The sequence below is a fragment of the Leucobacter manosquensis genome (genome assembly GCF_018304845.1).
GTDB lineage: Bacteria > Actinomycetota > Actinomycetes > Actinomycetales > Microbacteriaceae > Leucobacter > Leucobacter alluvii.
The window spans coordinates 627,914-682,509 of the sequence record NZ_JAFEVO010000001.1 but is presented as its reverse complement, the minus strand read 5'-3'; the positions used below and the strand labels follow the sequence as shown (position 1 = coordinate 682,509).

General features: G+C 64.7%; 58 protein-coding genes, 2 tRNA genes and 2 pseudogenes (2 of these 62 running past the window's edge). 36 read left to right on the top strand and 26 right to left on the bottom strand.

The features are described 5' to 3' along the window. The 4 genes from JSQ98_RS03160 to JSQ98_RS03145 form a co-directional block, all read left to right on the top strand. Window positions 1-1,077 carry the 3' portion of a glyceraldehyde-3-phosphate dehydrogenase gene (locus JSQ98_RS03160; RefSeq protein WP_090148754.1) on the top strand. Its footprint begins 363 nt before the window's first position, so the window shows 1,077 of its 1,440 coding nt (coding positions 364-1,440); its start codon lies beyond the left edge, outside the window; it ends in the stop codon at window positions 1,075-1,077. A 51-nt stretch (window positions 1,078-1,128) separates the two neighbouring features. Beyond that, on the top strand, window positions 1,129-1,974 hold the full coding sequence (locus JSQ98_RS03155; protein WP_090148752.1) for a universal stress protein: 846 nt from the start codon (window positions 1,129-1,131) through the stop codon (window positions 1,972-1,974). 31 nt (window positions 1,975-2,005) lie between these two features. After that, a complete protein-coding gene (locus JSQ98_RS03150; protein ID WP_211648339.1) occupies window positions 2,006-2,653 on the top strand; it encodes an MBL fold metallo-hydrolase in 648 nt (215 codons plus the stop codon). Between the two features lie 93 nt (window positions 2,654-2,746). After that, window positions 2,747-3,982 carry an MFS transporter gene (locus JSQ98_RS03145; protein ID WP_090148747.1) on the top strand — a complete coding sequence of 412 codons (1,236 nt, stop codon included), beginning with the start codon at window positions 2,747-2,749 and terminating at the stop codon, window positions 3,980-3,982. Here the strand turns inward: JSQ98_RS03145 and JSQ98_RS03140 are convergent. Next, window positions 3,979-5,052: a glutathione S-transferase family protein gene (locus JSQ98_RS03140; protein ID WP_211648338.1), complete on the bottom strand. Its 1,074-nt coding sequence runs from the start codon at window positions 5,050-5,052 to the stop codon at window positions 3,979-3,981. The two genes, JSQ98_RS03145 and JSQ98_RS03140, sit on opposite strands and share 4 nt — an antisense overlap. A gap of 28 nt (window positions 5,053-5,080) precedes the next feature. Beyond that, window positions 5,081-5,617 (bottom strand): flavin reductase family protein, encoded by a 537-nt coding sequence (locus JSQ98_RS03135; RefSeq protein ID WP_200328945.1) that lies wholly within the window; start codon window positions 5,615-5,617, stop codon window positions 5,081-5,083. Window positions 5,618-5,727: 110 nt separating this feature from the next. On the opposite strand from JSQ98_RS03135, the gene JSQ98_RS03130 reads away from it, so the two are divergent. Beyond that, the gene (locus tag JSQ98_RS03130) at window positions 5,728-6,213 is read left to right on the top strand and encodes a glutathione peroxidase (protein ID WP_200328947.1); all 486 of its coding nucleotides are present in this window, start codon (window positions 5,728-5,730) and stop codon (window positions 6,211-6,213) included. A 4-nt stretch (window positions 6,214-6,217) separates the two neighbouring features. On the opposite strand, the gene JSQ98_RS03125 is transcribed toward JSQ98_RS03130, so the two are convergent. Together JSQ98_RS03125 and JSQ98_RS03120 are read right to left on the bottom strand one after the other, a co-directional pair. After that, window positions 6,218-6,294 (bottom strand) — tRNA-Val (locus JSQ98_RS03125). Between the two features lie 84 nt (window positions 6,295-6,378). After that, on the bottom strand, window positions 6,379-6,846 hold the full coding sequence (locus JSQ98_RS03120; RefSeq protein WP_211648337.1) for a redoxin domain-containing protein: 468 nt from the start codon (window positions 6,844-6,846) through the stop codon (window positions 6,379-6,381). A 245-nt stretch (window positions 6,847-7,091) separates the two neighbouring features. On the opposite strand from JSQ98_RS03120, the gene aceE reads away from it, so the two are divergent. The 7 genes from aceE (at window position 7,092) to JSQ98_RS03085 (ending at window position 15,716) form a co-directional block, all read left to right on the top strand. Next, a complete protein-coding gene (aceE, locus tag JSQ98_RS03115) occupies window positions 7,092-9,818 on the top strand; it encodes a pyruvate dehydrogenase (acetyl-transferring), homodimeric type (protein WP_211648336.1) in 2,727 nt (908 codons plus the stop codon). A 32-nt stretch (window positions 9,819-9,850) separates the two neighbouring features. Then, window positions 9,851-11,062: a PucR family transcriptional regulator gene (locus JSQ98_RS03110; RefSeq protein WP_090149772.1), complete on the top strand. Its 1,212-nt coding sequence runs from the start codon at window positions 9,851-9,853 to the stop codon at window positions 11,060-11,062. A gap of 114 nt (window positions 11,063-11,176) precedes the next feature. Continuing rightward, on the top strand, window positions 11,177-12,097 hold the full coding sequence (locus JSQ98_RS03105) for an ACP S-malonyltransferase (protein ID WP_211648335.1): 921 nt from the start codon (window positions 11,177-11,179) through the stop codon (window positions 12,095-12,097). Between the two features lie 19 nt (window positions 12,098-12,116). Beyond that, window positions 12,117-13,121, top strand: coding sequence for a beta-ketoacyl-ACP synthase III (locus JSQ98_RS03100; protein ID WP_211648333.1), 1,005 nt, complete (start codon window positions 12,117-12,119; stop codon window positions 13,119-13,121). Window positions 13,122-13,221: 100 nt separating this feature from the next. Next, a complete protein-coding gene (locus tag JSQ98_RS03095) occupies window positions 13,222-13,470 on the top strand; it encodes an acyl carrier protein (protein ID WP_010157098.1) in 249 nt (82 codons plus the stop codon). Window positions 13,471-13,595: 125 nt separating this feature from the next. After that, on the top strand, window positions 13,596-14,834 hold the full coding sequence (locus tag JSQ98_RS03090) for a beta-ketoacyl-[acyl-carrier-protein] synthase family protein (RefSeq protein ID WP_200328962.1): 1,239 nt from the start codon (window positions 13,596-13,598) through the stop codon (window positions 14,832-14,834). A gap of 78 nt (window positions 14,835-14,912) precedes the next feature. Continuing rightward, window positions 14,913-15,716 (top strand): glutamine amidotransferase, encoded by an 804-nt coding sequence (locus JSQ98_RS03085; RefSeq protein ID WP_249290712.1) that lies wholly within the window; start codon window positions 14,913-14,915, stop codon window positions 15,714-15,716. Here JSQ98_RS03085 and efeB read toward each other — a convergent pair. The 5 genes from efeB to hemQ form a co-directional block, all read right to left on the bottom strand. Next, on the bottom strand, window positions 15,698-16,993 hold the full coding sequence (gene efeB / locus JSQ98_RS03080) for an iron uptake transporter deferrochelatase/peroxidase subunit (RefSeq protein ID WP_211648331.1): 1,296 nt from the start codon (window positions 16,991-16,993) through the stop codon (window positions 15,698-15,700). The genes JSQ98_RS03085 and efeB overlap by 19 nt on opposite strands. Before the next feature lie 4 nt (window positions 16,994-16,997). Next, window positions 16,998-18,203, bottom strand: coding sequence for an iron uptake system protein EfeO (gene efeO, locus JSQ98_RS03075; RefSeq protein ID WP_346728707.1), 1,206 nt, complete (start codon window positions 18,201-18,203; stop codon window positions 16,998-17,000). Continuing rightward, complete coding sequence (gene efeU / locus JSQ98_RS14970; protein WP_234037042.1) at window positions 18,200-19,126, bottom strand: iron uptake transporter permease EfeU; 927 nt, start codon at window positions 19,124-19,126, stop codon at window positions 18,200-18,202. Before efeU ends, efeO begins: the two co-directional genes overlap by 4 nt. 157 nt (window positions 19,127-19,283) lie before the next feature. Continuing rightward, window positions 19,284-19,772: a Dps family protein gene (locus JSQ98_RS03070; protein ID WP_090148718.1), complete on the bottom strand. Its 489-nt coding sequence runs from the start codon at window positions 19,770-19,772 to the stop codon at window positions 19,284-19,286. A 121-nt stretch (window positions 19,773-19,893) separates the two neighbouring features. Then, on the bottom strand, window positions 19,894-20,628 hold the full coding sequence (gene hemQ / locus JSQ98_RS03065) for a hydrogen peroxide-dependent heme synthase (protein ID WP_211648327.1): 735 nt from the start codon (window positions 20,626-20,628) through the stop codon (window positions 19,894-19,896). A gap of 247 nt (window positions 20,629-20,875) precedes the next feature. Here hemQ and JSQ98_RS03060 point away from each other — a divergent pair, with 247 nt between their 5' ends. The 3 genes from JSQ98_RS03060 (at window position 20,876) to JSQ98_RS03050 (ending at window position 22,232) form a co-directional block, all read left to right on the top strand. Continuing rightward, window positions 20,876-21,691 carry a FadR/GntR family transcriptional regulator gene (locus JSQ98_RS03060; RefSeq protein ID WP_211648326.1) on the top strand — a complete coding sequence of 272 codons (816 nt, stop codon included), beginning with the start codon at window positions 20,876-20,878 and terminating at the stop codon, window positions 21,689-21,691. Between the two features lie 18 nt (window positions 21,692-21,709). Further along, window positions 21,710-21,783 (top strand) — tRNA-Ile (locus JSQ98_RS03055). A gap of 230 nt (window positions 21,784-22,013) precedes the next feature. Beyond that, window positions 22,014-22,232 carry a hypothetical protein gene (locus JSQ98_RS03050; protein ID WP_211648325.1) on the top strand — a complete coding sequence of 73 codons (219 nt, stop codon included), beginning with the start codon at window positions 22,014-22,016 and terminating at the stop codon, window positions 22,230-22,232. A gap of 941 nt (window positions 22,233-23,173) precedes the next feature. Here JSQ98_RS03050 and JSQ98_RS03045 read toward each other — a convergent pair. Then, on the bottom strand, window positions 23,174-24,658 hold the full coding sequence (locus JSQ98_RS03045) for an alpha/beta hydrolase domain-containing protein (RefSeq protein ID WP_211648324.1): 1,485 nt from the start codon (window positions 24,656-24,658) through the stop codon (window positions 23,174-23,176). A 110-nt stretch (window positions 24,659-24,768) separates the two neighbouring features. Here JSQ98_RS03045 and JSQ98_RS03040 point away from each other — a divergent pair, with 110 nt between their 5' ends. Continuing rightward, window positions 24,769-25,143, top strand: a complete 375-nt coding sequence (locus tag JSQ98_RS03040) for a nuclear transport factor 2 family protein (RefSeq protein ID WP_211648323.1) — start codon at window positions 24,769-24,771, stop codon at window positions 25,141-25,143. Window positions 25,144-25,225: 82 nt separating this feature from the next. Here the strand turns inward: JSQ98_RS03040 and JSQ98_RS03035 are convergent, their stop codons facing one another. The 8 genes from JSQ98_RS03035 to JSQ98_RS03000 form a co-directional block, all read right to left on the bottom strand. Continuing rightward, window positions 25,226-26,839 (bottom strand): amidohydrolase, encoded by a 1,614-nt coding sequence (locus JSQ98_RS03035; RefSeq protein WP_211648322.1) that lies wholly within the window; start codon window positions 26,837-26,839, stop codon window positions 25,226-25,228. Then, a complete protein-coding gene (locus tag JSQ98_RS03030) occupies window positions 26,839-28,512 on the bottom strand; it encodes a dipeptide ABC transporter ATP-binding protein (RefSeq protein WP_211648321.1) in 1,674 nt (557 codons plus the stop codon). Before JSQ98_RS03030 ends, JSQ98_RS03035 begins: the two co-directional genes overlap by 1 nt. A gap of 68 nt (window positions 28,513-28,580) precedes the next feature. Beyond that, a complete protein-coding gene (locus JSQ98_RS03025; RefSeq protein ID WP_211648320.1) occupies window positions 28,581-30,026 on the bottom strand; it encodes an ABC transporter substrate-binding protein in 1,446 nt (481 codons plus the stop codon). A gap of 126 nt (window positions 30,027-30,152) precedes the next feature. Continuing rightward, window positions 30,153-31,136 (bottom strand): ABC transporter permease, encoded by a 984-nt coding sequence (locus JSQ98_RS14965; RefSeq protein ID WP_211648318.1) that lies wholly within the window; start codon window positions 31,134-31,136, stop codon window positions 30,153-30,155. Then, window positions 31,133-32,083: an ABC transporter permease gene (locus JSQ98_RS03015; protein WP_211648316.1), complete on the bottom strand. Its 951-nt coding sequence runs from the start codon at window positions 32,081-32,083 to the stop codon at window positions 31,133-31,135. The genes JSQ98_RS14965 and JSQ98_RS03015 overlap by 4 nt, the downstream gene beginning before the upstream one ends. An 8-nt stretch (window positions 32,084-32,091) precedes the next feature. Further along, entirely contained in the window at window positions 32,092-33,798 is a 1,707-nt protein-coding gene (locus JSQ98_RS03010; RefSeq protein ID WP_211648315.1) for a CocE/NonD family hydrolase, read from the bottom strand. Beyond that, a complete protein-coding gene (locus tag JSQ98_RS03005; protein WP_211648314.1) occupies window positions 33,795-35,123 on the bottom strand; it encodes an LLM class flavin-dependent oxidoreductase in 1,329 nt (442 codons plus the stop codon). The genes JSQ98_RS03010 and JSQ98_RS03005 overlap by 4 nt, the downstream gene beginning before the upstream one ends. Window positions 35,124-35,163: 40 nt before the next feature. After that, entirely contained in the window at window positions 35,164-35,703 is a 540-nt protein-coding gene (locus JSQ98_RS03000) for a nuclear transport factor 2 family protein (RefSeq protein ID WP_211648313.1), read from the bottom strand. Window positions 35,704-35,963: 260 nt separating this feature from the next. Between JSQ98_RS03000 and JSQ98_RS02995 the strand changes: the two genes are divergently transcribed. From JSQ98_RS02995 to JSQ98_RS14955, 3 genes and pseudogenes are all read left to right on the top strand, one after another. Then, window positions 35,964-36,530, top strand: a complete 567-nt coding sequence (locus JSQ98_RS02995) for a MarR family winged helix-turn-helix transcriptional regulator (RefSeq protein ID WP_211648312.1) — start codon at window positions 35,964-35,966, stop codon at window positions 36,528-36,530. A gap of 33 nt (window positions 36,531-36,563) precedes the next feature. Next, window positions 36,564-37,004: pseudogene (locus JSQ98_RS14960) on the top strand (flavin reductase family protein); the annotation flags it as partial. Between the two features lie 204 nt (window positions 37,005-37,208). Further along, window positions 37,209-37,724, top strand: coding sequence for an FCD domain-containing protein (locus tag JSQ98_RS14955; protein ID WP_346728808.1), 516 nt, complete (start codon window positions 37,209-37,211; stop codon window positions 37,722-37,724). A gap of 313 nt (window positions 37,725-38,037) precedes the next feature. Here the strand turns inward: JSQ98_RS14955 and JSQ98_RS02985 are convergent, their stop codons facing one another. Further along, complete coding sequence (locus JSQ98_RS02985; RefSeq protein WP_211648310.1) at window positions 38,038-38,442, bottom strand: hypothetical protein; 405 nt, start codon at window positions 38,440-38,442, stop codon at window positions 38,038-38,040. 166 nt (window positions 38,443-38,608) lie between these two features. Between JSQ98_RS02985 and JSQ98_RS02980 the strand changes: the two genes are divergently transcribed. The 4 genes from JSQ98_RS02980 to JSQ98_RS02965 all read left to right on the top strand — a co-directional run bounded on the left by JSQ98_RS02980 (window position 38,609) and on the right by JSQ98_RS02965 (window position 41,998). Then, window positions 38,609-38,881 carry a hypothetical protein gene (locus JSQ98_RS02980; protein ID WP_211648309.1) on the top strand — a complete coding sequence of 91 codons (273 nt, stop codon included), beginning with the start codon at window positions 38,609-38,611 and terminating at the stop codon, window positions 38,879-38,881. An 18-nt stretch (window positions 38,882-38,899) separates the two neighbouring features. After that, entirely contained in the window at window positions 38,900-39,082 is a 183-nt protein-coding gene (locus JSQ98_RS02975; protein ID WP_211648307.1) for a hypothetical protein, read from the top strand. A 395-nt stretch (window positions 39,083-39,477) separates the two neighbouring features. Continuing rightward, entirely contained in the window at window positions 39,478-39,654 is a 177-nt protein-coding gene (locus JSQ98_RS02970; protein WP_211648305.1) for a hypothetical protein, read from the top strand. Between the two features lie 664 nt (window positions 39,655-40,318). Then, entirely contained in the window at window positions 40,319-41,998 is a 1,680-nt protein-coding gene (locus JSQ98_RS02965; RefSeq protein ID WP_211648303.1) for an ABC-F family ATP-binding cassette domain-containing protein, read from the top strand. A gap of 86 nt (window positions 41,999-42,084) precedes the next feature. Here the strand turns inward: JSQ98_RS02965 and JSQ98_RS15345 are convergent, their stop codons facing one another. Next, complete coding sequence (locus JSQ98_RS15345) at window positions 42,085-42,582, bottom strand: putative immunity protein (RefSeq protein ID WP_346728807.1); 498 nt, start codon at window positions 42,580-42,582, stop codon at window positions 42,085-42,087. 54 nt (window positions 42,583-42,636) lie between these two features. Continuing rightward, entirely contained in the window at window positions 42,637-42,834 is a 198-nt protein-coding gene (locus JSQ98_RS02960) for a hypothetical protein (protein ID WP_211648302.1), read from the bottom strand. A gap of 314 nt (window positions 42,835-43,148) precedes the next feature. On the opposite strand from JSQ98_RS02960, the gene JSQ98_RS02955 reads away from it, so the two are divergent. Beyond that, entirely contained in the window at window positions 43,149-44,165 is a 1,017-nt protein-coding gene (locus tag JSQ98_RS02955; RefSeq protein ID WP_211648301.1) for an NAD(P)/FAD-dependent oxidoreductase, read from the top strand. A 116-nt stretch (window positions 44,166-44,281) separates the two neighbouring features. Here JSQ98_RS02955 and JSQ98_RS02950 read toward each other — a convergent pair whose 3' ends face one another. Beyond that, on the bottom strand, window positions 44,282-44,626 hold the full coding sequence (locus JSQ98_RS02950; RefSeq protein ID WP_211648300.1) for a hypothetical protein: 345 nt from the start codon (window positions 44,624-44,626) through the stop codon (window positions 44,282-44,284). Window positions 44,627-45,218: 592 nt separating this feature from the next. Between JSQ98_RS02950 and trxB the strand changes: the two genes are divergently transcribed. Genes trxB through JSQ98_RS02925 form a run of 5 tightly spaced genes read left to right on the top strand, consistent with a single transcriptional unit; the run spans window position 45,219 to window position 49,051 of the window. Then, window positions 45,219-46,193 (top strand): thioredoxin-disulfide reductase, encoded by a 975-nt coding sequence (trxB, locus tag JSQ98_RS02945; protein WP_200328978.1) that lies wholly within the window; start codon window positions 45,219-45,221, stop codon window positions 46,191-46,193. After that, window positions 46,190-46,516, top strand: a complete 327-nt coding sequence (gene trxA, locus JSQ98_RS02940) for a thioredoxin (RefSeq protein WP_211648299.1) — start codon at window positions 46,190-46,192, stop codon at window positions 46,514-46,516. The genes trxB and trxA overlap by 4 nt, the downstream gene beginning before the upstream one ends. After that, on the top strand, window positions 46,513-47,625 hold the full coding sequence (gene arsB, locus JSQ98_RS02935; RefSeq protein ID WP_211648298.1) for an ACR3 family arsenite efflux transporter: 1,113 nt from the start codon (window positions 46,513-46,515) through the stop codon (window positions 47,623-47,625). Before trxA ends, arsB begins: the two co-directional genes overlap by 4 nt. After that, on the top strand, window positions 47,622-48,644 hold the full coding sequence (locus JSQ98_RS02930) for a metalloregulator ArsR/SmtB family transcription factor (protein WP_211648297.1): 1,023 nt from the start codon (window positions 47,622-47,624) through the stop codon (window positions 48,642-48,644). Before arsB ends, JSQ98_RS02930 begins: the two co-directional genes overlap by 4 nt. A 2-nt stretch (window positions 48,645-48,646) precedes the next feature. Continuing rightward, window positions 48,647-49,051, top strand: a complete 405-nt coding sequence (locus JSQ98_RS02925) for an arsenate reductase ArsC (RefSeq protein ID WP_211648296.1) — start codon at window positions 48,647-48,649, stop codon at window positions 49,049-49,051. Window positions 49,052-49,113: 62 nt separating this feature from the next. Here the strand turns inward: JSQ98_RS02925 and JSQ98_RS02920 are convergent, their stop codons facing one another. Continuing rightward, window positions 49,114-49,329, bottom strand: coding sequence for a hypothetical protein (locus JSQ98_RS02920; protein ID WP_200328989.1), 216 nt, complete (start codon window positions 49,327-49,329; stop codon window positions 49,114-49,116). A gap of 60 nt (window positions 49,330-49,389) precedes the next feature. Continuing rightward, a complete protein-coding gene (gene nrdH, locus JSQ98_RS02915; protein ID WP_200328991.1) occupies window positions 49,390-49,617 on the bottom strand; it encodes a glutaredoxin-like protein NrdH in 228 nt (75 codons plus the stop codon). Between the two features lie 328 nt (window positions 49,618-49,945). On the opposite strand from nrdH, the gene JSQ98_RS02910 reads away from it, so the two are divergent. Then, window positions 49,946-50,089 (top strand): hypothetical protein, encoded by a 144-nt coding sequence (locus tag JSQ98_RS02910; RefSeq protein ID WP_200328994.1) that lies wholly within the window; start codon window positions 49,946-49,948, stop codon window positions 50,087-50,089. Here JSQ98_RS02910 and JSQ98_RS15340 read toward each other — a convergent pair. Further along, a pseudogene (locus JSQ98_RS15340) lies at window positions 50,086-50,196 on the bottom strand (hypothetical protein); the annotation flags it as partial. The gene JSQ98_RS02910 and the pseudogene JSQ98_RS15340 overlap by 4 nt on opposite strands. Before the next feature lie 118 nt (window positions 50,197-50,314). Between JSQ98_RS15340 and JSQ98_RS02905 the strand changes: the two are divergent. The 5 genes from JSQ98_RS02905 (at window position 50,315) to JSQ98_RS02885 (ending at window position 52,998) form a co-directional block, all read left to right on the top strand. After that, window positions 50,315-50,512, top strand: coding sequence for a hypothetical protein (locus JSQ98_RS02905; RefSeq protein WP_200328996.1), 198 nt, complete (start codon window positions 50,315-50,317; stop codon window positions 50,510-50,512). Next, a complete protein-coding gene (locus JSQ98_RS02900) occupies window positions 50,512-51,030 on the top strand; it encodes a TetR/AcrR family transcriptional regulator (RefSeq protein ID WP_211648295.1) in 519 nt (172 codons plus the stop codon). The genes JSQ98_RS02905 and JSQ98_RS02900 overlap by 1 nt, the downstream gene beginning before the upstream one ends. A 659-nt stretch (window positions 51,031-51,689) precedes the next feature. Then, window positions 51,690-52,115 (top strand): hypothetical protein, encoded by a 426-nt coding sequence (locus JSQ98_RS02895; protein WP_211648293.1) that lies wholly within the window; start codon window positions 51,690-51,692, stop codon window positions 52,113-52,115. Continuing rightward, window positions 52,112-52,447 carry a transcriptional regulator gene (locus JSQ98_RS02890; protein ID WP_211650386.1) on the top strand — a complete coding sequence of 112 codons (336 nt, stop codon included), beginning with the start codon at window positions 52,112-52,114 and terminating at the stop codon, window positions 52,445-52,447. The genes JSQ98_RS02895 and JSQ98_RS02890 overlap by 4 nt, the downstream gene beginning before the upstream one ends. Continuing rightward, window positions 52,444-52,998 carry a GNAT family N-acetyltransferase gene (locus JSQ98_RS02885; protein WP_211648291.1) on the top strand — a complete coding sequence of 185 codons (555 nt, stop codon included), beginning with the start codon at window positions 52,444-52,446 and terminating at the stop codon, window positions 52,996-52,998. Before JSQ98_RS02890 ends, JSQ98_RS02885 begins: the two co-directional genes overlap by 4 nt. A gap of 189 nt (window positions 52,999-53,187) precedes the next feature. On the opposite strand, the gene JSQ98_RS02880 is transcribed toward JSQ98_RS02885, so the two are convergent. Further along, the gene (locus JSQ98_RS02880) at window positions 53,188-53,757 is read right to left on the bottom strand and encodes a recombinase family protein (RefSeq protein WP_211648289.1); all 570 of its coding nucleotides are present in this window, start codon (window positions 53,755-53,757) and stop codon (window positions 53,188-53,190) included. A gap of 362 nt (window positions 53,758-54,119) precedes the next feature. Between JSQ98_RS02880 and JSQ98_RS02875 the strand changes: the two genes are divergently transcribed. Continuing rightward, window positions 54,120-54,596, top strand: partial view of an NAD(P)/FAD-dependent oxidoreductase gene (locus JSQ98_RS02875; RefSeq protein ID WP_211648288.1) — the 5' portion only. The gene runs 567 nt beyond the window's last position; 477 of the gene's 1,044 nt are visible here — the first part of the coding sequence; the start codon lies at window positions 54,120-54,122; the stop codon falls past the right edge of the window.

Sequence of the window (54,596 nt, the reverse complement as noted above, 5' to 3'; positions counted from 1 at the left end):
GGCGGGAGCGGCACCGACGTCGTTCTCTACGGTTTCGGCCGGATCGGCCGCTTGCTCGCCCGCATCATCATCGAGCACACGGGCAGCGGCAACGGCCTGAATCTTCGGGCGATCGTCGTGCGCCGCGGCGCCGAGAACGACCTCGAGAAGCGCGCGAACCTGCTGAAGCGCGACTCGGTCCACGGCCCCTTCAACGGCACCATCAAGGTGCTCGAAGACGAGAACGTCATCCTGGCGAACGGCGTGCGGATCCAGGTGATCTACTCGGACGACCCGGCGAGCGTCGACTACGGCCAGTACGGCATCGAGAACGCGATCCTCGTCGACAACACGGGCCGCTGGCGCGACGCCGACGGACTCGCGCAGCACCTGGAGAACCCCGGCATCGCGCGCGTGCTACTCACCGCACCGGGCAAGGGCGAGCTGCTGAACGTGGTCTACGGCGTCAATCACGGAGCCATCAGCGATGACCAGCGGATCCTCAGCGCCGCTTCGTGCACGACGAACGCGATCACCCCCGTGCTCAAGGTGCTCAACGACCGCTTCGGCGTCACGCGGGGGCACGTGGAGACCGTGCACTCCTACACGAACGACCAGAACCTCACCGACAACTTCCACAAGGGCGCTCGACGTGGTCGCTCGGCAGCCCTCAACATGGTGCTGGCCGAGACCGGTGCTGCGAAAGCCGTCGCAAAGGCGCTCCCCGAGTTCGCCGGCAAGCTGACCGGCAACGCGATCCGAGTGCCGACGCCCGACGTGTCGATGGCCGTGCTCAACCTGCAGCTCGAGCGGGAGACCAGCCGTGAAGAGATCAACTCCGCCCTGGAAGAGGTCTCGCTGACCGGAGCGCTGCGCACGCAGATCGATTACGTCGAGTCGGACGAGATCGTCTCGACCGATTTCGTCGGCTCCAACCGCGCCGGCATCGTCGATGGCCTCGCGACCATCGCGACTGGAGACAGCGCGGTCGTGTACGTCTGGTACGACAACGAGTACGGCTACAGCTGCCAGGTCGTGCGCATCATCGAGCACCTCGCGGGTGGCCACCCGGTCCACCTTCCGGTACTCGAGAGCTGAGTCGCTCGCGGCCCTGCTCACTCGAACATCAACGGAGAGAAAGGACAGATCATGTCTGAGAAGTACCTCATCGGAGTCGATGGATCCGAGCAGAGCAGGGTCGCGCTCGCCTGGGGCCTCGCGCGGGCCACGGAGCGCGGCGCCGCCGTGGAGCTCATACATGTGGCGGACGACTCGTTCCTGTCCGAGAGCGTCGCGTTTCTATCGGAAGCGCAGCAGGCCTCTGAGCAGATGCTGCAGGCCGAGACGGTCTACGCCCGCGAGCTCGGCTTCACCGGCACCATCACGGGAACCGCCGTCGTCGGGCACCCGATCGCCGAGATCGAGGCGGCGTCGAAGCGGGCAGACCTGGTGGTGCTCGGCGCGCACCAGGGCGGGCGCTTCTCGGGTTCGTTCTTCGGCACGCGCGCGGTGAAGGTGGCTGCTACCGCCCACTGCCCTGTCGCCGTCATCCCCCAGACCGAGACGCGACCGAACGCCCCCGTGGTGGTCGGCGTCGACGGGTCGGAGGCCTCCAAGCGGGCGATCGCTTTCGCGTCCGAGCAGGCGTCCCTGCGAGAGGTTCCGCTCGTCGCCGTGTACGCGTGGATGCCCCCGCTCACCCCGGGACTCGAGTACCTCTGGAGCGAAGAGCTGGTCGAAGCTCAGCGCGCCGCGGCGGAGGAGGCGATCGCCATCGGCGTCGCCGGCATCGCACATCGATACCCGGATCTCGAGGTGCGCCGCGAGATCATCCAGTCGTCGCCGGTCGCAGCCCTGGTGCAGGCAGCCGAGCACGCGGAGCTGCTCGTGGTCGGAAGCCGCGGCCGCGGCGGGATTTCACGACTGCTGCTGGGCTCGGTGAGCCACGGCGTGCTCCAGGCGCTGCCGTGCCCGGTCGTCATCACCCGTGGATAGCGCACCGTCTCAGGAACAGGAGCCTGCACCGATGAACGAAGTACGGGTCGAGTGCGTGACGACTCAGGGCACGATCCTCGTCGATCGTGGCGGTGCTGAGCCGGAGGCGTTTCCCATCGAGAACAACGTATGGATCGTCGGGGACGATGAACAGGTCGTCATCATCGACGCGAGCCATGACGCCGGCGCGATCGCCGAAGCTGTCGGCGATCGCGAGACCCTCGGCATCCTCCTCACGCATGGTCACAATGATCACGTCAATGCTGCGGTCGAACTCGCCTCGCGCCTCGACGCCCTGATCCATCTGCATCCCGATGACCTGTTCCTCTGGAGCGAGACGCACGGCGACCGGCTTCCCGACATCGAGCTCGCCCACGCCGCTTCGTTCATGGTCTCGGGTGTGGAGCTGACGACGCTCCACACCCCGGGTCACACGCCCGGCTCCGTCTGCTTCGCCGCGCCCTCGCTCGAGACGGTCTTCTCCGGGGACACGCTCTTCCAGGGCGGTCCCGGCGCGACCCGGTGGGAGTACTCGAGCTTTCCCGAGATCATCGATTCGATCCGCACACGGTTGTTCCCGCTCCCCGGCGAGACATCCGTGCGGCCCGGCCATGGAGCAGGGACCACGATCGCATCGGAGCAGCCCGCCCTTGAGAACTGGCTGGCGCGCGGCTGGTGAGATCCACCCGGTAGTCTTGCTGGGTCGCCGTGACGCGGCAGTACTTCGGCGTCGCGCACGTCGCTCCGCACACTTCCGGGAAGGCGTCTCTCGATGACCCACCTCACGCCGCTTCGCCGCGGATTCGCGCTCTTCGCACTCGCGCTCGGCGGTTTCGGGATCGGCGTGACGGAGTTCGCGACGATGGGGTTCCTCCCGGAGATCGCCCACGACCTCCTGCCGGGTTTCGCCGAGTCGCCCGACACGGTCATCGCGCGAGCGGGTTGGCTGATCACCGCCTATGCGCTCGGCGTGGTGGTCGGCGCACCCACCTTCGCGGTGCTGGCCGCCCGCATGTCGCAGACGAAGCTCGCCTTCCTCCTCCTGGGGCTCTTCATCCTCGGCACGATCGCCTCCGTCTTCATGCCGACGTTCGGATCGCTCGCGATCGCGCGCTTCATCGCTGCGCTGCCGCACGGCGCCTACTTCGGAGTCGCGTCGCTTCTCGCCGCTCGCATCATGGGCCCGGGAATGCAGGGCAGAGGGATCGCGCTCGCCCTCTCGGGCCTGACTGTCGCCAACGTCGTCGGCGTTCCGATCGCGACGTGGATCGGCCAGGTCGCCGGATGGCGCTGGGCGTACGTGCTCGTCGCGGTGATCTTCACCGCGACGCTCCTGCTGTGCGTCGCCTTTCTCCCCCGCTTCCCCGGAAACCCGTCGCGCAGTGCCATGCGCGAGCTCTCGGCGCTCCGCAACTACCGACTGTGGATCATGATCGGTGTCGGTGCCATCGGGTTCGGCGGGTTCTTCGCCGTGTACTCGTACATCGCCGAGGTCACGACGCGGCTCACGGGGCTTCCGGAGGCGGCGGTGCCGTGGGTGCTGGCCGGTCTGGGCCTCGGGATGACCATCGGCAATCTCGCGGGCGGCTGGGCGAGCGACAAAGATCTCACCCGCACGATCGTCTTCGGCTTCAGCTCGTTCATCGCCGTGCTCATCGCGTACGCCCTCGTCGCCTGGCATCCCGTTGGGCTCATCGTGACGACGTTCCTCCTCGGCGTGACGTCGTCGGTTCTCATGCCGTCCATCCAGTCGCGCCTCATCCGCGTCTCAGGGGAAGCGGCGCTTTTCGGCGCCGCCATCAACCATGCCGCGTTCAACGTCGGCAACAGCCTGGGCGCATGGCTCGGAGGACTCGCCATCGCCGGGGGCCTCGGCTATCTCGCACCCGGCTGGGTCGGCGTCGTGCTCGGCGTCATCGGCATGGCGCTCGCACTCGCCGGGATCGCCGTCGAACGTCGTGACAAGGCGCGAAACCTCGACACCGTCGGCGTCGCGGTTCCGCGCTAGCGCCGCGGAGCGGGCGGCGTGCCGTCGCCGAACGGCTCTCCGCCCAGATGCTCGCGCCCGTGAGGGGTCTCCCAGTTCGAGAGGTCGGGACCGAGTGGCACGATCCGCGTCGGATTGATGTCGGAGTGCGTGGCGTAGTAGTGCTGCTTGATCTGCGTGAAATCGATGGTGTCGCCGAAGCCGGGCGTCTGGAAGAGATCTCGTGCGTACCCCCAGAGGTGCTCCATCTCGCTGAGCTTGTTTCGGTTCGCCTTGAAATGCCCGTGATACACCGGATCGAAGCGCGCCAGCGTCGTGAAGAGGCGCACGTCGGCCTCCGTGATGGTGTCGCCCATCACGAACCGGCGCGTGGAGAGACGCTCCTCGAGCCAGTCCATCGCCGTCCACAGCCGCTCGTACGCGGCGTCGTACGCCTCCTGGCTGCCCGCGAAGCCGCAGCGATAGACGCCGTTGTTCACCTCCGTGAAGATCCGCTCCATCACCGGCCACATCTCGTCGACGAGCTTGACGGGCAGCAGGTCGGGAGCCCCTGGCCGGTGGAACTCGCGCCATTCGGTCGAGAAGTCGAGCGTCATCTGCGGATAGTTGTTCGTCACGACGCCACCGCTCGGCACATCGACGATCGCCGGCACGGTGATCCCGCGCGGGTACCCGGGGAACCGCTTGAAGTAGTGCTCCTGCAATCGCTCGCTGCCGAGCACGGGGTCGCGGCCATCGGGGTCGAGATCGAAGGTCCAGGACCGCGCATCGTGCACCGGCCCCGGCTGCCCGAGCGAGATGACGTCTTCGAGTCCGAGCAATCGCCGCACGATGAGCGTGCGATTCGCCCACGGGCAAGCCGCGGCCGCGATGAGGCGGTACCGTCCCGGCTCGACCGGCCACGCTTCCGCCCCCTCTGAGAGTCCGAAGCCGAGCGAGCCGATCTTCGACTCCGGCGGCGCCGGCAACGCGGCCACGGCCTCCGGGTCGGCGACGATGCGATCCTCGATGTACTGAGTGTCGCGCTCGAAGGCGCCTCCGGTCACGTAGCTTCCCATGGACGATTCGGATGATTCGGACGATGCGCTCATCGGTTCTCCTCTGGTCGTGCTGTCGATGCTAGGGGCGTTCGGCTGAGGGCAGCGTGTGGAAGCGGCGATCCACGTACACCATCGGATCAGCGGCATCCCCGAACACGGCTCCGAGCACCTCGGCGACCACGACCACCGAGGATCCGACGCCGAGCGTGTGGAGCGGGCGGCAGCGCAGCGCGACTCGCGAGGCAGGCAGGTACGGCTCGCCTGTGGCGAGAGACGACCACCCCTGCGCGGCGGTGAAGCGCTCAGCGCCCGACACGGCGAACGCCTGCGCGACCTCCGCGTGTCGCGAGTCGAGGAGATGCACGAGATGCGTGTCGGCGCTCAGCACGCCGCCGGCGCTGCCCGTGGCGCGCGTGACGGAGAAGGCGATTGCCGGCGGATCGATCCCCACGGAGGCGACGCTGGAGGCCGTCAGCCCCACCGGCCCATCCTCCGTCATCGCGGTGATGAGCGCGACGCCGGCAGGGTGTTCCCTGAAGGCCTGTTTCAGCGCATCCGCGCCGGTCACCCCGCTCGCGTCGAATCCCACCGTTGCATTCTCCGGGGCCGAACTCATGCGCACCGTGCCTCTCTCAGACTCAACGGAATGCGAACGCACCCCGACACCGATCCCAACGTATCGTGCGGCCGGTTCATTCCGTCGCGCCGCTGGCCTAGGCTGTGGACATGCAGCTTCGCGACATCTCTTTCACGACCATCGACGGCGACCCGGTCTCCCTCGCCGACTACGCCGACCGGGCGGTGCTCGTCGTCAACGTCGCGTCGAAGTGCGGGCTGACGCCGCAGTACGAGAAGCTCGAGGCCCTGCAGCGGCAGTACGGCGATCGCGGGTTCACCGTACTCGGATTCCCGTGCAACCAGTTCATGAATCAGGAGCCCGGTGACGGCGAGGAGATCAAGACGTTCTGCTCCACGTCGTACGGCGTCACCTTCCCCCTCATGGAGAAGGTGAAAGTGAACGGGCGTCGCAAGCACCCCTTGTACGAGCAGCTCCGCGAGATCCCGGATGCTGACGGCAAGGCCGGGCGGGTGAAGTGGAACTTCGAGAAGTTCTTGGTCGCTCCCGACGGGTCGGTCGCGCGCTTCCGCCCCACCGTCGAACCCGACGACCCTTCGATCGTGTCGGCAATCGAAGCGGCACTGCCGAGGTAGGTGATGGTGGGCCCGGAGGGACTCGAACCCCCGACCCTCTCGGTGTAAACGAGATGCTCTAACCAACTGAGCTACAGGCCCGATGCCGCGTTGCGGCACCCCATAGCTTAGGGGAATCCCCGGCCCGCCGAGAAATCGGGAGGCTCACGGCGCACTTGGCGCTCGTCATTCCGCAGCGAGGGCTCGAAGCGCGTCGCCGTAGTCGGCGAGCGGGCGAGCTTCGCCCACCGGTGATTCGAAGGACGCGGCGACGAGCCCGTCGCGACCGATCAGGACGCTCGCACGCGAGGCTGCGCCCGTGCGTTCAACGAAGGCGCCGTACGCGCGCGAGACAGCGCCGTGCGGCCAGAAGTCAGAGAGGATCGGAAGCTCGAATCCTTCGTGCTCGGCCCAGGCTCGCAGCGTCCACACCGAATCGACCGTGACGCCGATCAGTCGCACCGAGTGCTCTGCGAACAAGCCCTGGCTCGCAGACAGCTCGGCGAACTCCGCGGTGCAGATGCGCGAGAAGGCGAACGGTACGAAGACCAGCGCGACGGGACCATCGAGCAGCAGCTCAGACAGAGCGACCTCCGCGCCGAACTGATCCGACAGCGTGAACTCGGGCGCCAGCGCACCCGCTGCGAGCACCATGAGGACTCCTATTCCGGCCGAACGACCCGATCGCGATGCAATGCGACCAACTGTAGCCAAACACCGAACACCGTGCGGATTGTGCTGAAATCACACACGATGGGCGTCGGCTGAATGATCCTTCGTACAAATTCGATAGTCTGGAGCCACACCCGCGAATCCAGCGGGCGCCTTTCGTGCAGCGCGCCGACGCACCAACCAGCGGTTCTGGCTCCTGCACGCCTCATGGTGAATGGAGCACAATCTTGGCCGTCAACACGCAGGATCCCTACGCAAGCGGGAACGAAGATCAGGATCCGCAGGAGACCGCCGAATGGCGCGAGTCCCTCGACGCGGTCGTCGAAGAGCGGGGCGCAGGGCGCGGCCGCGAGATCATGACGAGCCTGCTCGACCGCTCCCGGCAGCTGCACCTCAACGTGCCCCAGGTGCCGACCACCGATTACGTCAATACGATCGCCTCCGACGACGAGCCCGACTTCCCGGGCAACGAGGAGCTCGAGCGCAAGTACCGCTCGTGGATCCGTTGGAACGCGGCGATGACCGTGCACCGCGCGCAGGCCCCCGGCATCGGCGTCGGCGGTCACATCTCGTCGTACGCGTCGGCCGCCTCTCTCTACGAGGTCGGGTTCAACCATTTCTTCCGCGGTCAGGATCACCCGGGCGGCGGCGACCAGATCTTCGCGCAGGGGCACGCCTCCCCCGGCATGTACGCACGGGCCTTCCTCGAGGGGCGGCTCACCGCCGACCAGCTCGACGGGTTCCGTCAGGAGAAGTCGCACGCGGGCGGCGGCCTTCCCAGCTACCCGCATCCGCGCCTGGCGCCCGAGTTCTGGCAGTTCCCCACGGTGTCGATGGGACTCGGTCCGATCAACGCCATCTACCAGGCCCAGCTCAACAAGTACCTCACGAACCGCGGCATCAAAGACGCCTCTGACCAGCACGTCTGGGCCTTCCTCGGCGATGGCGAGATGGACGAGGTCGAGAGCCGCGGGCAGCTCCAGGTCGCAGCGAACGAGGGCCTCGACAACCTGACCTTCGTCATCAACTGCAACCTGCAGCGCCTCGACGGTCCGGTCCGCGGCAACGGCAAGATCATCCAGGAGCTCGAGAGCTACTTCCGCGGCGCCGGCTGGAACGTCATCAAGGTCATCTGGGGTCGCGAGTGGGACGACCTGCTGGAGCGCGACGTCGACGGCGCGCTGCTCAACATCATGAACACGACGCCCGACGGCGACTACCAGACGTACAAGGCCGAGAACGGCGCGTACATCCGCAACCACTTCTTCGGCAAGGACGAGCGCGCCATGCATCTCGTCGACGACTACAGCGACGATCAGATCTGGCAGCTCCGCCGCGGCGGCCACGACTACCGCAAGGTCTACGCGGCGTACGCCGCAGCGCTCGCGCACAAGGGTCGCCCCACGGTCATTCTCGCGAAGACGGTCAAGGGATACGGGCTCGGCCCGCACTTCGAGGGTCGCAATGCGACGCATCAGATGAAGAAGATGACGCTGGACGACATCAAGACGTTCCGCGACACCATGCGCATTCCGATCTCCGATGCGCAGCTCGAAGCCGATCCGTACCGCCCGCCGTACTACTTCCCGGGCAACGATGACGAGGCGATCCAGTACATCCATGAGCGCCGTCGCGAGCTCGGCGGATACCTTCCCGAGCGCCGCACGAAGCACACCGAGCTGGCGCTGCCCGAGAAGAAGACGTACGCCATCGCCGCGAAGGGATCCGGCACGCAGGAGGCCGCGACGACGATGGTCTTCGTCCGTCTCCTCAAGGACCTGATGCGCGACAAGTCGTTCGGCCCGCGCATCGTCCCGATCATCCCCGATGAGGCCCGTACCTTCGGCATGGATTCGTACTTCCCCACGTCGAAGATCTACAACCCCAACGGGCAGAACTACGTCTCCGTCGACCGCGAGCTGCTGCTCGCGTACAAGGAGAGCCCGCAGGGCGTGCTGATCCACGTCGGCATCAACGAGGCGGGCGCCGCCGCCGCGTTCACCGCGGTCGGCACCTCGTACTCGACGCAGGGCGAGCCCCTCATCCCTGTCTACATCTTCTACTCGATGTTCGGGTTCCAGAGAACGGGTGACGCATTCTGGGCCGCCGGCGATCAGATGGCGCGCGGCTTCGTGATCGGCGCCACCGCCGGCCGCACCACGCTCACGGGCGAGGGGCTGCAGCACGCCGACGGCCATTCGATCGCACTCGCCGCGACCAACCCCGCGGTCGTCTCGTACGACGCGGCGTACGGTTACGAGCTCGGGCACATCATGCGTTCGGGTATCGAGCGCATGTACGGCGGAGAGCACCCGGATCCGAACGTCATGTACTACCTGACGGTCTACAACGAGCCGATCGTGCACCCTGCTGAGCCCGAGAACGTCGACGTCGAGGGCATCGTCCGCGGAATCCACAGGGTTCGCGCCGCGGAGTCCGGCACGCACAGTGCGCAGATCTTCGCGTCCGGCGTGGCCGTGCCGTGGGCGCTCCAGGCGCAGCAGATCCTCGCCCGCGACTGGGACGTCGCCGCTGATGTGTGGAGCGTCACGAGTTGGACCGAGCTCGGTCGCGACGGCGTCGCAGCGGAGGATCACAACTTCCGCAACTTCGGCGACGAGCCGCGGGTGCCGTACCTGACCGAGAAGCTGCGAGGTTCCGACGGACCCGTCGTCGCCGTGAGCGACTGGGCCACCCAGGTGCCCGAGCAGATCCGCGCGTTCGTTCCGAACGACTACTCAGTGCTGGGCGCCGACGGCTTCGGGTTCTCCGACACTCGCGCAGCGGCGCGTCGCTACTTCGGCATCGACCGGGAATCGGTCGTCGTGAAGGTGCTGCAGCGTCTCGCGCTGCAGGGCAAGATCGACGCCGACGTGCCTCGCCGCGCTGCCGAGCAGTATCGCCTCGGCGACGTGAACGCCGGCTCGACGGGCGGCGCAGGCGGGGAGTCCTGACGGACGCCCCGATGCAGCCCGACGCCACGCCCATGGATCGAACGAAAGCGCAGGAGCTCGCGTGGCTCCGCACGATCACCGGTGAGCTCTCGACCCGCACGATCACCCGGCTCGACGACACACTCCCCTGGTACGGGAATATGCCGCCGAGCCGGCGATCGGCGATCGGACTGGTCGCCCAGACCGGCATCAGTTCGTTCATCCAGTGGTACGAAGACCCGACGTCGACTCCCTGGATCGCGTCCGACGTCTTCAGCGCCGCTCCGCGCGAGCTGCTCAGATCGATCAGTCTGCAGGAGACCCTGCAGTTGATCCGGGTCGTGGTCTCGGTGGTGGAGGATCGCGTGGCGCCGAAGAGTGAGGCGCTGCGGGAGGCCGTGCTCCACTACTCGCGCGACGTGGCCTTCGCGGCCGCCGACGTCTATGCGCGGGCAGCGGAGGCGCGCGGGCTCTGGGACGCCCGCCTCGAAGCGCTCGTCGTCGATTCGATTCTGACAGGCGAGAGCGATGACGAGCTGCCCAGTCGAATCGCGGCGCTCGGTTGGCACGGCGATGGAGAGGCCGCCGTTCTCGTCGGCACCGCCGAACGCTATGTGGACGTCGACCAGTTGCGACGCTCGGCTCGCCACGCGGGCGCAGATGTGCTGATCGGCCTGCAGGGCACACGTCTCGTGCTCGTGCTCGGACGCCTCGACGCGCCCCTCCCCGAGCCGGGGGCTAATGGTGCTGCCGAGCGGCTGTCATTCCTCGAGATCGCTCAACGGCTCGCCGACGGGTTCTCGGACGGGCCGCTCGTGCTGGGCCCCACCGTCGAGAACCTGGTGGATGCATCGCGCAGCGCTCGAGCGGCACTCGCCGGGGTCGCCGTCGCACGCTCGTGGCGTCACGCACCCCGCCCGGTGGCCGCCGACGATCTCCTTCCCGAGCGCGCGCTCGCGGGAGACGGACTCGCACGACGCACCCTCATCGAGCAGATCTACGAACCGCTCGCCGCGCACTCTGGCGAGCTCCTCGAGACGCTCTGGTGCTACCTCGACAACGGAAGGTCGCTGGAGGCCACCGCGCGGGAGCTGTTCGTTCATCCGAATACCGTGCGCTACCGCCTGAAAAAGGTCTCCGACGTCATCGGGTGGAATGCCACCGGTGCGCGCGAAGCCCTCATTCTGCAGTCCGCGCTCATCGCCGGGTCGATCGCGCAGCACGGCCGCCGTACCCCGGCTCCGAAGCGGGAAGGGTCGCGCTAGCGAGCCCTCGTGACCGATGACGGCGACGCCTCTGACGAGATTCCACAAAGAAATCCGCAAAGTGTGGTCGGAAATATGCAGGCTGCACGGCCATGATCTGAGAAACTGGAACACGTGATTGTTATCGCCTGCCCTGGACAGGGCTCCCAGACCCCCGGCTTCCTCGCCCCCTGGCTCGAGCTGCCGGGCGCCCGCGACTTCCTCGGAGAGGCCTCGGAGCACGCGGGCGTCGATCTGATCGCCCACGGCACGCAGAGCGACGCCGACACGATTCGCGACACCGCGATCGCGCAGCCGCTGATCGTCGCCGCGAGCCTCCTCGCCTGGCGGGAACTGTCAGCTCGCGTCTCCAACGCAGATGCCGGGATCGCCGGCCACTCGGTGGGCGAGTTCGCCGCAGCGGCAGCGGCCGGCGTATTGACCGAGGCCGAGGCGCTGCGGCTCGTCGCGGTGCGCGGGCGCGCGATGGCCGATGCCGCCGCCCGCGCCGACACCGGTATGGCGGCCGTCGTGGGCGGCGTCGAAGCCGATGTGCTCGCCAAGATCGACGAGCACGGCCTCACCCCCGCGAATCGCAACGGCGGAGGACAGATCGTCGCAGCCGGAAGCCGCGCATCCCTGGACGCCCTCGCCGCCGATGCGCCGCGCGGAGCGCGCGTGATCGCTCTCCAGGTCGCGGGTGCGTTCCATACCGATGCGATGGCGTCGGCAATCCCCCTGCTGCGCGAGGCCGCGGAAGGCGTGACGCCGACCGATCCTCGTCATCCGCTCTGGACCAACGCCGACGGCTCGCGCGTCACCGACGGGGGTCGTTTCGTTGACCTCCTCGTGTCTCAGATCGCGAACCCAGTGCGCTGGGACGCCTGCATGGCGGGCTTCGAAGCGGCCGGCATCACCGGCCTCGTCGAACTCGCGCCCGCCGGCGCTCTGACCGGCATCGCGAAGCGTGCGCTCAAGGGCACGCCGGCTGTCGCCATCAAGACCCCTGATGATCTCGACGCGGCCGTGGCACTCGTCACCGGCCCCGCTGCCTGACCGAAACGGAACCGTGCACATGCCTGCTCTCGTGCAGCCCTCGGGCCCTGCTCATTCCCGCATCCTCTCCATCGGCGCCGCACGCGGCGACCTCGATATCCCGAACGACGATCTCGTCGGCCCGATCGACTCCTCCGATGAGTGGATCCGCCAGCGCACCGGCATCGTGCAGCGGCGACGCGCGAGCCGTTCGATCGGAGCCGTCGACCTCGCCGTCGAGGCGGCGGAATCCGCGATTCAGAGGTCGGGTCTCGATCGCGCAGAGATCGACGGAGTCATCATCGCGACCATCTCGAACGTCGCAGTGACTCCCTCGATGGCGTCTCTCGCCGCTCACCGTCTCGGCCTCACACCGGCGGCGGCCTTCGACATCTCTGCCGCGTGCGCCGGGTATGTCTACGGCGTGGCGCAGGCAGACGCACTCGTGCGTTCGGGCGTGTGCCGCAACGTGCTGGTCATCGGCGCCGAGAAGCTCTCTGACATCGTCGATCCGACGGACCGCAGCATCTCCTTCCTGCTCGCCGACGGCGCCGGCGCTGTGGTCGTCGGCCCGAGCGACCACACCGGCATCGGCCCGACCGTCTGGGGATCAGACGGCGAGAAGTGGGACGCCATTCGCGTGACGTCCACCTTCGAGGAGTACCGCAGCAACCCCGGAGTCGTCGCGTGGCCGACACTCCGTCAGGACGGCCAGACCGTGTTCCGGTGGGCCGTGTGGGAGATGGCGAAGGTCGCGCGCGAAACGCTCGAGGCCTCCGGTATCGAGGCCTCCGATCTGGCCGCCTTCATCCCCCATCAGGCCAACATGCGGATCGTCGACGAGTTCGCCAAGCAGCTGAAGCTGCCGGAGTCGGTGGCCATCGCCCGTGACATCGAGATGCAGGGGAACACCTCAGCAGCATCGATTCCGCTCGCGCTGGACGCGCTGCTGCAGGAACGGCCCGAGCTCTCCGGAGGGCTCGCACTGACCATCGGATTCGGTGCAGGCCTCGTCTACGGCGCCCAGGTCATCGAGATTCCCTGACACCGCCACGACGCGCTCCCCTCGCGCGTCGAACCCGCGCACCCCGCTGCGCGACATACACTTTTCACCGACCGAAACCCCGATCAAGGAGAAACACACAATGGCATTCAGCAATGAAGAGGTCCTCGCAGGTCTGGCCGAGCTCGTCAACGATGAGACCGGCATCGCGGCGGACGTCGTCGCACTCGACAAGTCGTTCACGGACGACCTCGACATCGACTCGATCTCGATGATGACGATCGTCGTCAACGCAGAGGAGAAGTTCGACGTCAAGATCCCCGACGAGGAAGTCAAGAACCTCAAGACCGTCGGCGACGCCGTCGACTTCATCGTGAAGGCTCAGGCCTAAGCACGCGGTATCGAGCGGAGCGCGGCGGTCAACGGACACGTCCACCCGACAGGGCCCGCCGCGCTCGCTCCTCCCTCAACTTTCCCTCGACTTCAGCCCCACTCAGAACGCGGAGCACGAACATCATGACGAAGAAGATCGTTGTCACCGGCATCGGAGCCTCCTCACCCCTCGGCGGAACGGCTCCCGAGAGCTGGCGAGCACTGCTCGCCGGAGAATCCGGAGTTCGCACGCTTGAGAACGACTGGGTCGAGCAGTACGGCCTCGCAGTCGGTTTCGCTGGCACGGCGAAGGTCGACCCGGCTGAGGTGCTCGAGCGTCCCGTCGCAAAGCGCCTGGACCCGTCGAGTCGTTTCGCTCTCGTCGCCGCGCTCGAGGCGTGGGCCGACGCGGGCAGCCCGAGCGTCGAGTCGGAGCGCCTGGGCGTGGACTGGGCGACCGGCATCGGCGGCCTGTGGACCCTCCTCGACGCCTGGGACACCCTGCGTGAGAAGGGCCCGCGCCGCGTCATGCCGCTCACGGTTCCGATGCTCATGCCGAACGCTCCCGCCGCAGCCGTATCCATGCACCTCGAGGCTCGTGCATACGCGCGCACGGTCGCCTCGGCCTGCGCATCGAGCACCGAGTCGATCGCGAACGCATACGAGCATCTCCAGCTCGGGCTCGCCGATGTCGTGATCGCTGGCGGGGCTGAAGCCGCGATTCACCCCATCACGCTCGCTTCCTTCAACTCGGCGCAGGCGCTGTCGAAGCGCAACGACTCCCCCGCTACGGCGTCGCGCCCGTACAACACCGATCGCGACGGCTTCGTCATGGGTGAGGGCGCTGGCGCGCTCGTGCTCGAGACCGAAGAGCACGCGCTCGCACGCGGCGCGAAGATCTACGCGGAGATCGCCGGCGGTGGAGTGACCGCGGATTCGTACCACATCACCGCGAACGACCCGGAAGGCAAGGGTGCGAGCCGCGCCGTCGAGCTCGCCTTGGAGCAGGCGGGCGCGACCGCTGACGACGTCACGCACATCAACGCGCACGCCACGTCGACGCCGGTGGGTGACATCGCGGAGTACACCGCATTGCGCAACGTCTTCGGCGACCGCGTGAACGAGATCCCGGTATCGGCGACGAAAGCCGCGACCGGCCACCTGCTCGGCGGCACGGGTGCGCTCGAGGCGATCTTCACGGTGCTCGCGGTGCAGCACCGCATCGCCCCGCCCACGATCAACCTCGTATCGAAGGATCCTGAGATCCCGCTCACCGTCTCGAGCGACCAGCAGTCGCTCGGCGACGGGCCGCAGCTCGCGATCTCGAACTCGTTCGGCTTCGGCGGTCACAACGCGGTCCTCGCGATCCGCTCGTACGAGTAGGACCGGGGGCGAGGTCGCCCGTGACCGCGGATGACGCGGCGTGGACGGCGTCCGCCTCGCGCGCGGTACGGTAGAAGGATGAAGCCGTTCCTGCTCATCACCACGCGCGGCGAGGACGACGTCGCTGCGCATGAGCACGCCGCGTACTGCCGGTTGACCGGCCTGCTGCCCGATGAGCTCGAATGGATTCGTGCCGATCGCGCGCCGATCGGCACGATCGAGTTCGCGCGGTACTCCGGCATCATCCTCGCGGGGAGCCCGTTCACCGTCAGCGAGCCGGAAGATCGCAAGTCGGCGACGGAACGACGCGTCGAACGCGAGCTGGCCGCCCTGCTCGACGACGTCGTCCGTCGCGATTTCCCGTTCCTCGGAGTCTGCTACGGCGTCGGCACCATCGGGTCCCACCAGGGAGCCCGCGTCGACCGGACGTATGGCGAACCCTCCCAAGCGGTCCGCATCAGCCTGACGGCGGCAGGACGCACCGACGCGCTTCTGCACGAGCTCCCGCCCTCGTTCGATGCCTTCGTCGGGCATAAGGAGGCCATCAGCGAGGTGCCTCCGAGCATCACGGTCCTGGCCAGTTCGCCGACCTGCCCCGTACAGGCGTTTCGAGTGGGCGAGAATGTGTATGCGACGCAGTTCCACCCCGAACTCGACACCGCCGCGTTCACCTCGCGGGTGCGCTCGTACGCCGGGCACGGCTATTTCGAACCGTCCCAGGTCGACACCATCATCGCGACCGCTGAGGCCGCGGACGTTCGCGCGTCGCACATGGTGCTCGGCCGTTTCGTCGAGGAGTATCTGGACTCCCGTCGGGGGCATCGCGGGGCGATGCCACCCGAACCCCCTGCTGGCGCACCGACCTATTCGAAGAGCGCCTGAGCCAGGTACTCACCCCGCCGTACACCTCTCGGCACCGCCCAGAGTCCCGAGCCGATGTGCCTGATGTACTCGTTCAGGAGATCGGACTTCAGCGACCGCTGGACGCGCACGAACGCTGCAGGATCGCGCTGGTAGGAAATGAAGAAGAGCCCGGCACCCAACTGTCCGAGAGTGTTCGATCCGTCGACGTAGTTGTATCCGCGACGCAGCAAGCGCACCCCGGCATTGTTCGTGGGATGCGCCAGGCGCAGGTGCGAGGCCATGTCGATGGCGGGAGACGCGGTATCCACCGCATCCGCAGCGGTGAAGTCGGCTGCGGCAAATTCATCGCCGCCAGAGAGCGGGCCTCCAGCGAGCTTGGTGCGGCCGATGATCCGCTCCTGCTCCCCCAGCGACGCTCGGTCCCAGGTCTCGATCGTCATCTGGATCTTCCGTGCGACGAGGTAGCTCCCGCCGTGCATCCACGCGGGCGCTTCGCTCCCCGCCCAGACGAACTCGTCGAGCGCCTCCCGCTCCTCCGACATGACGTTCGCCGTGCCGTCTTTGAAGCCGAACAGATTGCGCGGGGTGTCTTGCGCTCGGGTGGTCGACGACGTTCGCCCGAACCCGAGTTGACTCCAGACCAGGTGCGCACTGCCCGCTGCGATGCGGGCGAGGTTGCGAATCGCGTGTACGGCGACCTGCGGGTCGTCTGCGCAGGCCTGCACGCACAGATCACCGTCACTCTGGTCCAGCTCGAGCAAGTCGAAGGCGAAAGACGGCAGCGGCTCGAACGCCTGCGGCAGCCGTGCACGGATACCGTACGGATCGTCGATCCCGTCGCGCGGGTCGAAGAGCGCGCGCCCCACACCGAAGGTGAGCGTCAGATGCGCCGCATGCAGCCCCTCGGCCTCGCCGGTATCGTCAGGAGGCAGCAGCGCATTGTCTGGTTCGCTCCCCGTCCCGATCGAGCGCCCGCTCGTGAGCGACGCAGCGGCCGTCGTCCACTCCTGCAGCAGCGCGACGAGGTCGTCCCTCGTGGTGCCCGAGAGCATGCGGAAGGCCGCGAAGTGCAGGCGATCCTGAGCTGGAGTGGTGATGCCAGCTTGGTGCGCCCCGAAGAACGGGACGACGCTCCCGCCTCCGCCTGCCCCGCCTCCGCCGGTATGCGCGATCGACGCGGCGACCCCACCTGCGGCAGCCCCTGCGGCGAGCCCGGCGACGCCCGCCCCGACGAACCCGAGGAGGTTTCGGCGGGACGGGCGGAGGGGCTCCGCACCGGGCGATGCTTCAGTCATCGTGTCAACTCGCCACGACCGCCGCGGTGAGCTCCGAGAGGGGCTCGCTGAGCGCGTTCAGCTGCGCGGCGAGCTCATTGCGCTCCGACTGCGGCACCGTGTCGTAGAAGACGAAGCCGTCGTCGTAGTCGCCATAGGTGGCGAGCAGGGCGAACATATCCTCGAAGCGCTGGTCCAGTTCGTCGACCAGGTCGGCATGACCATTGGCCACCGCCGTCTCCCGCACGGTATCGAAAGCGACCTGCGCGCCCTCGACGTTCGCCGTGAAGTCGTAGAGGTCGGTATGCGAGAACTCGTTCTCTTCACCGGGCAGTTTGCCATCAGGCGCCGCGATCTCGTCGAGCAGACCTTTGGCGCCCTCGGTGATATCGGCGATGGTCAACGTGAAGTCGGGTGACGAGACCTTCTCCTTCAGCTCCGTGACGTCGGCCACGAGCTTCTCGCCCAGCTCCGCGCGTTCCTCGGGGGTGAGCGGAGTCAAGTCGGGGTCGCCCGGGTAGTCGCCGTTCGCCACAGCGGCATCATTCCAGAGGTCCATCTCGATGCGGTGGAAGCCGGTGAACTCGATTCCCTCCTCGTCGGCGCCTGGCTTGCGGTAGTCGATCTTGGGGTCCAGGTCGCCGAACTGCTCGGCGGTCGGTTCGATGCGTTCGTAGTTGATGCGCGCCAGCGGGAAGAGACGCTTCGCCTCCGCATCGTCCCCCGCAGCGTACGCATCGACGAAGGCTTGCACCTGGGGCAGCAGCTCTTCGCTCTGAGCTTTGACGTACCCCACGTACTGCGCGACGACGGCCTCGTTCTCCGGCGTGGTCTCGAGGGCGTCCCCCGTGACCGTGAACGCGGCCTGCCCAACGCCAGCGCCGATCATCCCGGGCTTGCAACTGGTGTAGTAGTCGCCCGGGCCCACCTGCACCGTGAGATCGCGACTCGATCCGGGGGCGATGTTCTCGACCTCTCCGACGATCGTGAGCTGGTTGCTGCCCAGCACGTAGAACTCGTTCACCTTCGATCCGTCGTTCTGCACGCTGAAGGTGACCGTCCCGCTGGCCGCTTCGGCTGCATCGACACTGCAATCGGAGTCGCTCGCCGTAACGGCGATCGCGTCGGCACTCGGCGCGGCGTTCGGCACGCAGCCCGTGAGCAGGAGAGCGCCGGCTGCGACGGCGAGCAGTCCGCCGGAGGCGCGTCGGAGGGTGAGAACGTGTGTCACGGAGTTCCTTTCGAGAGCACAGGCGCCGTTGCGGCGGCCGCGCGAAGCTGACGGGAATGGCGATCCTGGGCGAAGGACGCGCGCAGGAAGAGCGTGAGTGTCGGAACGAGGTACGCGAACCAAGCGATCACCTCGAGTTTGGTCATCTCGGGCGAGAATCCGAAGATCCCCTTGAGCAGCGCGCCGAGGAAACCGTCGGGAGCGATGATGTGCGGAATGCGGAAAGCCCACGCGGCATCGCCGAACCATGCGGCGGCGAACGCACCGGCTCCCGGAGGCGCCTCCGCGAACGGCCCGGGCAGCACGCCGGCCTCCTGCAAGTCGTGCACTCCGTATGCGAGCACACCGGCCGCGAACACGATGAGCAGGATTCCGGACCATCTGAAGAACCTCGTGAGATTGATCCGGATCATCCCCCGGAACAGCGCCCAGCCGAGCACCACGGCGACGACGATTCCGGAGACGGCGATCGCGAATCCCAGCAGCGGTGTGAGCTGACTCGCGCGAGTCGTGGCCCAGATGAACAACGCAGTCTCCAGGCCCTCGCGGCCGACGGAGACGAAGGCGAGCACTGCGACGCTCCAGCCTCCCCCGACAATGGCGCGATCCAGCTGCCCACGGAGCTCCGCGCTCAGGCCGCGCGCGGCCCGCAACATCCAGAACACCATCCAGGTGACCATGACGACGGCGAGGATCGAGAGCGATCCCCCGATGATCTCCTGCGCCTGGAACGACAGACCATAGGCACCGAACGTCAGCACGCCGCCGACGATCAAGGACAGCAGGATCGCCGCAGCGACTCCCCACCAGATCTTGCGGGCGACATCCCGCCGACCGAGCTGCGTGACGTACGCGAGCAGTACGCTGACGACGAGCGCCGCTTCGAGCCCCTCACGGAGCCCGATCATCAACGTTCCGACCATCGGCTACGAACCTTCCTCAAAGATAGGACTTGAGTAAGGCTGCCCTTACACGGGGAATTTACCACACATTCATCTGATGTGAAGACACGAAAAACGGGCGTGATCCCCAAAGGGACCACGCCCGCGCCTAGAGGGCGCCGCAACCGGCGACCGCGAACTACTCTGCGAAGTGCGACGACAGGAACCAGCGATCCTTGTCGAGTTCCTGCGCGATCGCGATCACCACATCCTGGCTCACGAGGTCGACGTCGTCGAGCCCCTTCACCGCGGCGTACACCGTTGCGAGCGTCGCATCGATCTGGGCGACGACCTCGCGCACGGTAACCTTCGACTGCTGGAAACCGTCGCTCAACTCGGGGGTGGTCGCGCGCGCCGCGACCGTGCCGAGGCGTGCGTCGACGGGGAGGCCCAGAGCGACGATGCGCTCAGCGACGGTGTCCGCCGCGTTCTGCGCATTCGACACCACGGTGTCGAGGTACTCGTGCACGCCGATGAAGTTCTCGCCTCGGACGTGCCAGTGAGCCTGCTTGCCATTCACGGCGAGCGCGATGAGGTCGTGCACGACGGGGGTCAGGTACTGAGCCACACCGGAGGGACGGTGGAGGTCGCCCTGAGCTGCGGGAACAGTGATCTGCTTAGTAGACATCGAGTGGATCCCTTTCGTTCGTGTGACTGATTACCCTTCACATTACGCCGATTTCTCACGTGCGCAAGGAAGGCAAGGCTCCCTTAATACGCCCGGATTTCCCAGATGAAGCGCGGGATTGTCAGCCGATGACGCGGCCGAGCAGCAGCTCCGCGGATCGGCGCGGGCCGGTGAAGAACGGCGTCTCCTCGATCACGTGACGCCGCGCCTCGGTGGCACGCAGCTCGCGCATCAAGTCGACGATGCGCACCAGGTCATCCGCCTCGAACGCGAGCAACCACTCGTAATCGCCCAGAGCGAACGACGCGACCGTATTGGCGAGCACGTCGCCGTAATCCCGTGCTGCCATGCCGTGCTCCCGCAGCATCTTGCCGCGATCGGCGTCGGGGAGGAGATACCAGTCGCGGCCACGCACGAAGGGGTACACGCACAAGAACTCCTTCGGCGCGTCACCGGCGAGGAACGCCGGCACGTGGCCGCGATTGAACTCTGCTGCTCGGTGCACGCCGATGTTCGACCACACAGGAGAGAGGCGCCCCCGGCTCCACTCCCAGAGCGTTCGGTACGCGAGTTGCAGTGCGTCCGTCGTCGACGCATACCACCAGACGAGCAGGTCGGCGTCGGCCCGGAAGCCGGAGATGTCGTACCAGCCGCGGGTGACGAGTCCGTCGATGCGTTCAAGGGCCGCCAGCACCTCCGGCACGCTGCCCGGCGCTGCCCCCATGCTCCCTGAAACCCGCCCGTCTGCATGGGTGCGGTGCTCCTTGAACACGGCGTACATCGTGAAGTTCGTCGCTGCATTGATCTCCTCGGCGACGTGCCGGTGGTCGACCTGCGGCCGGGCTCCCTCGTTCATGCGGCTTCCCTTCTGACGTGAGCACGCAGTGCTCGTACTCCTGATCGCTTCCGCCGAACGCCAGGCGCGAGGCCTGGACGCGCGGTATCAGCAGCACGCTATCACTCGGCGCCCTGTACATCTGATGTGGCCACCCGTCCGTCGAGGCGCGAAACGTTCCACCGCCACGCATATCGACGCACTCCTCTCCCGTTCCGCGTCCGATAGCATTGACCCACCATCCATCCCCTGGTTCCAGAGGTTCGCTATGACCACTCCCGTGCGGGGCTCGCAGAAGGCGCGAGACACCCTCGACTACTTGCGCGAGAAAATCTCGTCGAGCGCGTGGGCCGTCGGCGACCTCATCCCCAGAGAGCCCGAGCTGATGGAGCTCATCGGCGTCGGCAAGTCGACCGTGCGCGAAGCGGTTCGCTCGCTCGCCGCCTTTGGAATGCTGGAGACCGTGCCCGGCGTCGGCACGTTCGTGCGTTCGCGAACTCCCGTGAGCACGCTGCTCACCGAGTTCCTCGGAGACCACGACCTCGAAGAGGTGCTCGTCTACCGGCGCTCCCTCGAGATCGAGGCCGCTCAGCACGCTGCTGTGCACCGGAGCGAAACGCAGCTCGAGGCGCTGCGCGCCGCGGCCCTCCGCGATGAGCACGCGGAACGAGACGAAGTCATCACGTGCGAGCAAAGCACGACCCCCGGCTCATTCCACCTGCTGGTCGTCGAGGCGAGCGGCAGCAAACTGCTGCTCGACCTGTATCTCGGCGTCATCTCCGTTCTGCAGCGCGCGCGCACGCAGGGCCGGGTGATCCTGGGCACCACGATCGAAACCATGCATCTCGACCACGGCGCCGTACTCCGAGCGATCGAAGCGCGAGACGTGCGCAACGCGGCGCACTCCATGGCCCTGCACGTCGACCGAGACCTCGGACTTCGCACGGACATGCTCGACTTCAGTCAGCACACGGAGCGCGCCGCCTCCCTCATCGGGGCGGGCTACGACCCCGGTGAGGTCCCCGCACCCGTGCAGAATTCGCAGGCGGCCGCCGAGCTCGAAATCGATGCGCGCCGCGGCTAAGATGAAACGGTTGCCCAGGGGGCGTTAGCTCAGTTGGTTAGAGCACTGGACTCATAATCCATCGGTCGCGGGTTCAAGTCCCGCACGCCCTACTCCCTCGGCTCCCACAGCGTTCGCGGTGGGAGCGTTCTTGCGCGCATCGGAGATGTTCGACCGCCTACTCGCGGTCTCGGGTGACTGCAGTGAAGACCAGAGTGAGCAAGCCGACGGCGATGGGAGTCAGCATCGTCACGGTCACCGAAACTGGGAAGAACACCGCCCGAATCCCGCTCATCTCGCCCTGAATCGGCACGAATGGGCGAGCAAGTTATCGAGGAGCACGATGACGACCTGGGCGGCAAACATGATCGAGGGAACCCACTTCCACTTATCGAAGCTCTGCAGCGATCGCGGCGCGGCAACTGCGCTGATCAGCGCGACAGAAATGCCGATGACGATCGCAAAGGGTGAAGCTGCAGTAAGCCACAGCGGTGCGCTGTCGTCGCCACCGAAAACCGTTGAAAGCGCGAGCCCTCCCCAGACAGGCAACCAGCCCGCGTAGAAGAGTGCGCAATATGCCGCAAACCGGCTACGACCGAGTAGGGCCCGTGATGCCAGGACGGTAAGCGCCAACACGGTATATCCAGCGCTGATCAGGGCGAGAGAACATACCTCACCCCAGGCGGAGCCGGAGCAGTCTCCCGGATGGGCGGAGGAGTGTCTGCGGTCCGCACTCTCCAGCGACTTCTTCGAGAAGGCCGCGAACCCAACGAAGTAGAACTCGATGAGTTGCGTCGCTTCCCCGGTTGGGGTGCGACGCCGGAATGGTTCGCCCCGAACTCGACCAAGTACGCAGCCGATCGTGAAGCGCTCCAGGAAATGTGAGGCACACGGAATGAGGTGCCGCACGGCGCACGGCCCTGAACGCGCACTACACGCACGCCGACTACGTCAGAGCGATGTGGGACGCCGCTGACCGGCTCGGAGTGCCTGCTGACGAGCCCGTGTTGAAGCCCGGGTGCGGTACCGGCACCTTCATCGATCAAGCGCGCCCGGGCCAGCGGGTGACTGGCGTGGAGCTTGACCCAACGACAGCAGGGGTCGCGTGACTTTTGCATCCCGGAGCGACGGCGCGAAACGAGTCTCTTGGTGGCACGTTCCTCGATTCCGATTGCACAATCACTTCATCGCGAAATCTCTGCGGGGCACGGAAAAGCAGGTGCCTTCGCGGAACGAGAACTCGCTACCCGTTTCTCCGTGACGCACGTACTCGAGAGCAGCATGAGCGAGGGAGAGAACAGGGAGAAGCTGCTCACCCCCGCCCAGCGCATCGGATTGGATCGACAATCGCGGTACGTAATTTGAGACATTGCCCGTACTGCCTGCAGATCCAGTGCTCGAGGAAGACGAATAGGCTAATGAAAACCCGGAATAAACGACACGACACCGCGATTTGCGACGCGAGGGTTCCGGCGACGCCGCCGGAACCCTCGCGGAAGCCAATCAGTTGAGGTCGTCATCCTCTGGATACCGAGCGCAGGCCGAGAGCACAGCCAGCTCGGCGTGCTCCGGGAGGAGCCATCCGGTGTCAACCAGTTCGGCCGCGCGGCGTCGCGCTGAATTGCGGTATCCGTCGGGTCCGCCGTACCGTGCGTCCGCTTCCGCACGAGTAAATGGTACGTGTTCCCAGGCCGGCATGATGTGGCGCTCGCTCGGTACAACGCGCATAAAGGCGAGCGGGAGATCGATTTCGAGTGAGCGTAGCCCGCCGATCGCATGACCATCATTGTCGCGAACTGGCTCGATTCCTGAATAGTCAACGCCCTCGGGATCGCGTTCAAAGCCGCGCGGCACCTCGAAGGGAATCGGGTCTGCGCGAGGCGGCGCGACACCGTCGCTCCACGCGACGAGGTGCGAAACTGTCGTCGCGATCAACCATTTGCTGCCCTCGTTGCGCGGTGAATCATCGGCATTCAGCTCTGTGTCGGGGACATCACCGAGCCCCTGCTCACTGCGTCGGGCAGCGGTGGGCAGCAGGCCGGGCTCATGCCCTCGACCGGGAACGGGGTAGCATCGATAAGAATCGCCCGGCAAATCGCTATCAGGGCGGGCGTGCCACAGGTGATGCTGCGCTTCATCCTCGCTGTGGTATTCGATAACGGGCACCGGCGGTCGAGTGATCGTGCGGCGGCGATCGTCGATGGGGACAACGCCCGCGAGCGCGCCCGCCGGCGCGAAGCTCTCGTCGAGCGACATCTCGCCATCGCGCTCCAGTTCGACGTACCCCATAGGCCCGAAGCCGCCGCTCGACACCCCGATGAGATAACCATCAATAATCGGTGCTCCGCTGGGACCGGCAGGAGCCGACTTGCCAAGAGCCGCCGAGTGCTGCTCGTGCAGTCGTTCGGAGAGGTATGTGCGCAGAAAGCTGCCCGATTGCGACCACCCAGTGGCAAAGCGCCGAGATGGGGTGCGCAACCCCGGAAGCAATCCTCCCGCAGCGGGAAGGTGTGTGGTTGCGGCCACCGCACCGAGCATGTCCCAGATGGCACTGTCGTGGGGGAAGCTGAGTGAGGCATAGCGTTCAGGGTCACGCTGCCGCAGATCGGCGATGGTGACCGATTTGCAAGTGATGCCAAGGTAGGCGTCTCCTCGCTCCATGAGGTGATACCCCGCATCAGGCCAGAACATTGGGAAGTCAGAGCCCGTCGATGGGTTAAACAACTCGATGTGCACCACTCCGCTGAAATTCGCGTCGTTCCGGGGATGGATCGCAAGTATCCGAGTGGCGTACGGCTCAGATGCACCGAGCGAGCCGCGGGCGTTCCGGTACAGACGCGCGGTTCCTGACACCCGAAATTCCTCCACCGCATACCCTGCTTCGTCTAGCGGCGGATGCGGAAGCGCATCCCAGCCGTTGGGCGAAAGATAGGGGGGCGCTCCCCCGCCGGTCGAAATCGGCTGCACGTGAAGATCAAGCGAAATCATTTCAAGATTCCTTCCTTAACTTAAGAACAATATATGTAAGTTCTATGTAAAAACCATGAGTTTCCCACGAAACGTGAGACACTGGGTATTCACGTATCGAGGAGGTCCACATGACCAACCAGTCTCTGCAAGCCTGGTACGACAACTACTTGGCGACATTCAATGCCCAAGACCTTTCCGGGCTGGAAGAGTTCTTGGCCCCCCAGATCTACTTCGACTGGGGAGGCGACATGGAGGACCTCGATGGGCGGGAAGCATTCTTCGCCTTTTACCGAATCGCGTGGCAGCACTTTACTGAGCGGGTGAGGGGCACGGTTCTGGCGGCCGATGAGCACCACATCCGGGCCTTAGTCGAAAACACCATCGAGGTCACCCGGGATTGGCCCGACTCGCCGCTGCGCTCATACACCCGGGGAGAAGTGATCCACCTTAAGGGCGAGATGACCTACACCCTGCAGGACCGCAAGATCACGCGTATTGCCTGACCACGGGCTGTGACTCTACTGGGTAGCTCCGAGCGCCGCATGGGCGCACGGGGCGCCCGGTAGCCCCGGCGTGAGCAAAGCCTCACACGCGGCGCCCCGCAACGAATGTCGCCTTCACCGCAATCGATACAAGTTCTTCGGGGGGTGCTGTTAAGGGATCAGCGGCAAACACGGTGAGGTCAGCACGAGCGCCTGGGGCAATGACACCTTCTACGCCATCCGCGCCGTAAATTTTCGCCACCGACTCGGTATAGGCCGCGAGCGCCTGTCGCGCAGTGACCGCCTCATCGGGTAGCAATGGTTCCATATCCCCGCCCAAAGCGCGGCGGGTGCGCGCCATCGCCATCACCACTCGCGGGTCGGAAGGCCCGATCGGCCAGTCCGATCCGAAAGCGACCACTGCACCCGCTTCAATGAATGATCGAACGCGCGCGATCTGCTCGTGGCGGTCACCAAGGCGATGCATAAAGTGGTTCGAGCCGTCTGCGCCGAACGACATGATCGAGATTCCGGGCTGCATGCTCGCGATGGCTCCACTCTCAGCAAACTCGCGCACCAAATCGTCGTCAGCGATCTCGACGTGTTCGATGCGGTGCCTTGGGGCGTCTGCAGAAGTCGGAAGCGAGGCGATGACGTCCAACGCATGCCGCACCGCAGCGTCTCCGATCGCGTGCGTGGCCGAGGCGATGCCAGCGGCGTGGAATGCCCGCAGTGCCTCCGAGTAGCGCTCGGGGTCGTCCCAAACGGATCGTACCGACTCGCCGAGCGCGTCGGCCTCCTGCAGCCATGCCGTGCCGTTCTCGACCGTTCCATCCAAAAAGAACTTGACGCCTTCGATCGACCAGTTCCGACCCCCATGACCCTGCAACGCAATGATCTCGTCATACGAGTAGTCGCCGTCTCGCACCTCGTTACGGTAGACGGGGGAGAACCGGACGCGTAGCGGCAGCTCGGTTTCCGACTCAATGAGCTCCAGAGTTTCGGCGCAGCTCGCATCGTAGGTGAGTGAATGCGTGGAGGTAATCCCTGTTGCAGCCATCTGTTGGAACAGTGCCAACAGGGCATCCGCCCGCTCCCGCACACTTTGCACGGGGGCGGCGCTCTCTACGAGCTTCATGGCAGCAAACTCCTTGAGGTATCCGGTCGGCGTGCCGTCAGGAGTGAGCACCACCTCGGCGGTGCCAGGGAGGTCCGCTGCTCCGAAGACACCTGCTGCTTGAAGCGCCAGACTGCTCGCCACGGCAGCGTGGAAGTCGAAGAGGCGAATGAATACGGGATTCTTGGGACTGCCGAGGTCGAGGGGCTCGCGTGCGGGATCGCCTGCGAAAGCTTCTGGTCGGAGGTTCCACCCGATAATCCACTCACTCGCTTTGAGGCGTGCGGCTTCTGCCGAGAGCGCCGACACCAGTTGATCAGTGTCTCGCACCTCCCCCAGGTCAATCCCGCGCACCCCGAGCAGCCCATGCACCGGGTGCGTATGAGGATCAGAAAGCCCGGCGCTGACCGTTGCCCCGGCGAAGTGGTGGTGCTCGCCGTTCTCGCTGAGTCGCCAGCGGTCCGCGTCATCACCGCTCCCCAACTCGGCGACCTCACCTGAGTGCACACCGATGGCGGTCACACCGGTGGGACCGTGCTCGCCCGTGTCGATGCGTTTGGCCGTGAGGATCAGGTCGAACTCAGTATCTGGAGATGACATCACGCGGCATTCCTTCCCTGTGGCGGTTCCGCAGCCTGGAACAGCTGACGGGTGTACTCCTCGCGTGGCGCAGAGAAGATGGTTGCAGTGTCGCCGTATTCGATTAGCTCACCATGCCGCATCACGGCAACGCGATGCGAGAGGTGACGAATCACGGCAAGGTCGTGCGAAATGAAAAGCAGGGTGACCCCCGTGCGTGCCTGGATATCGGCGAGGAGATTCAGAACCTGGGCTTGCACCGACACATCGAGCGCACTGGTCGGTTCATCGAGCACGATGAGCTCGGGGTCCGTCACAAGTGCGCGGGCGATGGCAATGCGCTGACGCTGGCCGCCCGAAAACTCCCGGGGGTAACGCTCCGCTGCCTCGGCCGGGAGAGCGACGAGATTCAGACACGCGCGCACACGCTCCTCGATCTCATTGGCCCGCGCACCCTGGGCGCGCAGCGGTTCACCGATCGACCTCCCCACTGGGTGCCGGGGGTCGAGCGTGTCATTGGGATCCTGAAACACGATCTGCACCCGACGGCGATGCTCGCGCAGCGCCGCACCGCGCAACTGCGCGATGTCGATCCCGTCGTAGCGCACCGCTCCGCTCGTTGGGGATTCAATGCGCAGGGCAAGGCGAGCGAGCGTACTCTTTCCAGAGCCTGATTCGCCGACGACACCGAATGTCTCCCCGCGGCGCAACCCGAGAGAAATCCCTTTGAGTGCTTGGACGCGGCCAAACGGAGGCACCCGGTATTCCTTCGTTACGGCGTCGAAGCTTAGGAAGGTTTCGGGCTGCAAGGGATCTGGCTCGTAAGTCAGCACCTCGGGCGGCACATCGACTGTATCCGCGTTGGGAGCCATCGCTTCACTCACCACGCTCAATCGGCTTCGGGGCGGGATGTGCGGCCCTGGCGCGCAGAGCACGAGGGCTGCCGTGTATGCATGTTTCGGATTGCTGAGCACTTTCGCGGGTGGCCCTTGTTCGACGATCTTCCCCCGGTACATGACGTTGATGCGGTCGCAATTCGCCCCGATCATGGTGAGGTCATGCGAGATAAGCAGGATACTCAGGTTGAGCCGGTCTTTTAGCTCCATGAGGAGGTCGAGGATCTGCGCCTGGACCGTCACATCGAGCGCGGTCGTCGGCTCGTCAGCCACCAGCAGCGCGGGGTCTCCGGCGAGAGCAATCGCGATCATGACCCGCTGGCGTTGACCGCCCGAGAGCTGGTGCGGGTACTGCCGCATCCGAATGTGCGGATCGGGCATGCGAACGAGTTCGAGCAACTCGAGCGCACGCTCGCGAGCCGCGCGTCGGCCCGCGAGCCCGTGAATCAACATCACCTCGATGATCTGATCCCCGATCCGCATGACGGGGTTCAGCGCAGTCATGGGTTCCTGGAACACCATCGACGCCACCCGGCCGCGCAGGTTGCGCAGTTCCCGGGGCCCAGCTCCGAGCATTTCGTTGCCTGCGACTTCGAGGTGTCGAGCCGTGACAATCGCCTGCGGAGGCAATAACCCCATCGCAGCCATAGCAATCGTCGACTTTCCCGATCCCGACTCTCCAATTACGCCCACCACCTCGCCCGGCGCTATGTGAAGAGAAACGTCATCGACTACCGGGCTGCCCGGCTGGTAGGCGACGCTGAGGCCCTCGATATGGAGTGTGCGCTGCTGGTTCATTGCTCTCAATCCTTGGTTCGAGGGGTTTCCGCCGAAGCGCGGAAACCCCATCACCACGTCGTTCGCGCCTATTGCTCGATTGACGCGTTCTTCAGGTTGATCCTTCCCATGAACGGGTCAGGGGTATAGCCCTGCACCTTTGGCGAGAGGTACTCGTACCCCATCACGCTGGAGGCCGGGATCAGCAGCAGTACCTTGTCCGTGATTTCATTGGTAGCTTGCTGCACGAGCGCGCGTCGCTTGTCGACGTCGGGCTCGTGGATCATCTGCTGCACAAGTGCGCGCGCAGATTGAGCGTCGGGATTGTCGCCCCAGAAATCGAGCACGCTGCCGCTGGTCGCTGCGAAGTACCCGCTGACGTCGGACTGCGCGATCATCGGGATCAGCAGCAGTCCGGACGGGGCCGGCGCGCCACCGAAGACCGCGGTGATGTTCGACCACGCTTCGGCCTTGAGGTTCAGGGTGATACCTGCCTGCTTGAGCTGCTCCTTGAGAACCTCGAGCATTGGCACGTCAGCCGCACTGATGTCGCCGGCGTAGGTCAGGTCGATCGTGACGTCGCTGTAGCCGGAGCCGGCGATCAACCGCTTGGCCTCTGCGAGATCGTACTGGTAGTAGGGCGCATCAGCGGGTTCCTCGTCGAGTTTGCGGGGATCGCCGGGCGGCACGGGCAAAGCCAGCGAACCCTGACCACCCATACCCACCTCAATGAGCTCCTCACGATTAATGGCGAGCGAGACAGCGCGGCGCACATCGATGTTCTCGAGCGGCGTGCCCGCTGCCGAAATCATGAGATTCATATTGCGCAGCGCGGGAGAGGCGCCAGGCACGAAACCCGCCGCTTTCGCTTGGTCGGCGATGACCGGATCGGAGATGTCAGCGGCCTCTACAAGACCCTGCTGCAGCATCGCCAAACGAGCGGAGTTGTCACTCGCCTGCACCCATTCGATGCCGTCGAGCTTGACCTTGTCGGCGTCGCGGTACCCCTCGTTCTTCTTCAGGATGAGTTTGACCCCGTCCTCCCAGCTCTCGAACGCGAACGCTCCAGACCCGTTAGCGGAGCGCATGCGCTCGTCTTCGGAAGTAGTCTCGTACCAATCCTTGCTGAAAATGAACATCCCCGACCACGCTGACGCGATCGGCAGGAACGCACCGTTGGGTTCATCGAACTGCACTTCGACTTTCCCATCATCGGTTGCTCGGGCCTCGCGGAACCCCGCGAGCTGATCTGGCGCTCCCGGTGCGGCCAGGGATATCGAATACGCGACGTCCTCCGCTGTAAGCGGCGTCCCATCGGCGAAGCTGACGTCATCACGAATCGTGAAGACAAACGTTTTCCCATCGGTGGCGTCCCAGTCGGTCGCGATGCCCGGCTGAAGTGTTCCGTCATCGTCCACCGTCAGCAGCGTTTCGTACATCTGCGCGAGCACGATGCGATTGGCCAGCGGCTGCGTTCCATTCACCGGGTCAAGACCACCGGTCACGGGGAGGGAATCGACGCCGTAGCGCAGCACTCCCCCGCTGGCGGGACTCTCCTGGGATGCGGCATCAGGGTTCCCGCTACAGGCAGTGAGTGTGAGCATCGCAGCGAGCGCGGCGCCGATGCCGGCTCGAAGTAGCATGCGTTTCTTCATGGGAGATTACTCCATTTCTTGGGTACGGATGGTGCGAGTCGTGGGGCGCTGCGGAGGCGATTCGTCCTCGGATTTCCGCGGGCGTGCCGCCCGCCCGGGTCGCGACCCTGCGAGCAGCGCGATCATTGCCATGAGGACGTTGCGTCGGCGCGTGGTCCCACTGCCAATCGACTTTTGCAGCCCGTCGGCGAGCAAATTCCAGGCGACCACTTGCAGGAGAATGAGTAGCGAAGGCAGCACGATCAGGTAGGGGTACGTAAGCATGTACTTCTGGAACTCGTTGACCATGCGGCCTGCCGAGGGGTTCGGTGGCTGCACACCCTGTCCGAGGTAGCTCAGGGTTGCCTCGACGAGCACGGTTTGGCCGGCTACCCCGGCCATTGTCACCAGCAGCGGGGTGGCCACGTTCGGCAGGATATGGCTGACGGCGATGCTCCAACGCGACCGGCCTGCAATCTCAGCCGCCGTGATGAAGCCTCGCTCCTTGATCGCAAGTATTGGACCGCGCATGATTCGAGTCAGCACGGGCGCGAAGAGAACCGTCATCGTGAGAAGCAGGGTGACGGTGCCGGGTCCGAGAATCGCTTTGATAACCAGGGCCATCAGCAGACCGGGGATCGAGAGCACCAGATCTGTGGCGCGCATAATGAGACTGTCCCAGATACCACCGAAGTAGCCGGCGATCAGCGCGAGGCCGATTCCGACTACCGCTGCGAGCAGCGTCGCGACGACCGCGAGTTGCAGCCCACCGAGCGCGGCCGTTGACAGGCGCGCAGTCATCTCCCGGCCGAGGTTGTCGGTTCCCAGCAAGTGCTGCGCAGACGGAGCAGAGAGTGCGTCGGGCCCGTAGCTTTCCGCGTCGACACCAGGCAGAAGACTCGAGAGAGCGAAGAGCACGAGGCCAACGAAGAGCCCCAATCCAATCCGAAGTTCCCAGTTCCCCTCGCGCCGGCTTGCGCGACGACTCGGTCGCAGTGCTGTGATGTTCACTTTTTCACCAGCCTTACTCTCGGATCGATCATTGGATAACTGAGGTCGACCAGCAGGTTGATCAGGACGTAGAACGCCCCGAGAATCACGACGTAACTCTGAATCGCGGGGTAGTCGCTGGTGTTCATGGCGGCAATCAGTGCGGTTCCCATACCGGGCAGCGTGAACACGTTTTCGACGACGATGGTGCCACCGATGAGCAGCGCCATTGTCGTTCCGACGACGGTGACGACCGGGATGAGGCTATTGCGCAGGGCGTGCCCGAACACGAGTCTTAGTTGCGATGCTCCCTTGGCTCTCGCCGTCCGGATGTAATCCTGATCAAGCGCGTCGAGGAGTGAATTGCGCACGTAGCGTGTCAGCACGGCGCCGCTGCCGAGTCCCAGCAGCATCCCCGGCACCAGCAGCGATGCGAGGTGGCCGGTTGCACTCTGCTCCCAGCTCTGGTAACCGAGAAGCGGAAGTCGCAGGGTGAACGAGTTTACGACCACCACGAACGTCGCCGCGATGAATTCAGGGAGGGAGATCAGTAAGAACGCGAGGGCACGAATGGAGACATCGGGAACGCGGCCTCGCCAGAATGCCGCCGCGGTGCCGAACGTTAGTCCAAAGAGCACGGCGATGACCGTCGCGATCAATGCGAGTTCGATCGTTACCGGTAGACGGCTCGCGACCTGCTCCTGCAGGAGTACGGGCATGGTGAGCGAGCGGCCGAGGTTTCCGGTGAGCAGGCCCCCGAGCCAAGTGAGGTACTGCTCGGGCCACGGTCGGTTGAGGCCCAACTGCTCGCGGATCGCGGCGATCTGCTCGGGCGTGGCCGAGTCGGTATCGACGATGTTCGCGACTGGATCGCCGGGAATCAGTCGCACGATCAAGAAGCAAAGGATCGAGAGAGCGAAGAGCACTCCGATTGATGCGGCAAGCCTTCCCGCGATATAACGCAACACGGCGATCCTCACCCTTCTTTGCCGGCGCCTGCCGGAACATCGATCGGGATCCGCAGGCGACTGTCGAATTCGGGGCCCGCGAGCAGCGTCCATCGTCCCCGTGTGCGCAACTCTTCGTGCAGGATCTGCAGCGGTGGCCTTCCAGCGGCGGGTGGCCGCACGAGGAAATCACGCCCCTGGACCGACAGCACCAGCGTCTCACCCGCCGCGAAGCGCGTCGCCTGCGCCCAGATCTCAACCTCAAGGCAAACGGGCCGACCTGGTTCGAGCGGCTGTTCGCCGGTGTGAGGATGCCAGGGCACGAGCGCGGTCGAGCGCACGGCATCGATTGCGCGGTGGCTTGCCCGCAACCACCCCAGCGCTACAGGACCATCGTCGAAGAGGGCATTCACTGGGAAGGTCACTTCGTCACCCGCGCGGTTGAGCTTACCCACTGCAACGAAAACGTCGGCGTCGAGTATGTCGAGGGTGGGGTTCGCTGGGGCCTCATTCGCATCATCGACCCGCAGCCAGAGGCGAAGCGACATCGGTCCGATCAACTCCGTATCACGCTCAAAGACGTAGCTGAATTGCGCCGTTTCCGCGCGCGGATCGAATTGCACTTCACTTTCCGGTGCAGGCGACTCGACCAGCCGGGCGTTACCCGCGTGAAGGAAGAGCGACCGGTGATGCTCTGACGGTGGCCATGCGGGCGCGGTCCGCCACGTCGAGCGTTGCTCACGCGGATCATCGCGCACTTCGAGGTGCACGCGCGGCCAATCGCGTATCCCGCGATCCTCCCCCTTCAGGAATGTGTCAAAGAACGCGAGCTGTCGCGCGCGACTCTCGGGGGCGTAAAAGTGACGCCACTTCTTCTGCCCGTGCACCTCAAGCCACTTCTGCGCGGAACCCATGGCTGAGAACGCATTCAACGTCCCGCGCGTGTGCAGCCCGTGGTCACTCCACGACGCCACCACGTAGGCGGGCACCGCGATCTCGTGCAGCGGGCCGTACTTTTCGGCGTAGTACGGATCGTCGAGTGGCCGGGCGATAATGTTGGCCTGAGGATCTTCCGTGGCGGTGAGTGAATACGACACGTTCTGGGCCACGCGGGGCCGGAATCCGGTCTCGGGGATCCCGCCATGTGTCGCGAACTCTCGGTACCAGTCCGAGAAGCACTCCCAGGGGCTGATGGCTTTGAGACTGGGCGGGCCTGCGACAGCAGCTTGGTACTGGCTCCCGGCGAGATAGGAGACGCCGAGCATTCCGACCGACCCGGTGCACCACTCGCGCGCGCCGATCCACTCGATGGTGTCGTACAGATCGTCCCTCTCCTGCGGTCCGTTGTGCGGAAAGACGCCCTCTGAATGCCAGAGCCCTCGAGGGTCGGCGAGCAACACACCGTAGCCGTTCGCACACCAGAACACCGGGTCAGGTGCTTCGAAGCCGGTGAGTGGTGAGATCCATTCGGGATCGACGTCGGCTCCGGGGAAGGTTCGATCCGTGATCCAGTGCTTGCCATACGGCCCCCAAGCGAGCAGCACGGGGACCGGGTCGCCACCTTCCGGCAGAAAGGCGTCCACATAGATCGTCACACCATCGCGAAGAACGACGGGCAGATCCTTCTCGATTCGCAATCCGTGCCTGGAGAGGCGTTCGCGCGCGAGTGGTGGAGGAGCCGGCTTGCCGGTGACCGTGAACGGGTCAACCCCGGGCCGTGTGATGATGCCGTTCATCTGTTATCGCCGCTGGTCGAAAAGCGGACATCGGGGCGCGGCAGCTCGAGGTGCTCACGCAGGGTCTCGCCAGAGTACTCGGTGCGGAATAGCCCGCGATTTTGCAGTTCGGGAACGAGTTGCGCGCACATCCGTTCGAATCCGCCGGGGTTGTACGGTGCATTGAGGTTGAAGCCGTCGCAGGCTCCCACTTCAAACCACTGCTGCATGCGGTCGGCGACGGTTGCTGCCGTACCGACGATCCACTGGTGCCCCGTCGAACGGGCTCGATCGAGAACGAGCTCACGCAGCGTGAGTCCGCCTTCTACTGCCTTGCTGCGGAAGATGTTCTGTCGGCTGCTTAGCTGACCCGGGTCGGGGAGACGCTCCTCGGGAATGCGCTCGTCCAGATCGATGTCGCCTAGTTGGATGCCGAAATCGGCCGCGATCTGACGTCGGCCTTGGTCGTAATCCAACATCTCTCCGAGTGCGGCAGCGATCTCCTCGGCCTCAGCAAGGGTGTCACCAATCACCGGAACGATTCCGGGCAGGATCTTCACACGTTCAGGGTCGCGACCCGCGTCTGCGACGAGACCTCTCAGCTCACTTGCGAAATCGATGGCGGTCGGCAAGTGCGGTTGCGCCGTATAGATTGCGTCGGCAATCGCACTTCCCAGCGCCTTCCCCGGGCCCGATGAGCCCGCCTGCACAATCACGGGTCGCCCTTGCGGAGAGCGCGGCCCGGTCAGCGGGCCCGCGACGGAGAAGAACTCGCCGGAGAAATCGATGGGACGCACTCGCGTCGGGTCGAGCCACCGGCCTCCATCCCGGTCCACGACGACCGCGTCGTCCGACCAGCTGTCCCACAGGGCATTGACGATTTCGACATACTCACGCGCGCGCCGGTACCGTTCAACGGGGTCGGGCATCTCAGCGAGACCGAAGTTCGCGAACCCGTCGGTCGATGTCACCACATTCCAGCCCGCGCGTCCGCCCGACAGATGGTCGAGGGCCGCGAGTTGACGGGCGGCGTTATAAGGCTCGGTGAACGAAGTCGAAATCGTTCCGATCAGCCCGATCCGCGAGGTCCGTGCGGCAATCGCCGAGAGCACCGTCATCGGCTCGTAAAAGCCGTTCATCATGGTATCCCCCCGCATTGCACCGTTCGCGTGTGAGACATCACCGAAGAAGACCGCATCGAGCTTCGCTCGTTCGGCCATCTGCGCGAGCGACACCACGAAGTCGAGCCCGGGTACGTCCTCGGCGCAACTACCGGGCAAACGCCAACTGTTGCGGTGGTAGCCGAGTGGCAGGAGAAAGGTCGTCAGCGTCATCTGGCGGGTCATGGTGTGCCTTTCGAGAGCATCGTTTCGGAGCGAGCGCGGGTCAGGAAGCGAGCGGTCGGAGCGCGCCGACTACACGAGAGTCCTGCTTCGCCGCCAGCAGTTCGTCGTCCGAGTCGGGAGCGTGGACCCGGAACCAGAGTTTCGAGATCTTCCACCTCGATCCGACGCGGCGATACTCACAGCGGTATTTGCCTTCAGACCAGGGTCCCCAAACGCGAATCGTGCCGAGGGCGGTGTGGAAGTCGCTTTGTAGCCGATGCCAGATCCACTCTCCGGTAGCAGTGTCGCCGTCGACGGTGATTACCGGAGAAGAGAGGATGTACCCGTCTCGGGTGCGCACAACGTGCTCGAGGTCATCGGCGAACATCTTCCGGATCTCGGTGCGGCCTCGGTGTACGCCGTGATTGCGAATGTCGCAGTAAGCGTCATCGGTGTAGTGATCAGCGACGCGATCCCAGTCGCGGTCTGCAAGGGCTCGTACGTAGTCGTTGTGCACCTCAGCGATCTGCTGCGCTGCTTCGAGTCGCTCTACTCGGAAGAGCAACTCCGTGACCAGCGGATCGGGGGATGAGGTCGACATGGGGCTCCTTCGATGAACGCGACAGTGCGGGGACCAACCTGAGCGTGGCCGCCGTTTGGCGCCCCGCTCTCGGGCCTGACGAGACGCTATCACCGAATTCGATATTTAGTCAATCTCCAAACTACTTTCACTAGGCTTTTCGACCAATGTGGCTTGATTGCAACGATTTCCAGTGTAAAGTTAGTTCAAACATGGATGTTCTAGGATGATTTATCAGCGGGCAGCCGGTCCCGCTGCGAACTGAAAGCGAGACGCCCACCATGAGCGAAACCGATGAGACCGCAACTGAGGCGCATACGAACGATCGGTTCGGCTCGTTCCTTGAGCGTGCTCGTCACCGCGCTCGTTCCCGGTTTCCCGAGGCGAGCCTCGAGGATGCCACGGCAACCGGTCTCGTTCTTCGGCGCATCAATCGCCTCATGATGGACGATGCCGAGAACGAGGTCCTCCGCCCCGCCGGATTGTCCTGGACTGAGTTCCGCGTTTGCTTCTCGCTGTGGGTCTCAGGATCGCAGCAACCGCACGAGGTGGCCACGTCGACAGCCATGAGCCGTGCATCCGTTTCGACCACGATGAAGGGGCTCAAGAAGAAAGAGCTCGTCGCCACACGCGACTCCACCACCGACCTTCGATCCATCATGATGACGCTCACCCCCGGTGGCATCGAGCTCGTCGAACGAGCGCATGCCGAGCACCAGGCGCTAATCGAGGACTGGCTTTCCCCGCTCTCGCCCCCCGAGCGCATGATTCTGCAGGGCCTGCTTGGCAAGATCATGCTCGGGCCGCGAGCACAGCCATACGCGGATGGACACGCTGTAAACAGTTAGTCCTTGCTTTTCCCTATCCACACTCGCCCCTTCATGAAAGGCGCACTTATGACACAGCAGTCCTCTCCTCTCACCCCGGTCAACGATGTCGCGTTTCGCAGCGTCATCGGCCACTTCGCCTCGGGGGTGACGATTATCACCACCGCCGAGGGTGAGCACTTGCACGGCACTACTGTGTCGGCGTTCAGTTCACTGTCACTCGACCCACCCATGGTAATCGCGTGCCTCAACCGTTCCAGCAGCACCCACGATGCGCTGATGCGCACGGGTCGGTTCGCGGCGAGTATCCTTTCGGCGCAGCAGGGCGAGCTTGCCGTTCGCTTCGCGCGCCCACTTGAGGATCGCTTTGCCGGGGTCACCGTCGATTTCGGTGATGCGGATCTCCCGCTTCTGGAGGGCCGGCTCGCGGGGATCGAGTGTGAGATTACCGAGACGCACGTTGGCGGCACGCACACCGTGTTTTTTGGGCGAGTGCTGACCGCTTCAGTAGAGCCTGGAGAACCACTGACCTACTACCGGGGACAATTCGGCGAGTTCGCGGGTGCTCGCGAGCGATCCGCTCTCGCCTCGGCGCGACGCTGGATCCTGCAGCGCGCCGTACCAATTGGCGGCGAGATTGATGTAGAACTCATGGCTTCAGACCTCGGAATCAGCACGACTGCGGTCTTCAATACGCTCGTGAGCTTGAGTACCGCCGGTCTCGTGGCAAGAGATGAGGAAGACGGCACATTCCGCGTTGCCCCATTGACCGCTGAGTCGGTCGACGAGCTCTATCGAACGCGGTTCGCAATTGAGATCGGCGTCGTCGAGGAGTACCTTCGTAACGCCGACTCCACCGACGTCGATCGGCTCGTGGAGCGTTCCCGCGAGCTCGCGGCACTCCCCCTCGACACCGCCGACGAGCTCGAGTCGTTCCTCGAGAGCAATCTCGATTTTCATGCCGCGGTCGTCGCTCTTTCAGGCTCCCGAGAGCTCGGTGAGCGGTTTCGGCAGTGCAGTGTCGCAGCCGCCTGGCTCCCCACCCTGAATGATCGGCTCTGGCAGCAGCAACTCGGCCATGAGTTGCTCACCGGCTACGCAGAAGCACTCGGCGCACGCGATGTCGCGGCAGCGCGCGCAGTGCTGCAACGACAGCGAGATTTCGTGCGCAACGCGGCCCGATCGGCGATATCAGTGCGCGGTGGCCTGATGTGAAAAGTGAATGCCAGATACCTGGACAGTCCTTTGCTGAACGGACCTGCCCAGTTGACCGGCTAGCGTTTCCTGGTGCCGAATCACGAGATCTCTTTTAGCTTCCAGACGTTCGACGCTCCGGGCATGTATTGGTTGCCCGCGGCGTTGCGTGGACTGCTAGGTTTCGGCTGCCACACGGGCGTTTGCCCACGGGACAGCTACTCGCAGTCAATGGCAGGCGTCTAGGAGCTAATTCGGGGCCCCGTGCTTGACGTATCTGAGCACGGGGCACCGTCATACCGGTGTGACTTTCAAGGACCATCTCAGGCACTGATTAGAGCATCAGTTGACGCTTCTGGAGCTTTTCAGCTTCAGGCGTGGAAGCCCATATTTGAGATTCTCTTTGCGTAGCCGAAACTGCTACTCCTGGGACTCCCCAGTTGACGATCATGAAGGTTCGTTCAGCGCTCGTGTCTGAGGACGAGAACGACAACTCGGTCACGTCGCCTACGGAACCGATCTCAAGCACCAGACCATCGGGCGCAATCACCTCAGAGCCCTCAAGGTCGCAACCTGGCGCTCCGCGAGTGGCAAGATCCTCGATCTTGATCTTCACCAACGAGCAGCCGGGAAGGTCTTCAAATCCTTCGGGGACATCAACACCTTTCGGTGCACACCCAAAGAGCGATGCACTGAAGAGCAGAAGGACACCTGCTTTCAAAGCCCGCGAAAGAGTCATATCAATGACCGTAACGGAACCGACTCGCAGGGACATCTCCTCCAATAGGAAGTCCGATGGAGGACCGCAACGGGGAATCAAAGGGCGAGCCCGCACGATCCGCGGTACCCGCAGATAGGCGCCCACGAAGCGATACTCCCTGACCTGCAATCGCTACCGATGCAACTTGACGGTCACGTTCCCGATTGCGTGCATGGGCGTGTTCGCGACCGAGCCGATCGTCGGTGTCGACGCCGTACAAGTCACGAAAGCTGGCGACAGTGACGGCGCGCCAGCACCATTCTGTTTCGGCGCCGGGGAGCTGCACACCGAGCGCTTCGAGCCACGGTTCGTTGTCTGCGATCGCGCGGTCGACGACGGGCTCAGCCCGGAACTGAATCGCGAGCTCACGATCTTTCAGGGCCTGACCGAAATCGGGATCTCCGAAGTTGGGGGCTAGTTCGATGAGGCCGGAAATATGGTGCACCGTGTCGGCACTGCGGAGATGATCTGGGGCGTCGAGCGTGTCAGGGTCGATGCGGTACTCCGTGCGCAGCAGGTGAGCGAGCCGTGCGGTGATATCTCGAGTACTCCCCCGGTCTATGCGCTCGAGCGCCCCGCGCACCGCGTCTTCAAGGGTGGAGTCGGCGGCGCCCTCTAACGCGGTGAGCATCCGTCCGAGATGGAGGCTCGAACGGGTCTCGTCCGAACCGATGCCGAAGGGGGCCAGTCCCGCGCGCCCTACTCCTTCGGCTCCCATTGCGTGTGCGGTGGGAGCCTTTACTTGAAGTGGTCGAGACATCTCGGTCCGCTGTTTGCCGATCAGGTCGTAGATCCTCACGTCAAACGCGCTTCCGAGATCACGTCTGCGCCCTCCAAGCCCCGGGGTTTTGTTGCTGAGAGCGGAGGGATGCACTCCGGCGCGGAATACTGGCTCCTTTTGCAGGCCACGCAACGCCACCCTCCACCGCTCGGCAACGGGCAAAGCCCGTCTCCGCGGAAGTTCAGGCCTCCCGCGCGGCTCGTCTGCGAACCGCCCTCGATGATGCGCAGCGAATGAACATGCCACTGCTGCAGGGCTCTGAGAAGCAGATCCCTTATGGCACCTCACTGCGCTACGACGCACTGCGGCTCTTGCACGAAGAGCTCGTGCAGTCGGAACGGATGGCTGAGGACGAGTACGACGAGAAGGTCACGACGCTCGCGCGCAGGATCAATCGGGCAAAGTTCTGAATCGAGCACAAGGAAACGTCCGTCGACGATTTCCTCCTGGATCTTGCAGACCCAGGTGATCAGAACATCGACACGGAGAACCCGTTCTAGACGGAACTAGGCCCCGCTAGCAGCTGACAGAGCGCCCTGTCACGGTAATAACCGAGGCAGGGCGCTCTGGTGTCTGGCAGGGTCGCTTCGACGATGCGCCTCTTCACCACGAAGTGCGAGGAGCGACCGCGATGCCAGCTTGTCAATTGGTCACACTCCGCCGCGAGGGATCACTCGGCGGCTGCAGCTGGAAGCGACCCGACCGTCGTTCCCAAAGTGGACACGGCGCCTCGCGATCGAACCGACGTTCGCGATATGGTCGTTCTGTGTACCGCCTGTCGTTTGGTTAACGGGCCTGCGTCTCATCCGCGCAGGGTTCTCCCCGGAGGGTGTCTTCTCTGACCCTTCCTGACCCCGTCAGACCACCTCCGACCGCTCGCATCGCTCGGAACTCGCCGTACAGGAGGCCTCGTGGCCACCCTCTTCTTGCCGCATGCTCGGCGATCCCGGACGATTCGGGATCAGCCCGCCGCACGCGCACGCGACCCAACGAGCGGAACGGTGCCTTCTGCACGCACGTCATTCCCACCGGACCCCTCGTCCCCACCATTCCGGGGAAGAAAGCAGTACCCATATGTCCCACCTCGAACTCACCGGCATCAGCTATACGCTGCCCGATGGCCGGCCACTCCTGAGCGACGTCGGATTCCGTGTTGGCAACGGCGCGAAAGTCGGCCTGATCGGCGCGAACGGCGCCGGGAAATCCACGCTCCTCCGCATCATCGTCGGCGATGTGACCCCCGACGAGGGCGTCGTCTCCCGCGGCGGCACCGTCGGCGTGATGCGGCAGTTCTTCGCGTCGGGCACTGTGCATGAGCTCCTGCTCTCGTTCGCGCCCGCAATCGTTCGGGCGGCGGCGAAGCAGGTGCAGCGTGCAGAAGACGCGCTGCTCGAGAACACCGATCCACTTCGTGAGGAGGCCATCCAGATGAGCTACGCCCGCGTGCTCTCCGAATGGGGCGACGCGGGCGGCTACGAGATGGAGGTGCTGTGGGACATCTGCACGATCGCAGCGCTCGGCATCCCCTTCGATCGGTGCCGTGATCGAGCGCTGACCTCACTGTCGGGAGGCGAGCAGAAACGGCTCGCTCTCGAGGCGCTGCTGCGCGGCGGCGATGACGTGCTCATCCTCGACGAACCGGACAACTATCTCGACGTGCCCGGAAAGCGCTGGTTGGAGGACCGCCTCCGCGCCTCAGACAAGAGCGTGCTGTTCATCAGCCACGACCGCGAGTTGCTCGCGCGCAGCGCTACCGGCATCGTCACGCTGGAGCTGGGCGCCGCAGGCAATACGGCGTGGACACATCCCGGCTCGTTTGCGAGCTACCACACGGCTCGGGACACCCGCTTTGCCCGACTCGAAGAGCTTCGGAAGCGCTGGGACGAGGAACACCAGAAGCTCAAGACCCTCGTGCAGATGTACAAGGACAAGGCTGCCTACAACGCCGATATGGCGAGCCGGTACCGGGCCGCACAAACACGTCTCGCCTTTGAAGCGGCAGGGCCGCCAGAGGAGCAACCCCGTGAACAGGATCTCGTGATGCGACTCACGGGCGGGCGCACGGGCAAGAAAGCCATCGTGTGCCGCGAGCTCGAGCTGACGGGGCTGATGCTCCCGTTCGATCTCGGGGTCTGGTACGGCGACCGGGTCGCCGTCCTGGGTTCCAACGGGTCTGGCAAGTCCCACCTCCTTCGACTGCTCGCCGCGGGCGGCAGCGACCCCGAAACGGAGCATCTGCCCGGAAACGATGTGGTGATCGAACCGGTGCTCCACGAGGGCACCGCGAAACTCGGGGCCCGTGTGCGCCCTGGCTGGTTCGCGCAGACCCAAGGACGGCCGGACCTAGCCGGACGCACGCTCCTCGACATCCTCCACCGCGGCGATGATCACCGACAGGGGCTCCCCCGCGAGCAGGCGGCGCGGGCGCTCGCCCGCTACGAGCTCGCCGAGGCCTCGGAGCAGACGTTCGAAGCGCTATCCGGCGGGCAGCAAGCGCGGCTCCAGATCCTGCTCCTTGAGCTGAGCGGGGCCACCCTCCTGCTCTTGGACGAGCCGACCGACAACCTCGATCTCGTTTCGGCGGAGGCTCTTCAGCGCGCACTCCGCGCGTTCGACGGCACCGTGCTCGCCGTGACCCACGACCGCTGGTTCGCCCGCGACTTTGACCGTTTCCTCATCTTCGGGCAGGACGGCGAAGTCACCGAGTCCGACGTCCCCGTGTGGGACGAAGGGCGCGTACGGAGGGGACGGTAGGAGGATCCCCCACGCAAACCAGAGCACCCGGCACGGTGCCAATCGTGCCGGGGTGCTCTGGCGTGTGGGCGAAACGATTTCGGTCCCTAGTTCCGGTTCCGTATCGCTGAGTCGAGTGCGCTCATAAGCTGTGATACTCGGGAGCCACCAGGCGACACTGCCGGATATCGACGAAGTATCTCGGGCAATGGTGGAGCCGCCCGATCGACCAGAATGCGAACGGTGTCACCGTCCGTAGTTCCTGTTCTCAGCTCGGCCACCCGCGCGGCGCAGGCGGCGGCGCGGAGTATGTGGCCGACCTGCGATGCTTTCGCGATTGGATGCAGGTAGGCAGCCGCTGCCGCGTCGCCGCAAGCGAGTGCCGCAAGCCGGGCGGTTTCCTCGGAGACTCCTTTGGCTGCGCGGTGCGACGCGAATGCGGCCGTCCGTTGCAGATTCGAGCGTGGAGCGCCGTCGGCAAACATGAGCGCCGCGTCGATCGCCTCGCGGGGCCGTGTGTCGGCAGGGGCGACGGCTTCGAAGTCAGGAAGTAGCTCCCGAGCGCAGTCGGAGGCGAACCGAACGACCGCTCGTAGCTCGTCCATCGTCAGATCAAAGTCTCCGGCTCCCATGTCCCCATTGTCTCGCGTACCTGCGACTTACTCGCCGTTGGGCCAGCTACCTACGAGCACATTCATCGTGTAGGCCGTATAGTTCACCTCCGTACCCTGGCACGTGCTCGTGTAGAGGTCTGCAGCCGCGTCCGCCGCCTTCCTACTATCGAACACTCCGATGACGGGGTCTCCGTCGAGCGTCAGTATCCATACTTCGTTCTCGGACGACTGGGTCGAGGTCATCGTTCTACCGTTCAGCGTCAGTTGCTGCGTAGTCAGGCCGGAAACAACACACACTCCACACCAGGCGGGAGGCTTTCGCGACATACTAATTGGGTGCGCCGGAACCCTTGATGAGCTCTCTCACAAAGACACGGCAGTCACAACCGATCAACGCACCACCGCTTCGTTTCTACTCTAGAGGGCGCCAAAGCTAAGGCGATCCTGCGTTGGATCTTCCGGCAGACGGTGGTGCGGGAGCTCCTGATCGGGCCGGTGAGTCGTAGGTCAGCGCACCGACCGGCTCTGCGAGTAGCGTCACAACTATGATGAAATGCATGTCGACGCATCCGGTGATCGTGATTGGCGCTGGAATTATGGGCGCATCGATCACCTATCACCTTGCCGCTCGTGGCGCGGATGTCACACTCGTCGATGCCGGCCTGCCCGGCTCCGGTGCCACGAGGCATTCCTTCGGCTGGATAGGTCGTATGCCTGGTGATTTCAGCCCTGCAGGTGACTTGCGCGCGCTCGGCCGCCATCATTGGGAACGCCTCGCACGAGAAGTTCCTGGACTCGAAGTCCATTGGTCGGGTGCCCTCGTCTGGGGTGAGCATTTCTCTAGCGTCGGAACCGGCGATGGTCAGGCGGCCGTTCGCGAACCCAACTTGACGTCAGCGCCGGCTCGCTCGGAGTTTCGTCCGGACGACGGGTGGCTGAACCCCGTCCGCGCCACCGAGAAGCTGATCAGTGCCGCGCAAGAAAATGGTGCATCCGTGAGGTTTGGTACGCCCGTCACGCGATTGGTCAGTTCCCGTGGTGACACCGTCGACGGTGTCGAGCTTGGCTCGGAAACGCTGGATGCCTCCACGGTGGTCGTGGCCGCCGGCATCGGGTCGACAGCCCTCTGCGCGACAGCTGGCCGAAGCCTGCCGATGATCTCGAGCCCCGCCATTATGGTGCGTCTCGGTGCTTCCCCAGGCCTCGTCCGGGGAATTGTCGCGAACGATATGTTCGAAGCGCGCCAGGATGTCGATGGCACTGTGCTCATCCCACTCGACTACAACACCGAGTCTTCGATGGAAGACCTGATGCAGGTTGGCATGGACGCGCGCCGTCTGTTCGTGAAGTCATTCAAAGGCGCGCAGGAAGCAGCCGTGCTGAGCGCGGAGATCGGGTGGCGGCCAATGGCAGCAGACGGCGAGCCAAAAGTCGGCTATTCCGAGACACCTGGCTTGTACATCGCGGTAGCGCATCCCGGTATCACGCTCGCCTCCGTCATCGGAGATGCCGCAGCCGAGGAGATCTTGACGCAGGCAACGAGAGACGAGTTGGCAATCTACCGACTTAACTAAATCCCACTACGGTCGGCCGTACTCCGCCGTTCTTGGCGAGGTACGCACGCACGGTTGCGGCGGTGGTCCGCAAGGTACTCGCGATCAACCGACTCCCCCGCGGTGTTCTCGATTACCTAGCGGCCGGCGCCGAATGTCTCGGGATCATCTTCGTACATTGAGACGACTTTCTCGTGCCGCGCGGTGATGACCTGAAGCTCTTGAGTGAGCAGCAACATCACGGCCTCGCGCGTTTGCCGTTGGTTGCTGGTTTCCACGGCGAGTTCGACGTCCTGGTGCTCGTCGACGCGGAGGATGTTGCCGGCCTCGGTTTTCTGCATCCATCCGGTGAAGACTCTCTCACCGGATCCGTTGGTGAAATCGACTTTGCCGAAGTCATCCGCTTTGACGCCGGCACCGGTCGACCAGGGCTTGCGTTCGAGCCGGTAACCGGAGTCATAGGCGTTCACGTTTTCGGGCATCTGCGTCTCCTTCCTGGTGGTACTGCCCCGGTGATGATCCGCTGCATGGGATCTCGGGGCTCACCACCGAGACGCAGGACTCAGCGCACTTCCCCATCACGATCCGCCTCGAGCTATTCAGCACAGTTCGCACCGTTCACATGCCAGTCGAGCCGCCGCTCTGCCTGCTTAGTTCGTGGGGTGCAGCGCGCGGTCGACAACCGGACCAGGCGATGGCCAGAAACGAAGTACGCCTACCCCTCGTCACCATCCAGATCGCGCCCAGGCTCTCACCACCCGGCCCGGACTTTCCCCCGGAAGAAAGCCGGAGTGACCGCGCAGGCGCCGAGCACCGACCGGATTCTCTACGAAGTCGAACAGGCCCGTGGCGACGTCAGGCATTTGCGCCCTCTTCGGCATCGACCATTGAGACCATGCTGCGCTACTCGGCCACGACCCTCGAATCACCCCGTCCGGTCGAACCGCCGATCGCGGCGAGTCGCCTCCAACCGCGCACCCCGAGCGCACACCGCGATTGAACAGCGGATGAACACTCGCTCCGACACCTGCTCCGGCCTTGCGCGCCTGTTTCGATGGATGTCAATATAGAGACATGTCGATGCAAGTGCTGGAGTTGGTGATCGTCGGGTCTGGCCCTGCGGGGTACACGGCGGCGATCTACGCGGCGCGGGCGGGGCTGGCCCCGGTCGTGGTGGCGGGGTCGGTGACCGCCGGTGGAGCGTTGATGACGACGACGGAGGTGGAGAACTTCCCCGGCTTCATCGATGGTGTGCAGGGGCCGGAGTTGATGGCGTCGATGCGGGCACAGGCAGAGCGGTTCGGCGCGCGCATCCTGATGGATGACGCGACCGGTCTGGACCTGACCGGCCCGGTGAAGACGATCACGACCGGCAGCGGTGATACCTACCGGGCGGAAGCGGTGGTCTTGACGATGGGGTCCGCGTACCGCAAGCTCGGCCTTCCCGAGGAGGAGCGCTTGTCGGGGCACGGGGTCTCGTGGTGCGCGACGTGTGACGGGTTCTTCTTCCGCGACCAGGAGATCGCTGTGGTCGGCGGTGGGGATTCCGCGATGGAGGAGGCCCTGTTCCTGACGCGGTTCGCGTCGAAGGTCACGCTCGTGCACCGTCGCGATGTGTTCCGGGCGTCGAAGATCATGGCCGAGCGGGTTCTGGCCGATCCGAAGATCGAGATCGCCTGGAACAGCGAGGTCGCCCAGATACTCGGTGACGACCGGGTGGCCGGGCTGCGGCTACGCGATACGGTCACCGGTGCCGAACGGGTGCTGGAGGCGGCCGGGGTGTTCGTCGCGATCGGGCATGACCCGCGCTCCGAGCTCATCACCGGGCAGGTCGACACCGATCCGGACGGGTATGTGCGGGTCGCGCATCCGTCGACGGCGACGAACCTGCCGGGCGTGTTCGCGGCCGGTGATCTGGTCGATCACACGTACCGGCAGGCGATCACGGCCGCGGGCACCGGATGTGCAGCCGCGCAGGACGCCCAGCACTATCTCTCCCATCTCGCCCCCGCCGCTCAGCCGGCGCCCGTTCTGGAGGTCTCCGCATGAACACTGTCACCCCTGTCGCCGACGCGACGTTCCAGAGCGAGGTGATCGAGTCCGAGCTGCCGGTCGTGGTGGATATCTGGGCGGCGTGGTGCGGGCCGTGCAAGGCGATCGCCCCGATCCTCGACCAACTCGCCGAGGAGTACGCGGGCCGGGTGAAGATCGTGAAGATCGACGCCGACCAGAACCCGGAGGCCGTGACCGCGGCCGGGGTCACCTCGATCCCGACGCTCGGGTTCTACCGGGCCGGGGAACGGGTGGACGTGCTCATCGGCGCGCACCCGAAGCCCGTTTACGCTGCGAAGATCGAGGAGCTGCTCGCATGACCCAGACGCACACTGCCCCCGTCACGGCGGCCCCGAGGCGGCTGTCCACGCTGGACAAGTGGCTGCCGGCGTGGATCGGGCTCGCGATGGTCGCGGGCCTGCTGCTGGGCCGTTTCGTTCCCGCGCTCTCCGACGCACTGTCCGCGATGGAGGTCGGCGGGATCTCCGTGCCGATCGGACTGGGCCTGTTGGTGATGATGTACCCAGTGCTCGCGAAGGTCCGCTACGACAAGGTCGCGGCCGTCACCGGAGACAAGCGCCTGCTCGTCTCCTCGTTGCTGCTGAACTGGGTCGCGGGCCCCGCGGTCATGTTCGCCCTCGCCTGGATCTTCCTGCCCGACCTCCCCGAGTACCGCACCGGCCTGATCATCGTCGGCTTGGCCCGGTGCATCGCGATGGTCGTGATCTGGAACGACCTCGCCTGCGGCGACCGCGAAGCGACCGCGGTGCTCGTCGCGGTCAACTCCGTGTTCCAGGTCGTGATGTTCTCCGTGCTGGGCTGGTTCTACCTCACGGTCCTGCCCGGCTGGCTGGGCCTCGACACCCAGGGGCTGGAGATCTCGGTGTGGCAGATCGCGCTCAACGTGCTCGTGTTCCTCGGCGTCCCGCTCATCGCCGGGTTCGCGTCCCGCTGGATCGGTGAGAAGCGCCGAGGTCGGGAATGGTACGAGGAGACATTCCTTCCAAGGGTTGGGCCGTGGGCGCTATACGGGCTGCTGTTCACGATCGTGCTGCTGTTCGCCCTCCAGGGCGACGCGATCGCGTCGAATCCGCTTGATGTGGCCCGGATCGCGCTGCCCCTGCTCATCTACTTTGGCTTGATGTGGTTCGCCGGCCTCCTGCTCGGTAGGGCCCTGGGCCTGGGCTACGCGCGGTCGACGACGCTGGCGTTCACGGCGGCGGGCAACAACTTCGAGCTCGCTATCGCGGTCGCGATCGGCACCTTCGGCGCCGCGAGCGGGCAGGCCCTCGCAGGTGTCGTCGGCCCACTAATCGAGGTGCCCGTGCTCGCCGGTCTCGTCTACGTCTCCCTCTGGGCCGCGCGCGCCTGGTTCCACACCGACCCCTACACGTCGACCGCTGTGCCGACTGGATCGAGGACCTCATGACCGACACCCTGCTGCTGAATGAGACGGAGGCGTGCGCGCCGTCGGTGACGCACGCGATCGGGACCGAAGCAGCCGCCGCAGTGGCTGGCGCGTTGAAGGCGCTGGCCGATCCGCTGCGGCTGCGGATGCTCTCCGCGATCGCGTCCGACCCGCGCGGCGAGTCGTGCGTGTGCGACCTCGCCGAACTCGCCGACGTGTCCCAGCCCACCGTCTCCCACCATCTCAAAGTCCTCAAAGACACCGGGCTGCTCACCGCCGACAGGCGCGGCACCTGGGTCTGGTACCGCATCGTCCCCACCCGCCGTGCCGCCGTCACCGCGCTGCTCGACGCCTTCGCCCCAGCCACCGTCCTCGGCACCCCCGATCACGAGGACGCCGGGCGTGCAGAGGCGCTGCGCGATATGGACCCTCGCGTCACCCGCCTCGCCGAGGAACTCGCGGACGAGCTCACCGGTCTGAACCGGGACCTAGTGGTCGCGATCGTCCGCGAGTCCTACGCCGGCCTCGTCCGCTCCGCGAAAGTGACCCGGCACATGATCCCGCTCACCGAGCGGTTCGCGAGACAGCGGCTGGCCGATCTCACCCGGGACCGCGCGGCGGGAACACCGCAGGTGTTGTTCGTATGCGTTCAGAACGCCGGCCGCTCCCAGCTCGCCGCCGCCCTGGTCAACCAGTTCGCTGCCGGCACCGTGATCGCACGCTCCGCCGGGTCGTCCCCCGCGGCCGACGTGCACCCGCATGTGCGGTCTCTGCTGACCGAGATCGAGGGCGAGCCGGAGGCTGGGGCGGCGTTCCCGAAGCCGCTCACCGACGACGCTGTGCGTGCCGCCGATGTGGTGATCACGATGGGGTGCGGGGACGTGTGCCCGATCATCCCGGGCGTCCGCTACGAGGACTGGGCCGTGGGCGACCCTGCCCTTGCCTCCCCGGAGGGGGTCGCGGCGATCCGCGACGACATCGAAGCCCGCGTCCGCGCACTACTCACGACCCTCACCATCGGAACGAAAGAAGCGAACTGAACATGCCTGATCAGAAGCCCTCCGTGCTATTCGTCTGCGTGCACAACGCTGGCCGTTCCCAGATCGCCGCGGGCTACCTCCGCCATCTCGCAGGAGGTCGGGTCGAGGTGCGCTCGGCCGGGTCCATGCCCGCAGAGCAGATCAACCCGGTTGCCGTCGAAGCCATGGCAGAGGAGGGCATTGATATCACCGCCGAGCAGCCCAAGATCCTCACCACGGAGGCCGTGCAGGACTCCGATGTGGTGATCACGATGGGCTGTGGCGACGCCTGCCCATTCTTCCCCGGCAAGCGGTACGAGGACTGGAAGCTCGACGACCCCGCCGGGCAGGGTTTGGACGCCGTGCGCCCGATCCGCAACGACATCAAGCACCGCATTGAGACGCTGCTCGCTGAACTCCTCGACTGAACGGGGTGCCGAACAATTGAGGGCAGGAACCAGTCGGGTCCTGCCCTCGTGCTACCTACTGCTCAGCGAACTTGAGGGGGCCGCACCGAACTGGATGAGCTGCGGTATCCCGCGCGATATCCAATCGGGACGAACGCCATCCCAGTATCTGGGAAGAGGTCGAGGTCGCCGAGCTCGTACCCTTCCTCATCTGTGGCGAAAACTCCCAAAATGCGGCCCTCGAATTCGTCGCTCGCTTGCGCGATCCACACGCCTGGCTTGTCTGTCTGACGTTTCATATCGCTGTCCTTTGCTCTTCAGGTGAGCTACCCGCTGCGGGGGCACATGTCATGATTCAATCAGCCGACAAGTCCGGCGATTTTGTCGGGTCGAAACCCACTCCAGTTGTCGTCGTCGGTAACCACGACTGGGGCTTGCATGTATCCCATTTCCTTGACGGTCTGGAGTGCGGCTTCGTCGGCCGAGAGATCCACGACGTCGTAGACGATCCCTTTGCTGTCGAGAGCGCGATAGGTCGCGGTGCACTGCACGCAGCTGGGCTTCGTGTACACAGTGATGGTGTTCATGGTGTGCCTCCTGTGACCGAGACGCGGCACCCCGCGCTGTTCGTGATTTCCTCCCTCACGTTTTTTTGCCGTGAAGGCACGTATGTGCCTGCGGAGGCGCGCAGCGTGCAGCCTGACCGGAGGGGCAACCCTGCGTGGCGCAGACACGCGAGGGTGTACCGTCAAGCAACGCCGCGAAGCGGGGGTGCGGCCGGTTGGGTGGAACGCGAAGTGGCCGTATGCTGCCGAAGGCTTCACTGCAAAAAAACGGGCGTAGCCCGAGAAGAAAAGAGCCGGCCTCTGTGCCGGCTCCTCAAGGCGCACGATGTGCGCTCCGATCAATGAATAGGTGAACGTGAAGAGGTTGTTCAGCGTGCTGATCGCGATCGGCATGGTCGTGGCGGCCGCCTACGTTGCTCTCGTGATTCACGCGGATACGACGTGCCATCTCCCTGAGAAGTTCTGCGTCGAGGAAGTTGCCTGGCTCGATTAGCTCAGCGGTTTCGTACCGTCTTTTCTGCTCGGTTCTGCCCCGAGGTGACGGTAGATCGTTGCGCGGCTGACGCCGAAGGTGTCGGCGACTTCTCGGACGGTGCGATCGCCGGCGTCCTACACCGCACGCGTGGGTTACTCCGAGTGTCCGTTGGCCCTGCCTTGACAGGGCATCAGGCCGGCCTATACGGTCGTATTGTACATTCGTATTGAGATGAGGGAAGTTATGAGCAAGCACACGTGGGCATTCGTTGTCGGTGTAGTCATGATCGTCGGGGGGCTGGTGATGTTCTTCGCTTTTCTTGACGTCGAAACCCCTGTCATCGGCTTGCGACAAGTCGGCCTGGTACTCGCAGTGCTCGGCTTGATCGAGATCGTGGCGACCACGTGGTCGATGGTCGGGTCGCGACGAACACGAGACTGATGACAGTCCCCCACTTACTCGACGGCGTGCTGACTGTGCTCGCCGAGCAAGGCGTCGGAGCCCTCAGCGTCCGTACGGTTGCCGCGGCGGCGGGTGTATCCCCAGCACAAGTGCAGTATTACTACCGAACGAAAAGCGAATTGGTGCGGGCCGGTTTCGATTACGCGGGAGAGCAGTTTCTCGCGGACGTGGTCGCCGCGCAGCCCGTCACACTCATGGACTTCGTGCAGCAGTGGCTCCCCCTGGACGATCGACGCGAGCGCCGCGCTCGAGTCTGGCTCGCCTACGCCGCGATCTCAGCTGCCGACCCGGAGCTCGCTGCCGCCTCGGCTGAACTCGATGAAGAACTTCGGCGATGGTTCATCAGCCGTAACCTCTCAGACCATGCGGCGTCGCAGCTCTTCGCAATGATCGACGGAGTCACGGTGCAGTGCCTCATGCTGCCCCAATCAGAACGCCGGCCGCTCATTGAACGCACACTATTGCCGTTCATCTCGGGCATCGAGTCGAGCTTGTAAGGACCCCAGCGTGCCGGAGTGAGAGAGTTCGCAACACTGCACCCCTCGTCGTGACAGCGGGAAACGCTGCAGATACTCCAGATCGCGATGAGAGAGCCCCTCGGTGCTGCGGGCAATCGGAGCACCGAGGGGCTCTCTCCAATTAGAGTCGCAGGGATTCGGCGCGCTCAGTCGGCGACGGTGATCCCGAGATGCTGGGCGACCAACGTCGTGAGGTCGACTACCTGCGAGAAGGTGACGATGCTGCCGTTCATCGATTCGACACCGCTGCGGACTGATCGCGATCAGCGAGGAGGAAGCGGAGCGGTTCGCGAAGAACAACCCCAACTCGATCTAAACGGCAAAACAGGCCGCCCCTCCCGAAGTTCTGAGAGGGGCGGCTTCGTCGCCCCCAGGCTTATGTATGGGGTACACGGTAGACCGGGACGACACCAGAATTCTGGAACATTCGATGCAGTGCATGAAGGAGATTGACCTCCCGCGGGACCACGTGTTATTTCGCTCAAACGTGAGCAGAGAAGCCACTCCCCACCAGGGGACCGCCTTGCATCCAGCACTCAGCTCGCGCGAAGCGCCCTCGTTAAATGCAATCTGGACCGCCGACGCGGGAGCAATACCGGAGGGACAGAACTTAACTTTACGTATGATAAAGTGCTTTCATGTCCACGAATCACATCTCTATAGACGACGCACGCACGATGGTGATCGCCAGCGAGAAGGCCGCACGAGATGCACGGCGAGCAACGCACTGGTTCCGAGTTTTCGTTTCCCTTCAGGCCGCATACGCGCTGGCTTTCACGCTGTCGATCGATATCGCTGGAGTACCCTACTGGCAAGCGTTCGCCCCCCTCACCGTGGCGACCATCTCGATATGGATGATCGCGTTCCGCTACCGCCAGTCAGTGCCCCGCAATGGGCTGCGCAATATGGGGATCGCGTTGGCCACCTGGTTCGCGCTGTACACCTTGATGCTCGACCCGGCGCTGCAACTCTTCGGATTGTCTTCACCGTGGTGGTGGGTAGCAGCCGGCATGATTGCAATCACCCCAATGCTCGCGTGCCTACTCCCGAGCTCACGACGATGAGCCACCCACGAAAAGACATCGACGCACTCATCCACTCCCCCGTAAGGTTCTCGTTGCTCGCAGCACTGGCAAAGCTGGAAGACGCGGACTTTCGGTATCTCGCGGACCTTCTCGAGGTGAGCGATTCCACACTCTCCCAGACCCTCACCACACTTGAAGCAGCGCACCTCGTGACGGTGCGCAAAGAACCATCCGGCAGGCGCACGAAAACATGGGCTGCCATCACAGACGCTGGACGAGCAGCATTCGCCCAACACTTAGCCACCCTGCAAGCCATCATCGAGGCCGGCGGTCCGCAACACGACGGTGAACCACCAAGGAGTAACCCATGACAATTCCGATCATGCACGCGGACACGGGGGACCTTGAGGCCGCGTCAGAAACCCTCGCTGCCGCATTCGAGAACTACGCCTGGACGAGACACGTGATCCCAACCACCGGCTACGCTGCGCGTTTGCTCGCGCTCCAACGGTTGTACCTCGACTACGCCCATCAGCACGGCGTAGTTGGAATGACCGCTACTGCTGACGGGGTCATCGCGCTCATCCCACCATCGGCGCCAGCACCCGAAGAGCACACAGTTGAGCAGGTCATAGCTTTGCACGGTGACCGCCTCGACCGACTCATTCAGTCGGAGCCCCCTGCGGGCGCGTGGCGACTCGAAACACTGGGCGTGAGGCCAGAGCAGCAAGGACAGGGACGAGCATCAGCGCTACTCGCGTTCGGCTTAGACGCGGTCCGAGCCCGTGGCGGATCCATCATCGCGCTCGAAACATCAGACCGGCGAAACGTGCGCCTCTACGAACGGCACGGCTTCAGGATCACCGATAGCACGGAAAGTGCAGATCGTCCGCCCGTCTGGAAAATGACCGCCTCGGTGTAACACACGCACCAACGCCAAGCTCCGGACATTCGCAGCGAGCAGATCTGCGCAATAGCGTGCTGGGGTCACTCGAAGACCCGCGCACCCCACGCACACCATGAGCGGCAGGCTGTCCGCCCTATTTCAGGAGGGACAGCCTGCCGCATTCAGCAGTCTCCATCATTCATGGCACCTCACCGAAAGGGTCGCTTACCGAGGGGCGCCCGGACCGCGGTCGAGATGACGGTAGATAGTCGCCCGACCGACGCCGAAGGTATCGGCGATCTCCTGCACGGTGTGCTCGCCGGCGTCGTACATCGCACGCGCTTGCTTGATCCGGTTGTCCGTCATTTTCGGCCGCCGACCTCCTTTCCGGCCGCGAGCTCGCGCTGCGGCGAGTCCGTCTTGCGTGCGTTCAACGATGAGGTCGTGCTCGAACTCTGCGATCGCGGCGAGCATGTGGAAGAACAGCCGGCCTCCCGGTGTCGTGGTGTCGATGCCTTGGGAGAGAGCTTTCAGCCCGATCCCCCGGTTCTGCAGCTGGTCGGAGATCTCCTTCAAGTTCTTCACCGAACGGCCCAGGCGATCGAGCTTCGTCACGATGAGAGTGTCGCCGTTTCGCAGATACCGGAGAGCTTCGGTGAGTGCAGGTCGCTTTGCGAGCGTTCCGGAGGCGTGGTCGACGAACAGTTCCTCGCATCCTGCCGCGCTCAGTATGTCTGTTTGAGCGTCGGGGTTCTGGTCCCGAGTGGAGACGCGTGCATAACCGATGAGTGCCATGCAGAACCTGTATTACAAACGTTGGTCAAGATACATAGATTTCAGACACGAGTTATGAGTCAGGCCTGAGGCCGAAATCGCATCCTCCGACACAACGTCTCGCAAACGCCCGTTGAGCGAGTCAGGGTGACCCGTGAGCGGCCTCGCTGAAATGGGGTGGTTTCTGGCCGAAACGGCGGAACAAACACGTGGCCGCAAGATGCCCTGCGAGGGATACCCTATCGGGCGACACAGCGCTGAGTCGGCTGCTACGGTGCTCCGCGTGGCAGTAGCCAGAGCACGACCTTCACGCCGGAATTGTCTGGAAACCAGCCCGCGCAAGGGATTGTGATTGGCTTCCTCGTCTTGAAACGATCGGCTGCATGACCGAAGCCCAGCAGCCTCACCCGCGAACCACAGCTTTCAGCACTGCCGAAGATTGCCAAGATGTCATCATCATCGGCGGAGGACCAGCCGGACTCAGCGCTGCGCTCACCCTGGCGCGCGCACGCCGAAGTACCACCGTGATTGACGCCGGCGAACCCCGCAACGCTGCGGCCGAACATATACACGGCATGCTCGGATTCGAAGACATCGCCCCGCATGAATTCCTCGAGCGAGGCCGCCGGGAGGTGATGGCCCACGGAGCCGAAATCATCTTCGGTCGTGCCAGGAACATCGGACGGCGGGACGACGAGAGCTTCACCGTTGCCACGGACACCGCCGAAGAGTTCAGAGCCCGACGCCTCATCATCGCAACTGGAATCAGCGACCAGCTGCCACACATTCCCGGTCTTCGGGAGCGATGGGGACGCGACGTGCTCCACTGCCCCTACTGCCACGGCTGGGAAGTTCGAGGT

Bases quoted from the DNA above. Each gene is read 5' to 3' on its own strand.
- JSQ98_RS03090 (WP_200328962.1), top strand. From the start codon at position 13,596: ATGACGAAGAAGATCGTTGTCACCGGCATCGGAGCCTCCTCACCCCTC.
- JSQ98_RS03030 (WP_211648321.1), bottom strand. From the start codon at position 28,512: ATGAACCAGCAGCGCACACTCCATATCGAGGGCCTCAGCGTCGCCTAC.
- JSQ98_RS02925 (WP_211648296.1), top strand. From the start codon at position 48,647: ATGCCTGATCAGAAGCCCTCCGTGCTATTCGTCTGCGTGCACAACGCT.
- JSQ98_RS02995 (WP_211648312.1), top strand. From the start codon at position 35,964: ATGAGCGAAACCGATGAGACCGCAACTGAGGCGCATACGAACGATCGG.
- JSQ98_RS03155 (WP_090148752.1), top strand. From the start codon at position 1,129: ATGTCTGAGAAGTACCTCATCGGAGTCGATGGATCCGAGCAGAGCAGG.
- JSQ98_RS03060 (WP_211648326.1), top strand. From the start codon at position 20,876: ATGACCACTCCCGTGCGGGGCTCGCAGAAGGCGCGAGACACCCTCGAC.
- JSQ98_RS03070 (WP_090148718.1), bottom strand. From the start codon at position 19,772: ATGTCTACTAAGCAGATCACTGTTCCCGCAGCTCAGGGCGACCTCCAC.
- JSQ98_RS03000 (WP_211648313.1), bottom strand. From the start codon at position 35,703: ATGTCGACCTCATCCCCCGATCCGCTGGTCACGGAGTTGCTCTTCCGA.
- JSQ98_RS02890 (WP_211650386.1), top strand. From the start codon at position 52,112: ATGAGCCACCCACGAAAAGACATCGACGCACTCATCCACTCCCCCGTA.
- JSQ98_RS03110 (WP_090149772.1), top strand. From the start codon at position 9,851: ATGGATCGAACGAAAGCGCAGGAGCTCGCGTGGCTCCGCACGATCACC.
- JSQ98_RS02885 (WP_211648291.1), top strand. From the start codon at position 52,444: ATGACAATTCCGATCATGCACGCGGACACGGGGGACCTTGAGGCCGCG.
- JSQ98_RS02895 (WP_211648293.1), top strand. From the start codon at position 51,690: ATGTCCACGAATCACATCTCTATAGACGACGCACGCACGATGGTGATC.
- JSQ98_RS02955 (WP_211648301.1), top strand. From the start codon at position 43,149: ATGTCGACGCATCCGGTGATCGTGATTGGCGCTGGAATTATGGGCGCA.
- hemQ (WP_211648327.1), bottom strand. From the start codon at position 20,628: ATGAACGAGGGAGCCCGGCCGCAGGTCGACCACCGGCACGTCGCCGAG.
- JSQ98_RS03135 (WP_200328945.1), bottom strand. From the start codon at position 5,617: ATGAGTTCGGCCCCGGAGAATGCAACGGTGGGATTCGACGCGAGCGGG.
- JSQ98_RS03045 (WP_211648324.1), bottom strand. From the start codon at position 24,658: ATGATTTCGCTTGATCTTCACGTGCAGCCGATTTCGACCGGCGGGGGA.
- JSQ98_RS03140 (WP_211648338.1), bottom strand. From the start codon at position 5,052: ATGAGCGCATCGTCCGAATCATCCGAATCGTCCATGGGAAGCTACGTG.
- JSQ98_RS03100 (WP_211648333.1), top strand. From the start codon at position 12,117: ATGCCTGCTCTCGTGCAGCCCTCGGGCCCTGCTCATTCCCGCATCCTC.
- JSQ98_RS03040 (WP_211648323.1), top strand. From the start codon at position 24,769: ATGACCAACCAGTCTCTGCAAGCCTGGTACGACAACTACTTGGCGACA.
- arsB (WP_211648298.1), top strand. From the start codon at position 46,513: ATGACCCAGACGCACACTGCCCCCGTCACGGCGGCCCCGAGGCGGCTG.
- nrdH (WP_200328991.1), bottom strand. From the start codon at position 49,617: ATGAACACCATCACTGTGTACACGAAGCCCAGCTGCGTGCAGTGCACC.
- JSQ98_RS02905 (WP_200328996.1), top strand. From the start codon at position 50,315: ATGAGCAAGCACACGTGGGCATTCGTTGTCGGTGTAGTCATGATCGTC.
- JSQ98_RS03005 (WP_211648314.1), bottom strand. From the start codon at position 35,123: ATGACCCGCCAGATGACGCTGACGACCTTTCTCCTGCCACTCGGCTAC.
- JSQ98_RS03130 (WP_200328947.1), top strand. From the start codon at position 5,728: ATGCAGCTTCGCGACATCTCTTTCACGACCATCGACGGCGACCCGGTC.
- JSQ98_RS03050 (WP_211648325.1), top strand. From the start codon at position 22,014: ATGACGACCTGGGCGGCAAACATGATCGAGGGAACCCACTTCCACTTA.
- JSQ98_RS02960 (WP_211648302.1), bottom strand. From the start codon at position 42,834: ATGACCTCGACCCAGTCGTCCGAGAACGAAGTATGGATACTGACGCTC.
- trxB (WP_200328978.1), top strand. From the start codon at position 45,219: ATGTCGATGCAAGTGCTGGAGTTGGTGATCGTCGGGTCTGGCCCTGCG.
- JSQ98_RS03145 (WP_090148747.1), top strand. From the start codon at position 2,747: ATGACCCACCTCACGCCGCTTCGCCGCGGATTCGCGCTCTTCGCACTC.
- JSQ98_RS03085 (WP_249290712.1), top strand. From the start codon at position 14,913: ATGAAGCCGTTCCTGCTCATCACCACGCGCGGCGAGGACGACGTCGCT.
- JSQ98_RS02965 (WP_211648303.1), top strand. From the start codon at position 40,319: ATGTCCCACCTCGAACTCACCGGCATCAGCTATACGCTGCCCGATGGC.
- JSQ98_RS02950 (WP_211648300.1), bottom strand. From the start codon at position 44,626: ATGCCCGAAAACGTGAACGCCTATGACTCCGGTTACCGGCTCGAACGC.
- JSQ98_RS02970 (WP_211648305.1), top strand. From the start codon at position 39,478: ATGAACATGCCACTGCTGCAGGGCTCTGAGAAGCAGATCCCTTATGGC.
- JSQ98_RS02930 (WP_211648297.1), top strand. From the start codon at position 47,622: ATGACCGACACCCTGCTGCTGAATGAGACGGAGGCGTGCGCGCCGTCG.
- JSQ98_RS02880 (WP_211648289.1), bottom strand. From the start codon at position 53,757: ATGGCACTCATCGGTTATGCACGCGTCTCCACTCGGGACCAGAACCCC.
- JSQ98_RS03035 (WP_211648322.1), bottom strand. From the start codon at position 26,839: ATGTCATCTCCAGATACTGAGTTCGACCTGATCCTCACGGCCAAACGC.
- JSQ98_RS02985 (WP_211648310.1), bottom strand. From the start codon at position 38,442: ATGACTCTTTCGCGGGCTTTGAAAGCAGGTGTCCTTCTGCTCTTCAGT.
- JSQ98_RS15345 (WP_346728807.1), bottom strand. From the start codon at position 42,582: ATGGACGAGCTACGAGCGGTCGTTCGGTTCGCCTCCGACTGCGCTCGG.
- JSQ98_RS02975 (WP_211648307.1), top strand. From the start codon at position 38,900: ATGGTGCACCGTGTCGGCACTGCGGAGATGATCTGGGGCGTCGAGCGT.
- trxA (WP_211648299.1), top strand. From the start codon at position 46,190: ATGAACACTGTCACCCCTGTCGCCGACGCGACGTTCCAGAGCGAGGTG.
- JSQ98_RS03095 (WP_010157098.1), top strand. From the start codon at position 13,222: ATGGCATTCAGCAATGAAGAGGTCCTCGCAGGTCTGGCCGAGCTCGTC.
- JSQ98_RS03120 (WP_211648337.1), bottom strand. From the start codon at position 6,846: ATGGTGCTCGCAGCGGGTGCGCTGGCGCCCGAGTTCACGCTGTCGGAT.
- efeB (WP_211648331.1), bottom strand. From the start codon at position 16,993: ATGACTGAAGCATCGCCCGGTGCGGAGCCCCTCCGCCCGTCCCGCCGA.
- JSQ98_RS03150 (WP_211648339.1), top strand. From the start codon at position 2,006: ATGAACGAAGTACGGGTCGAGTGCGTGACGACTCAGGGCACGATCCTC.
- JSQ98_RS03010 (WP_211648315.1), bottom strand. From the start codon at position 33,798: ATGAACGGCATCATCACACGGCCCGGGGTTGACCCGTTCACGGTCACC.
- JSQ98_RS02920 (WP_200328989.1), bottom strand. From the start codon at position 49,329: ATGAAACGTCAGACAGACAAGCCAGGCGTGTGGATCGCGCAAGCGAGC.
- JSQ98_RS02900 (WP_211648295.1), top strand. From the start codon at position 50,512: ATGACAGTCCCCCACTTACTCGACGGCGTGCTGACTGTGCTCGCCGAG.
- efeU (WP_234037042.1), bottom strand. From the start codon at position 19,126: ATGGTCGGAACGTTGATGATCGGGCTCCGTGAGGGGCTCGAAGCGGCG.